Origin of the sequence: Arcticibacter svalbardensis MN12-7 (assembly GCF_000403135.1) — a bacterium.
GTDB classification, from domain to species: Bacteria; Bacteroidota; Bacteroidia; order Sphingobacteriales; family Sphingobacteriaceae; genus Arcticibacter; species Arcticibacter svalbardensis.
Window position 1 is genome coordinate 1 of the sequence record NZ_AQPN01000086.1, and the last position, 42,332, is coordinate 42,332.

Below are 42,332 nucleotides of genomic sequence, written 5' to 3' on the forward strand. Positions count from 1 at the left end.
AAATAGTATCAACAAAATATTGTTTCAGCAACCAAATAAAGTTGTGCAATAATAAGAATTCTGTTCAATGCAATAAAGCAAAACTTTACAATGTGAGTAGTTTTAGATTGATATAGTAATATACCCATCAAGCGGATGAATAGCGGTTCTCTAATTTTTTTTAACGATTTACAAATTGGAATCTTTTCAGCTTGAGCAAAAGAATAATCGCAAAATAACCTATTTTCGGTGTTACTAAAAAAGCGTAAAATAGGTGATTTAAAAGAGTTGACTCACAAGCACTGGTCGTATATACTACAGTTTATCAGTCTTTTAAATTAAATAAAACATTGCTATATAGTGGATTATGATTACATTCGATAATGGCTAATAATCAAATAAAAGAAAATACTAACGAATATTTGAAGCTCCAGATTGCCTTGTCTGATGAAAGTCCCGGTAGATTAATTGAACTTCAAAGATATATAAACAAGCAGAAAATAGAGGGCGTTGTTTATGCTGAAATGTTACAACCCACTGTTAAGACAGGACAAATGGGTATAGGTATTAATATGAATTCGATAGCTGCGACAATAAATGTTTTAGAAGGCTCTATTTTGGAATTGTTAAATTGTTTACAAAAATATGTTGACAACTACACAACTAATATAACTGTAACGACGAAGGAAGGAATTGTCATTGAAATTACACATGGCCGTAGCTTAAAACCAGAACAGTTAAGTAGTATATTAAAAGCACTTAAATAATTGCGCTGACTATCAGTATATAATCAATAAGTTAATAGTTAGTCCACTGAAAAGATGCAATTATCTGGCTGTGAGTTAATTACTGATAAATGATATCTATCCCTTCTTTACCGGACATCATTATTCGAGAAGGATAAAATTAAGCTTATTACGCCATTAATAAATAGTATGAAGAAGCGAATATCCCTTTGGAATCCAGCATACAGATACACAAGAAAACGGATCGAAACTTTGTTTTCTCAACTTTGTGATCACTTATTTATCAAGAAAAATTATGCCAAATCCTTAAATGGGTTATTTACCAGAATGTGTTCTAAAATAAGTAGAATGACATTACTGGTGAGTCAACCGTAGTTAAAGGCAAATGGAGGGGAACCTTAGAATATAATAATGAAAAGGTAGTGTTGAAGCAGGTCGAGCTTGATTAAACTTGGCGGAGAAAAAGGTCAATTACAGGTGCTTTATATTGGATCAAGAAACGGTGAAATAGTGATAATACAAATAACAAAGTGTCCTTTGGTGAATAGCAGAAAAAGGTTATCAATAAAGATAGTTATTAAATGCTTGACTAAATGGTACTAAATGTTAGTGTATTTGTGTACCAAATATTGTACACAATGAAAGGAATAGTAGAAACAACTAGTAGACAATTTAGAGAACGTCAAAAAGATTTTTTTGATATGGCTGATAGTGGGCAAAAGATTGTGATATAGAGAGGAAGCAAACAAGCATACGTACTCACTCCTGTATCAGCAGATGATTTATACTTTACGTCGGAAATGATTGTAAGAATAAAAGAGTCACAGCAAGAGATTAAAGATGGTTAAAGCATTGTTCTTAAAACAAAGAAGGATTTAAACAATTTTTCCGAAAGCCTTTAACGGTAGAATTCTCATATTAAACATGGGTCAAAGTTATCTGTCTTAATTAAAACATGGAGGACAATTTCTGCACTTAAGTGTTATTGACTTAAACATTAAATCTCCGGCTTCTTGCTAAAATGCTCCAGTATCCCGTAAACTTTCCGTCTGAAACGACTGCGCATTGATCATAAAGATGATTAGTTCTCCCTATATGATAAGGAACTCCAATGATATGATCACCTGGAATCAATGTATTTCCTTTCATCGATAGAAGTAAGTGTTCTTCACTTTCAGAGATGATCTCATATTCGGGCTGACCCAAAAAATCGACTCTTTCTGTTAACGCACCTTCAGAGGCTAAAGCCTTATAGCCGCAATCCAGACATACGGTATCAGGAGATGGTTTCGAAATGACTCTTGCAAACAAAATAGCAGCACTTTCAAAAGGTAGCTCCGGAAAAGACCGCTGGTAATGTTCGTCCCAATAGATAAATGTACCGGGACAACATTCAACTTCAGACTGAGCTGCATAGTATTTCAGCGTAGGCGTGCTACCTGCAACAATAAGAAGATTTTTAAAACCTGCTGCTGCGAGCTCTGCGGTCAGACTTTTTCACGTAAGCAAAACACTTGCTGGCTTTTTCAAGGCGTAATGGCTCGTTCTCATCTACAAGATGGCCGTCGTACGCATGAAGCCCAGCAACGGTAATGCTGTTTAGTGTTTCGCAATGCTTAAATAATGAAAAGATTTGATGTTTATCCGAAAGTCCTGTGCGATTCATTCCGACATTAAGATCAATGAAAATATTGATTTTTGCGCCTTGATTTTGCGCCGCAAGATCAATCTGATCCGCAGTTTTAATGTTATCGATCAGACAGGAAAACAATGTTTTCGGATATTCACTCACAAGATTAACGAATCGTGCTATATTCGGGCCTACGGGCTGATAAGCAAGCAGCACATCTGGTGCATCGATCAAAGCCAACATTTCGGCTTCAGAAATAGTTGCGCATTTGAATTTATGAATACCAGCATCCATCATTATTTGCACAACCTGAGGGCATTTATTCGTTTTAACGTGTGGCCGTAATTGGCCTGAGTGCTCAAATAGGTCAATCAGATGCTGTACATTCCTCTTCACAATATCTGCGAATACAACCAGCTGAGGAGATATTATATTTTCAGCGTTTACTATTTTAAAGTTATCATTTTGATTGGTTTTCATAATATAGGGGTAAATTAAAGAAAATGAACAAATCCGTCACGGCTCATACCTCTGCCTTCATCATAAAACTTTGGATATATTTGTCAAAGTTCTGATCCAAGGTAGATACCCGGAGGTAAGCAATTGTTCTAGCCATTATAATTTGATAAAAACCTGTTAAAGGTACTTATTTCATCGAATTATTATTATCGTTTAAAAGAAGGTTTAAATTATTCGTTTAGTACTTTATATCTTAAAATTGAAAAACAATTGAAAATTCATCTGTAATAATTGAATTCATTTCTATATACTAATTCACAATCTAATAGCTCATTTGAATAAATTTATCCTACAGTTATCCTAGTTTCCTTTTTTAAATATATAAGTTTGCGGGCTTTTGGTGTTCCATTGCGAATTCTCTTCGGCTATCATAATTTTTGAATCGCCGATTTCTATCTCGGCATGTCCAAGCTTTTGGCTTCCCCTTTTGAAACAATACTATTGTATGCTAATAGGTTATCTCCTTCTCTTTATAAAACATATAAAAATAGCCCCCTCCATTAAAACCTAAACCCAAGAGAAATATAAGGCATCGTCCCCTCTTTCGAAAACCCAACAGCCCCCTGAATAATAATTAATTCCGCCGGCACCAAATAAATCCCACCTCCATAACCTTCATGCCATTTATCTGATGACTCACCTGGTTGCCATACCCTTCCAATATCATTAAAAGCAGTCAGCCCAAATGTTCCCGGAAATAAATACGAAGTAAAATCAAACAGTTTAAGCCTCAACTCTATATTATGGAACAACATACTTCTTCCATTGAACCTATTGGTATGAAATCCTCGCAAATTCTGCTGTCCACCCAACTGCATCGCCTGATAAAACTGCGGACTCCCTAATGTTGTTCCTCCACCAATCCGGTTGGCAATCACCAAATTCGAATCAGCCATATTGAAATAAAAAGTAAAATCACTCTGCAGTTTAGCATATTCAGCGTGACCATTTCCTATTTCCTTCATCAGCGCTATCCGCGTATTCCAAACAATACCATCATAAGCTAAAACGGCATTCTTTCGCGTATTCACATGAATATCCGAAACTACACCCGCATAAAACCGGTTTCCATAGATCCCCTCTGAAGGATGATCTATAGCATAGGATCGGAAAAACCGTTCCTCATTATTAGAAGCTGAACTCGTATAATATTCTGAAGCTATACCTGCGTCTATTTTTAACACCGGACTAATATTCCTGTTAAGCTTAACCTCGGCACTCACATAATCATACCGATTCCGGTAATAACCAATCTCTTGCTCTTCGCTATTCACAAATACTGATTCATTTCCCCTGCCAAAAAAGTTACTCAAATTATTAGGTCCCAAAGAATTAACATCAATCTTCAGGTCATTCTCACCAATCAGTTTAGTGTATTCTCCCGAATAGTTGAACTTAAAGGATGACCTACCAGTAGAATAGTTCGCCCAAAGCTCATGTTTATAAGCAAAAGGGTCTTTCCTGAAACCCTGCTTCTCCACTAAGATCCCAGCTCTCAGCAAAAGCCCCTGATCGAGATCGTAACTGGCTGCAAATAAAGGCCCTTTCCTATCGTACTTAAAACTGGTTTTATCGTAACTATGCACTGCAGTATCGGCAGAAAGTTTAAGTCGTGCAAGCGAACGCGATGGCAGAGAATCCGGTCCTTGAATACCATCATATACAAATAACTTGCTTTTATTTTCAGTTTGCGGACTAATAGAAAAATTATCCGCATCAGAACCTCCTACCATTCGAACCACGATAGGCGATTTTCCAGAACCTATTACATTAAACCTATTATTACCTTTAAACCCATAAAGTCTGATTTCCTTAGTAACATCCCTTTCAAACGTCCGGTGATAAATCGACCTTCCCTCTTTGCCATCCTTCTTAATATTATAAACGCGAAGTTCCACATCTCCATTATCCCGATATTTCAAGTTAAAAGACTCGTTTTTATCGGAAGCAGGCACTTCTACCGTTTCGGATATAAACTTATAATACGTCGAGGCGGTCTGTGGAAGTTCATCTCTTCTTGCCTTTAAATTGCGGATGACCTCTTCACCAGCTAATGCAAATACAGGATCTGGCCAACGATGAATTGCCTGTCGAATCAAGCTATCGCTGAGGGTCTTCTGCACAAATTGAACTTGCTCAGTCCAGTCCTTCCGACTTAATCCATTTAGAAAATACCGGTCGAAATATCGTGCATTAAAGTTCCAGCCTTTCACATCCCGAAGGGTTTCCGAATAACCCTGCCATCTTGATTTCAGCCACTGGTGCGAAATGATCCAGGGCAACACGCCTGATGTTTTATAAAATACCTGATCTCTGTCCCTTGGTACCGGTACATATTTAGTATCCTTTTTATCCTTGATTTTCTCCCAACGCCATTGATCTTCGTGCCGGTCCCAATCTCCCAGAATCATATCCAGCAATCGTGCCCTTAACACTAGTTTCTGATCCACCTCCGTATCATTATCTTCCTGCACCTTTCTCTGCACTTTAGCCGTATTATCCGTTTTATCCTCATCCACAGGTGCCCGTTCCTCGAATATATATACCGAATTTTTAAAATCCTCCCGATAAGGACCAAGCAAAGGGTCGTCCTCAACGTATACGATCTGAGGATTGGTATGCGGAATTCCTAAAGCCGCTGTTAAAGGTGGAACGGCAAGCGCTCCAAAGGGGTTAATGGCTGAAATTTGATCATGAAGGATACTCTGCGCCACTGTTTTCCGCAGGTTAACAGGCATATTACGTTCGGGAAACTTCTGAATCGTACGGAGTACCCATTCCTTTCCGGTGGCATCTTTTAAGCGCAGGGACTTGGTCTGCATCCCTCCTCCCAATTTAATGATCGTTAATCCGTTATGCTCTTTCGCTAAAGACAGGACCTTGATCTTTACAGGGGTAGCCCAAAGTTTCCGGTAATTACTTCCCAGCCAGAACTCATGGGAAGAACTTACTTTTGCGTACTCTGCTGCGATAGGACGATAAATACTATCCGGACCGGATGCTGGTTGGGAAAAAGCAAAAGTGCTCAGTACCGTCAGACTGAAAAGGATTGAAAACCGCAAACCAGACTTTAACCTTCCCATATTCATCTCTATTTTATTAATCTTTAACCCTTTTTACGGAGGGCTTGTCTGATAGATGATAATTTCATTCCAGGTATTCCACCTTATTCAAATAGTGAAAAATCATCAAATCAAACATAACAAATATTATTACATCGAAGCTATTCATTTAACTAAGATGCAGGATAATTTTCGACAATTTCCTGGCAGATTAACACCCTCTTAAAACTACCCAGATTATTAAATAAGCAGGACTTCCGACTGACCTGAACCGCAGCTTGCTTTCATTCCGAGCGAACAAGGTGCGGAGAAGGTGCGGAGGAGGTGGGTAGAAGGTGCGAAATAGTTCACTTGATGATTACCACAAAAAAAGCACGCTTTACTACGAATAATCCAGACGCACTCATCACATTTTAGCCTGTTATTCAAGCCTTCAAAATATGAATAAAAGAACAAACTTTTTCCCTTATTCTTAGGTTACCCTCCTGAACATAAATACGGAAATCGTTCATCCACCTTATTAAATTGAAAAAATGGCAAATGTTGCGGAACAAGTAGTAGAAATGCTGGTAGAGGCTGGCATTAAAAGAATATATGCAGTGACCGGGGATAGTTTAAATGAGATAAACGACGCGGTGAGAAGAAATGGAAAAGTGGACTGGATCCATGTCCGGAATGAAGAAGTGGGTGCTTTTGCGGCAGGGGCTGAAGCGCAGTTGAATGGACTAGCCTGTTGTGCGGGGAGCTCGGGTCCGGGACACGTTCACCTGATCAATGGGCTTTATGATGCACACCGGTCCGGTGCTTCTGTTTTGGCTATTGCCTCCACCATTCCCACGGGTGAATTTGGCACTAACTTTTTTCAGGAAACCAATACCACCAAGCTTTTTGATGATTGCAGTTGTTATAATGAGCTGGCTACTACACCTGTGCAATTACCGCGCATGCTGCAACAAGCTTTGCAACATGCCGTTCAGAAAAAGGGAGTAGCTGTTATAGGTCTACCAGGCGATGTAACGGCAATGGATGCAGTGGAAAGTCCCGCATCGATGGGTTCCTTCCCTTCCGTGATGGTGATGAAACCTTCAGATTCAGATTTGCAAAAATTTGCAGAGCTCATCCGTACGCATAAAAAGATTGCTATCTTCTGCGGCATAGGCTGTAAAGATGCGCATGACGAAGTGGTAGCGCTTGCCGAAAAGATTAAGGCACCCATAGGTTATTCTTTCCGCGGAAAGATGCATATCCAACATCACAATCCCTTTGAAGTGGGAATGACCGGTTTGCTTGGCCTTCCATCTGCCTATCATGCAATGCATGAATGTGATCTGCTCCTTCTTTTGGGCACTGATTTCCCTTATGCGAATTTTATTCCTAAACATTGTAAAATTGTTCAGGTGGATATAAAACCTGAAGTGATCGGTCGAAGGGCAAAGGTTACATTAGGGCTAGGTGGTAAAATTGAAGATACACTTAAAGATTTGTTGCCGCTTTTGGAGGTTAAACAGGATGCTGATTTTTTAAATGAGCAACTTGAGTTCCATGAGAAAGTGAAGAAAGCAATCCGGGTATATGTGGATAGTCCGGGAGAAAAAGAGTTGATCCACCCGGAATTTGTTTCTGCGGTGATCAATGAGCTTGCGGATGAGGACACGATATTTACTGTTGATACCGGCATGTCATGCGTTTGGGGTGCACGTTACCTGTATGCTACAGGAAAGCGGGAGATGTTGGGTTCATGGAATCATGGCTCAATGGCTAATGCCATGCCACAGGCTATCGGGGCTGCTTTAGCTTGTCCGGGGCGACAGGTTATTGCGCTTTGTGGTGATGGTGGTTTATCTATGTTATTGGGAGATCTGGCTACTATTGTACAATATAAGCTTCCGGTTAAACTGATTGTGTTCAACAACCGTTCTCTGGGGATGGTGAAACTGGAGATGGAAGTGGCAGGCTTACCAGACTGGCAAACGGATATGGCTAATACCGACTTTGCTGCTGTAGCGGAAGCGATTGGGATTAAAGGGTTTTCGGCACATGAACCTGGAGAGGTACGCGAGGCAATTGGCAAGGCTTTAGCTACTGATGGTCCTGCTTTAGTGAATATACTGACGGATCCGAATGCCTTAGCAATGCCTCCTAAAACTGATTTCACACAGATGAAAGGTTTTGCTACTTCTATGACGAAAATGATGTTTAACGGAAAGGTGGATGAGGTAATTGCGATTATTAAGTCGAACTTTAAACATATTGCGGAAGTGATATAGCAATTTAGCTGTTTTCAATATTTGTGATAATGAATTTGCAAGAGGAAATCTGCTAGTCAGCTATGGGCTTAAAGCGGAAAAATTTTTGTAACAGGTATCGACAATTGGGCAAATTTTCGAATAAAAAGCATATATTTCTATTCTCCTATTTGAATATATGACAAAATTTATGTCCCCAACCAATCATCATCATGAACGTTGGTGTTATAATCTCCTCCACGTCAATTGATTGATTTAAAAAATATTACTAAAATTTTCTATAAGAAAAATAATGGGGTCAGGGCTTTATCCGATATCTCGCTGCATGTGCCTGAAGGGAAAATCTTTGGCATCATAGGTGCTTCGGGCGCTGGAAAAAGTGCGCTGATTTGCTGTGTCAATTTATCGGAGCAGCCTACTTCTGGTGAAGTGATCGAGGATGGAGAAAACTTAACAAATCTCCTGCCTGCCCAGCTTACTCAGGTCATAAGGAATATCGGCATGATTTTCCAACACTTCAATTTGTTGTCTTCAAGAACGGTGTTTGACTGTAAGTAAAATCACCTATTTTTTAGCTAACCAGATAAGTGGATGCCTTATGGGAAGATTACGGATTACTTCTTCTAATTGTGGATGATGTTCCAATTTTTCCCAGGTATTGAACCAGTTATCTTGTTTGTAAGCTATTGCCCCAAAAACCAGGGAAGGTTGCGCTACAGGCCAGTTTTCCCAATACATGACGTCTTTTGCGAAAGGCCAGCTCTTCTTGTTTTGTATAAATGGATACATGAATGCTATCCCATTACGGATTGAAAGGCTATCAGCGGTTTGGTAAGTCCACAGATTATCTGTTTTATTGGACAGAATCTGACAGAGAGTGACCATAGCATCCAGATTAAACAAGGCATAACCATAGGGTTTAGTTCGTTTCAATTCGCGTGGAAAGCTCCCATCCTTTGCCATTTGAAGTGGTAATAATATCGTTTTATATCGATTGCTACAGAATTCCAAAAGCTCTTTATTTCCGGTAAGTTTGGCAAATGAAGCAACCTGCATGACCCAACAGGTTCCATGATTATTCTCTGCATTCATTTCATCTTTACCATACTGATGGCTGGTTAGCCAAGTGAGATACTGTGAAAACCAGTTTTTCAATCCTTTTAAATCAGCAGTACCGATTTTACCGGATGATTGCATAACGAGGATACCTTGTGCTACCTCCATCAACTGAATGGTATCAATAATACCTATTCCTCGTCCAGAAAATCGTCCCATAATGGCCTGAGCGTACAAAAGATTGGGATTCATTAACGTTTCATCATTTATAAACCATGCCTTCAAATGTTTGAGGGCATGGCTGACATATTTTGGATCATCGGTAATTTTGTATGCGGAAGCCAATGCTCCAATAATTTTACTAAAGCGGATCATCGCTTGCCTATGAGCAACAAAATTAGCAGGATTGGTTAGGCCGTCCTTTTGAATATAAGGGCCTGATGGATTTAAAGAATCGGGCCACCAATAATCGCCTTCTGAGTAGAAGTCATGTTTACCTCCTGCACTCCTCATTGATGATTCTGCTGTTACCGTTACAGGCTGTTGCTGAAGTGCCCAAAGTGCCTCCTCCATAATTTGCTTGCGCAATACTTTGGTAACTTGTTGTTTATCATCACCTGCGTGAGAATATGTTCCAACGCCTAAGAGCATAAAAAGAAAGGAACTAAAAATGAACAATTGTCTCATGAATTTTTACGAAAGGACTGAATAGTTATTTTTTCTTACTTCTTAAAAGTGCTTCCAGGTAATAATAATCTGCATAATTAATGGGTACATCTATTTCACTTTTCGCGGGACGGTGTCCTGTACTATGATCCAGAATAAAACCACCTTTTCCATTAATTGGTGCATGGTATGATTTACCTAAGCTGCTTAAAATAATATCCGCTTTCTTTTTGTAGAGCGGCAACTTAGCATATCCAGCTAATTCATACAGAGCTGAGGCTGTAATAGCTGCTGCTGATGCATCCCGAGAGGTATTGGGTATTGTAGGGTCGTTATAATCCCAATATGGCACAAGGTCTTTAGGCAAATTTGGATTGTTCAAAATGAAGTTTGCAATATTTTGGGCTTGATTCAAGTAGAGCGTGTCTCCAGTTTCCCGATAACATAATGTAAATCCGTACAGTGCCCATGCTTGTCCCCTAGCCCATGCTGATTCATCTGCATAACCTTGATGGGTCATCTTTTTACGTACTTCACCTGTTTCTGGATCATAATCAACGACATGATAAGAACTGTAATCAGCTCTGAAATGATTTTTAAGCGTAGTGTTCGCATGAGAAACCGCTATTTTATAAAAAGAAGAGTCACCGGTAAGTTTGGTGGCTTCAAACAAAAGCTCCAGGTTCATCATGTTATCAATGATGACAGGATATTTCCACTGATCGTTATGATGGTCCCATGAACGGATCAATCCTACTTTGGGGTTGAAACGGGTGGATAGTGATTTAGCGGACTGAATGATAACATTTTTATATGTTTCATCATGAGTTAAACGGTAGCCGTTTCCATAACTGCAATACATCATGAAACCTAAATCGTGGGTTGTGATGTTAAACTGCTCCTTATCTAATTTTACAGTAAATTCTTTTGCTTGTTCCAGCCATTTCTTGTCGCCTGTATATTCAAACAGATACCAGAGCTCGCCTGGAAAGAATCCACTTGTCCAATCTCTTGAGTTGACTATTTTTAGTTTACCGTTTTCAAATGTTCGTGGGGAAACCTGATCAGGTTTCACGTCCGCTTTTTTAATCTCTTGCAGCATATAGTCCGTTTGCTTTTGCGCAAAAACGAACTCCTTTTTAACGTTTACTTTCTGCGCATAAATAGTATTAACAAAAAGCAACAAGAGCAGGCATAATGGATATTTCATAATTAATGGGTTTATAAGTCTAAAAATACGGTTTTTAAATCCTTTATCGCAGCAGCAATTGTACTACTGCCTTCATGTAGCTTCACCTGAATAAGGGCTCTGCCATTATATAATTGTAACAATCGTGATCCTGTAGATCTGCCTTGATTGTCGATAAGCATACCATTGGAATTGGCCATTTTACGGGAGGCATCAAGTTGGTGCGACAGGTCATTCAGCTCCTTCATGAAAGTTCGGATCTTCTGTTGATCAAACTCAGGAAAATCACCTAGCCAGTCATTTTCATTATCCAAACCCCAGATGATTACGGCAGGATGATTGTAATGCTGCTCTATCGTATTGGTTAACATGCGACGGGCTTGTTCCTTATAGATTTCGCCACCTAAACCACCCCTACACCAGGGAATTTCCTCCCAGACCATGATGCCTAGACTATCGCAAAAATTCAATACGATGGGCGACTGCTGATAATGGGCCAGACGGATAAACGGAATGGCGTTTTTAAATTGCTTTTCAAACACGTCTGACTTTTTAAAGGCTTCTACCGCTTCCGTTACATCAACCGTCCACTCATCATATCCCCCTTTATGTGTGCCAACTTTTGTATTATAAATATAAACCTCTGCCTTTTGTCCTGCACCTTCAAAGTGCAACAATGTGCGACCGCCTTTGTAAGGGTTATTCAGGACGAGATTGGTACGATACCATCCAGGTCCCTGATGATAGTTCACATCCGGATCAAAAGCATCCTGTTCGTTAAAACAATGCGGCAGATTTACCTTAGTCCAAAGGGGAACATTTTCAGGATTACCTGCGGTAACAGGTCGTACAGCTTCCCAGATCCCTCCTAAATCTTGTCTAACGAACTCCCATCCGGTAATCAAACGCTTACTCTGCTTTCCAAAACCAAGTGATACAGAACAAAATACCAGCAGTAAAATCAATATTTGTCTCCTCACCTGAAAATAATTAGTTTTTAATAAGTTGTAAAGCATTTAAAACAGGTTGCCCTTTTATTACTTTAAATGTAATTTCAATTCCCTTGCCATTTGTTATCGTCAATTTAAATTCCTCTGAACCGGCAGTAAGGGCACCATACTTTTCCTTTGGACTAAAACGCTGCAAAACAGGAACATCATTAATGAACACATCAAAGATCCGTTCCTCTACTTTTTCGGATTGTGATGAGTTATCCAGATTGTAAGCCAATGCTTCTTTTACATCAGCACTTATCAATTCAGCAAAATGTAACACCAGATTGTAGTCACCATCAGGAACGTCTAATTTGTACTTTTTAATGCCTATATTCTGTGTCTGATAGATGGGATCTCTGTCCGTTCCAATGATATTTCTATCCGTTCCATAACTTTGACGCGCATTACCTTTCATTTTGAAGATCTCTCCCCCTATATGTCCCCAGCCACCAGGTTGGTACACCTGGTCTGGAAGCCATACCGCTTTTTCGTCCTCATCTATATAAATCCGCTTAGCACCCAATAGCACATGAAGCTGATCAAACACCGGACCTTTGGCAAATACGCGGGGTATGCAAGTAAAATTGATTGTGGCCACATCTCTGTATTCTTTTCCACCTACTTTTATGAGCGCTTCAACGGTATTCAATCCATTCTTAAATGGTACCTGCCAGATAAAGCGGTTTGACGGGGTCTTAGCACCTTTTAGAAACTCGCCATTCAAGAACAGACTTACATCATCAGCATTAGAAAATACTTCCAAAGGCTGGGTACTGGTATGGGAATTAAGATCCTGACTTAAAGCAGCAGAATTATGGGTAACTCTCGAAGGTTTTTTACTAGTCTGAGTATTACTTAACTGACTTATTTCAGTATCATCACTGATACCTTTTAATGCTTGTGTGTTAGTTCGTGATACTGTACTATCTGCTAAACCTCCTCTTAATAACCAGTTTGATATTTTAACATAGGGTGTTTTAAGTAAACGAGACTGGTAAAATCGATACAGATCTTTAGGTTGTCTGTCTAGAGTCAGCAGTCCTTTGTTATTAATATGAGGCATTGTTTCTTCGCGACTTTCAGAATTAAAGTCAGACAGGTTCCATATCATACCAGCAGCAACAAAAGGGCGTTCCTGTATAGTTTTAAGATAGTATTCATGAAAATCAAGCGAATACTCCATACTCTTATCAAAGCGTTCCGGAGTTAAAGAATGGATTCGAGGGTCTGCATCTGCACCATACTCAGTAACCATGACCGGCTTTTCAGGAAATTCTTTATGATGTTGGTCAAGGAAATCAGCGAATCCCTTTATATTTCCAGAGTACCAACCCTGATATAAATTCCAGCCCACAACCATTGGTATTTCTATTAAACGTGTTTGTTTGTACCGCTTAAAATCGCCGTGATTGGAGATCATTGTATACCGTGATGGATCCTCTTTACGGGTTAAGGAATCAAGCTGTTCGGCAAGCCGGGTAATATGATCAAAGTAGATCTGTTGCCGTGGTTTATCATCTGTAAATTTTAGTCTCAATAAGACTTCATTCATATAAGCCCATAAAATCACGCTTGGATGATTATAATTCTGACGAATCATTTCAACCTGCATGTCTTTACAATGCTGATAAAAGGCTTCTGATTCGGTAATCGCGTTTACAATTGGAATTTCAACTGAAGTCAGAATGCCTAGTCTGTCGCAGCTTTCCAGTACCGCAGGATCCTGTGGATAATGGGCAACACGAAGAAAGTTTGCCCCCATCTTTTTCAATAATTTAATATCATTGACATGATAGGCATTGGGTAATGCATTGGCCATGGCTTTAAAATCCTGGTGACGGCTCGCTCCTATTAACTTGTACGGCTTTCCGTTTAGATAAAAACCACTTGCCGCATCAAATTTAAACCAGCGAAATCCTAAAGGATTGCTTACTAAATCTAGTACCCTTTTTGTTTTGGCATCTACTATCTGGGTGATAACCGTATACAGGTAAGGGTTTTCGGGACTCCATAATTGTGGATTAACGATTGCATCAATCTGCTGATTGTATTCCTCTTCTGCTCCTGCTTTTAAACGAACCTGAATACTCTTTTTCGCTATAACTGCTCCCTTATGATCTTTAATTAAATTGGTAATAATCAACTTTCTCCATGATGAGGACTGGTTAATCAGCTGACTCCTGATATGAACAGATGCCGTTTTTGCAGATACAACAGGAGTGCTCAGGAAAACACCATTAGCCGCACGATTGAAACTAAAATGCACGGGATTTGCAGTGACTACATAAACATCACGGTAGATCCCACCAAAAAAGGTAAAGTCAGCAGATAAAGGAGGAATGTCCTCATTGAACTTATTATCTACTTTAACTAAAACTTCATTTTTTGTCCCATCTTGAAAATTAAGGAAGGGATCTATCTGCAGACAAAAACGAGTATAACCACCAACATGACGTCCGGCTTTTTTCCCGTTCACATACACTTCAGTTTCCTGATTAGCTCCCTCAAAATAAAGGAATATTTTTTTACCTTTTAAGCCCGGGTGTATGGTTATGTTTTTTTTATACCAGCCTACACCTCTGTAGTAACCGGGTGTATCATCTGTTACATCCTCTTTATTCCAGCTATGCGGGATATTTACTTTAGTCCAAATACTTTTTTTAAGCCCTATACTGTCTTTTGCAAAAAGCCATTCTCCATTGAAGCTTGTCACTAATCGACCTTCTTGTGCCGATAATGTTGCACTCATCAGTAGGATAAAAAAACAAAGAATACTTTGTGGCCCGATTTGCTTACAATATATTTTCATAAAAATTAAAATAAAGAGGCTTGATATTATGCCTCAATATGATTTGTATTAGTAGTTTGAGCTGATCAGAGGTAATATTGGTTTGACGCTCCTAATGGGTTACTTAATTTAGAGGAGTTTTTAAGAAGGACAAGTATCATCTGCAATAACACCCTATATAGCTACAAATGAGCTGTTTCTATATACCATTCTAACATCACAAATATACACATATAGATTATGAAGCATGATATTCCAGCTATATGTATAAATCAATACACCAGTTCAAAATCACCCTTTAAGATGATATGGTCTGATGAGTCACCAATCATAATTTTAAACGCTCCAGGTTCAGTTCCCCATTTCATTTGTTGGTTATAGAACGAAAGCTTTTCTTTGTCCACGATGAAGGAGAGTGTTTTACTTTCACCAGGCTTCAGCATTACCTTCTGAAAATCCTTAAGCTCTTTAACGGGACGGGTTACACTAGCAAAAATATCTTGAATATAAAGTTGCACGACCTCTTCGCCAGCATAATTTCCAGTATTCTTGAGTGTACAACTAACTGTTAAGTTTTCCCCATCGCCAATTTTCGATTTGTTTAACACTAGATCAGACAAAGAAAAAGAGGTATAACTCAATCCATAACCAAAGGCATATCGAGGGGAATTGGGCATATCAATATAAGTAGAACGATACGCAATATCATGTTCATTGAGCGAAGGCCTACCCGTATTTTTAGCACTATAATAGATAGGAATCTGCCCTACAGACCTTGGAAAGGATATAGGAAGCTTTCCTGCAGGATTATAATCACCATATAAAACACTAGACATGGCGTTCCCAGCCTCACTACCCAACCACCAGGTATACAAGATAGCATCAGCATGATCGGCAGTCCAATTAAAGATAAGCGGTCGCCCAGCCATAATTAAAACGACAACAGGTTTCCCGGTAGCTTTTACAGCCTTAATCAAATCTTCCTGAATTCCAGGGATCCCAATACTCGTCCTGCTTTTTCCTTCGCCACTCATATCAAAAGTTTCACCCACAGCCATAACCACTATATCCGCTTTTTTCGCTGCCTCTATTGCTGCTGCAAAACCAGCTTTTGACGTGTCGGAGATTCCACAGCCTTCAGCATAAAGCAATTGCGTATTTTTTCCAACCTTATTTTGCAAACCTTCATACAGAGAAACCAGCTTATCATTATCCCATGTCACGGACCAAAAGCCCTTCATGTCGTTATTTGATTTTGCTAATGGCCCAATTACAGCAATTGTTTTAAGGTCTTTAGAAAGAGGTAATAACTGATTTTGATTTTTCAGTAATACGATACTTTTCTCTGCCACTTCAAGGGCCGCTTTACGATTTTCATCCGAATTTAAAATCTTCTTTTCTCTCGCTTCATTACTGAAACGGTAGGGATCTTCAAACAGGCCTAACTCAAACTTTTTAAGCAAAATTCTTCTTACGGCATCATCTACCAAATTCAGCGGAACCTTTTGCTCTTTAACTAATTGCACCAGGTTTTCTATATAACTATGGCTTTCCATATCCATATCACTTCCAGCTGTAATAGCTAGTAAAGCCGCTTCCTTATTATCTTTTGCAAATCCATGTGGAATCATCTCGCGAATAGAGCCCCAGTCGCTCACTACAAAGCCTGGATAATTCCATTTACCTTTCAAAATATCACGTTGTAAATAACGATTTCCCGTAGCCGGGATTCCATTTAAATCATTAAATGAATTCATGAAAGTAGCAACCCCTTCGTCCGCTGCGGCTTTAAAGGGAGGCAGGTAAACTTCCCATAAAAGTCTGTCGCTCATATCAACGGTATTATAATCACGACCTGCTATAGCGGCACCGTACGCTGCAAAATGTTTAGCACAGGCCATAACGGCATCCAAATTGCCCAATCCTTTGCCTTGAAAGCCTCTTACCCTGGCTCTGGCAATTAAAGAACCCAGGTAGGTATCCTCGCCAGCGCCTTCCATGACTCTTCCCCAGCGTGGGTCGCGGGATATATCAACCATAGGAGCAAATGTCCAGTGAATCCCGGATGCGGCAGCTTCTGTTGCTGCAACCCTTGCAGATTGTTCAATCGCTTTTAAATCCCAACTCGACGCTTCTGCAAGAGGAATTGGAAAGGTAACACGATAACCATGTATCACATCCAAACTAAATAACAAGGGAATTTTAAGACGCGATTGCATTGCAATTTTCTGTACATCACGTGTATCTTTAGCTCCCCGTACATTTAACATGGAGCCCACTTTCCCCTCTTTTATATCGGCATATTTGGTACTGTTAACAGTAACCGGACCCGTTGCTAAGCGTTCTCCAGTGTACTGATTCAATTGACCTACTTTTTCTTCAAGAGTCATTTTTGCCAGCAGGGCTTCTACCCTATCCTCATTCTTTGTCAGAGCAGGCTTTTTTTGAGCGTAAAGGAAAGTGTTAAAACACAAGAAAAAGAGCAAGCTCCATATCAGTTTTAAAGGTGGCATATAATTTTTATTAAGTTCAAATGTGCAGTTTTATCAGTATAAGTAGCTTATTACTATTTACACCTAATTATTCTATTTCTATTCCTTTGGGATACTTTTTAAAATAAAATTCAAATGAAAGATCCGGATACTTCACACTTGCCTTATTCATAATAAAGTGCATATCTCCATATCCAAATGGACCAATCTGTTGTGTTTCCCATTTCTTCTGTTCAGCAGCAAAAGGAATCAACCATTTGACTGCTGATCGAATACCCTTACCATCTTTAGTTTGTGTGTGCCAAAGATCAATACTCAGGTGATCTGATAGTATGGCCAGTTTACACCAGGCATCTAAGTTCATATTTACATAATCCCATGAATTTGTCCTGACCAATTCTAAAGGTTGCGCACCTTCAGACGTAAACTGCTGTTCTATTCTTGGAATTGTAAATTCATTGATTACTTTTTTCGCCAAAGCTATATTACCGGTAAAAAGTGCAAAATCAGCCACTTGCAAATCATAGTTGGTACCATGGTTATTCTTTTGAGTGTACTCATTTTTACCGTTTTCACTGTTCAATAACCAGTTCGTATATGCTTTATACCAATCCTTAACACCTTCAATTACTTTGTCATTTATGCTTTTACTTCCTGAAAATAAAGCAAGAGCATCCGGAATGACAATTAACCCGCGGGTTTCAATTATACCAATCCCTCTTCCTTCATTAAGACCAGGTACATATTGTCCGAAGTTTAAATTAGGATTCATCTTCGTGTTCGTATTTATAAACCAGGTTTCAAGGAGTAATTTGGCCCTTGATGCATACTTTTCATTTGCAGTGTAATAATAAGCCAATCCCAGTTTTTTCAATACCATACTCAAATCCCCTATCTGGCTCCGGTCATGCAGTAAGTAGATCTCCGGATTTCTTTTCCCATCCTTTCTGATATAAGGCTTACCATCAGGTTTATCCGGATCTGGCCACCAATAAGGAGCCTGACTCACATAATCGTGTTTGTCATTGGTTGGTGCCATCTTTGTTTTATTGAAAGTAACAGAAAAAGGGCCTGCAGTTAATACAACATCTGCTTGTTTAATGATTGATTTCACCTCTTTTATAGCCTCTGTATTACCCTGTAAATTCAACAATTTAGTTTTTTCTAATAATCGTTCATCTGTCAATAAGAAATCAGACTTATTTTGTGCTAATACCCTTATGCCCGAAAGGGAAACGAGCACTACTGAAAATAAAAGAAGCAACTTTTTAAAATTTATATTCATTGTTATTTACTTTCTACAGATCCAGATATTGAGTTTGCCAGATCTTAATATTTTGTTTAGTATACTCCTTGATACTGTTATTCATAAATTCATTTTACTGTATAGGAACAATCAGACCCATAAGATCTATTCCTTGTTATGATATAAGAGGCTTGGTTTATAATTGAATTCCTGGCATTTAGATTAAATTAAGATTCGTTGGGTAAAGGTAAAGCAGATTTAGTTATAAAAACAAGGACCATTATCATAAAATATTAATTATTAAGCATTTGCACAATCGTTCAATACGTTTCAACAAACTTCATACATACTCTACTGTGTTGATTAATAGCAGTAAATGATCAGTAATAAAACAATTCAATCTTATTATGATACGCTTCAATCGCAATAACAAAATGACGTACTATTTCAAAAATGATACAATACTTTAGAAGTCAAAGGCAAGAAATTGATATATAACCTACAGCTAGTTACACCAAACCAGTCTTACATCCGAATACAAGAATTTTATAATTGCTTTAGAATAGGCGTACACTCCAATACCATTTTACTCCAACCCTTCTCACCTGCGTTCTTAAGTTCCTTTTTACGTTCATCCAGAATCATTTTCATCTTACTGGCATACGCCCAACAAGTGCTCTGACGGATATCCAGTAATTCTGAGAGTTTGTGAGACGAGATTTTGCCCTTGGTAGAATATACCAGAAAAAGCATATAAAACGCTTTATTAATAGGGATCCTGCTATTTTGAAATATGGTATAACAAATTACGGACTCTTCGTAACGGCATTTCGTACACCTGCGGCTGTAAGGAAGCTGTCCAGCAAGATAATTCGTGTTGGCACACTTTCGGCAACAATACCCAGTTTCCCATTTTAGTTTTGATAGAAATTTAAAACAAGTTTCCCTGTCTGGATAAATGGTACTAAACTCAGTAAAATCTACATCCTGCGACATAACACGGGCATGAGTAACCTTTTCTATGTTAACATGAAGTTCCTGATTATCTTTTTTAAGCAATACATTCATTCTGGAGATCTCTTCTGCCTGCTGTTTCAATAAGTCATTAACAGCAGTTAATTTTTCATTTTGCTGTCCAATTATAGAGGCCTTTTCCACAACTTCACTTGTACGTTCTTCGACTAATAAAGCTAATTCTTCATTTAAAGTATCTTTAAGCGTCTCATTAATTCGCAACTGGTGGATCATTCTTTTTTGTGCCTTATCCTTCTTTTTACGAAGATGCCGCACACTATCACCTATAGCAAATGATACCAGTACCATCTCCATAACAAAGCAAAAGCTTAAACTGTAATGTGTTACTGGTCCATAAGGAAGCCAACTCACATTTATCAGGATCAAAATCTTTATAATGAATCCAATAAACAAAAAGCTATACCCGATCACAAAGAAACGAGCTGGCTTATGCCCCTTTATATAAATATAAATACCTGAAGATAAAGCAACAATAAGCGGAATAATTTCAATCAGTTTATAAGTAAACAGATTAGTATCAATTAGACAAGCAGCGAAAAAAACAACCCTTAAAATCATAACCCCAATAAATACCTTATATAATTGAGGTGCCCGCGAACGGATATATAAAAAGTTGATAGTAAATAATAACCCGAATATACTACTCAGGAACAAAGCTATGCCATATGAATATTGGTTCCAAAAAGGATTATCCGGCCATAGGTATTGAAATGAGATTCCATCAATACACATTTCATAAAACCCAATACTTATATTATAGAGCACATAATATAAATACTGTTTTTGCCTTATAGCAATGAACATTAACAGATTATATAAGCTGAACACAATGATCATTCCATAAAAAATACCAAAAAACAAGTACTCATCTACGGCATACTCCACAAACTTTTTAATTGTTCGAAGTACTACTATTATACTTGCAGACTGTGATGAGTAAACCCGGATATAGTAAACTCCGTCACCATGTGCTTGTCGGTCAATATTGAAAGTGAAATTTTTATGCTGAAACTCCCTTTTATTAAAGGCATATTGATCACCAAATTTGTATGCTTTATAGGCCTGATTACCTATAGGAGCGAATAAAGTGATATCGTCTATGGTCTGATCGAAAAACTCAAGGATCCAATTCTCTTTTGATTCTTTCTTCTGGTTAATTCGGATTCTAAACCAGTGGTAGGAATTGAGATTGAATATTTTAGGGGTATAAATCTTATTAGGACGAAATTGCTTACTGATTTCAGGCTTTAGAATATCCTGTATAGATAATAACCCTTTAGGATCTTCCAGACTCTCTATTTCAGAATAAGAAAATATATGCTGAGGCACAGTGTCATCGATCTCCACTATTTTTTGTGCGTGTAAACCGCTACTAAAAAGTAACAGGAAAAGACATAAAACAACATGATTCGTACGAAGAATATTAATATAAAGGCCCTTCAGACTTATTAGCAGTAAATTAAAGTTCATTTTGTAGGTTAAAGCAAAGCACAAAACAGGAATTTATTGAATAGAAGTTTGGTCATTAGTTAATGACCAAATGTATTACTATTCGACTAGATATCCATATAAAACTAAATTACTGACAAACAGAGCCTTACGAACCTATCTATACGCTTGAGTAACACTACTTTACGGGCCTTGGTAGTTGCATAAACAGAACAGATACTTATTCAAATCCGATTCAATTCTTTAATGAATACGATTATTCCTCTAATTTACCTTAGCTTTAACACATGCAATACCTTAAACGGTATACATACAATTTTAAATTCGAACCTAACCAATTAGATATGAAAAAAACGATTTACTTATTGGCTATTAGTTTCCTGTTTTCCATACAGGTTTTTTCCCAGGATAAGATCTACAAGAAAAATGGAGAAGTAGTGGAAGCAAAAGTCATTGAAATTGGTGAGGCAGAGATCAAGTATAAAGTATTTACCGATCAGGATGGGCCAACTTATTCAGTAGATAAAGACCGGATTGCCAAAATATTGTATCATAATGGAAGAGAGGAGACCTATCTAAATAGTTTAAAAGACACCTCTCTTTATACGGGTCAGGCTAAAAAAGCGATTAAGTTGAACTTCCTATCCCCACTAATAGGTTATACACAACTCAGTTATGAACAGAATTTAAAGCCTGGACGGAGTTATGAACTCACAATGGGGATCATTGGACTTGGCAAACGGCAGAAAACAGAAGAATACAATTATTACTCGGATGGTCCATCTACATCAAACACGTATTACAGAAAAGCAGCAGGAGTTTTTCTTGGTGCAGGTTATAAGTTTGTTAAGCTCCCTAACTTTGTGCGAAATGGAGATAAATACAGCCATCTCCTACAAGGTGCCTATGCAAAACCAGAATTTATTTTAGGAGGATATTCACAAGTTCCCGCAGAAAATTCCTTTTATGAGCAATCAACTAATAGGATTGATGAAAAAGAAACCATATTATTCGGAGCATTTATTATTAACCTGGGAAAACAATGGATCTTGGGAGATTCCTTTCTTTTAGATCTCTATGTTGGGATGGGCTATGCCATAGACAATGAGGATAACAGTACATACGATAGCTACAACGGCAATCATTTTGGGTTGAATATCGCAGGTGATAGCGGAATAGGATTCACAGGAGGTCTAAAAGTTGGTCTCTTGCTCAATAAAAAGAAAAAGTAACAACACAATAATTTCTATAAATTTTGCTATTCCCAACCATAAAGATATTATTCGAGCAGCACCTATCCTAATTAACCAGGATAGGTCTCTTTTACTTTTACAACCGATCTGGTGACCAGAATTTCCAATATAGAAAGGTCTACATCAGCCAGTTTCTTTATGTAAAGGCAACCCTTCCCCGCTTTGTACTTTCCTAATTTTTGCATCAGGTCTTCTTTTTCCATATCGTAAGGCATCAGGTAAAGCGAAATATTACTTTTTCTTGGAGAAAATCTAACCAGACACATATCTCCATCAGGACCGCTGGTATATTTATAATGGTATTTATCAAAGCCAACAATAGCAGTACCCCACATGGCTGACGGCTCAGCAGTAACTTTTTCCATTAAATTAGCTATGATATAACAATCCCACCGCAAGTTATCATCTGTTACACCATTCAAAAAGCGATCAACAGACCCAGTAGTAACTTTGGTTTTAATTTCGGCCATCGCTGCAAATCGATAGATCTAACAAAAATCATTTTAAGTTAATCATTTTAACAATTTTAACCATCAAAAAAAACGAATCCCCCTCACCTTATTCTGCATCAATCCTAATATTAGCCCAATGTTAATCCTCTGATTAATAATGACAAAAAGCATATTTGATTAGAATCACTTATTAAAGCTTGTTTTTAGATAAACCTCGTTGTAACTTTGACTTTATACAACAGAAATACCTTATTTCAATCTTCATAATTGGTTCAGATTAATTAATTATGTCCAATGATCTTTAATTTCTTTTATAATTTAACTTCAATAAATAGATATGATCATTCAATGCGTAATAATATTCGGCTGTCTGGCATTGGGCGAATTAATAGTAAGTATTACCGGATTGAAACTCCCCTCGAGCATCATTGGTTTAATTCTACTCACTGTCTTCCTAAAGATTGGTTGGGTAAAAATTAAGTGGGTAAAGGGAATTTCAGATTTTTTATCCTCTAATCTTGCTTTCTTTTTCGTACCCTCAGGCGTTGCAATCATGCTTTATCTCGATGTGATCCGGGATTCCTTTCTCCCCATAGTAGTTGCCGCGTTCGGAAGTACAGTCATTATTCTGGCAGTAACCGGCTGGGTTCATCAGATTATCCGTAAAAAGCTATGAGAGCATTTTTAGAAGGTCATATATTCATCATCTCCTTTACTTTTTTAGTCTATTTTTTAGCACAAAGGCTGCAAAAGAAAACGAAGCTCATCATATTGAACCCCATATTGGTATCCATCATCATCATCATTGTTTTCTTGTCGCTATTGAAAATTAATTATGAAGTGTATCATGAGGGAAGTAAACTGATCGATTTTTTTCTTAAACCTGCTGTAGTGTCATTAGGAGTACCTTTATACCTGCAACTTGAAAAAATAAGAAAGCAAACTTTACACATTTTTGTATCGCAATTAGCAGGCTGTATCGCAGGAATCGTCAGCGTGGTTCTTATCGCAAAAGCAATGGGAGCTCCTCATGAAGTGATCTTGTCTTTAGCGCCAAAATCGGTTACAACCCCTATCGCAATAGAAGTATCCAAAGCAATAGGCGGCATTCCACCCCTCACCGCTTCAGTAGTTATTGTTGTTGGGATCTTTGGTTCTATCTTTGGCTATGCAATAATGAAGTTATTTGGTATCAATAATCCCGTTTCTCAGGGATTATCTATGGGTACAGCTGCTCATGCCGTAGGTACATCAAAGTCTATGGAAATCAGCCCTACTTTTGGAGCTTTCTCCAGTTTGGGACTGATTCTTAATGGAATTTTTACAGCAATCCTGACTCCCTATATTTTGGAACTTATGGGCTTCTGGATTAAATTTTAAAATAAGTTTTCCACAGATAAATAACGTTCACCGGTATCATAGTTAAAAGTAAGTATGGTACTTCCTTCCGGAAATTCAACAGATTTTTTAGCAATTGCCGCTAATGATGCACCGGTACTTATCCCTGCTAAAATACCCTCTTCTTTAGCTAGTCGACGAGTATAGTCATATGCCTCTTCTTTATTTACCTGAATCACTCCATCAAGGATCTCCATATTCATGATGGAGGGGATAAAGCCAGCTCCGATACCCTGTAGTGGATGGGGTGCCGGACTTCCACCACTTAATACCGGTGAAAGAGTTGGTTCAACTGCAAAGACCTTTATAGCAGGAAAATGAGCTTTTAATACTTCGGCCACACCTGTAAGGTGTCCGCCCGTACCAACCCCTGTAATCAGATAATCAATACCTTCTGGAAAGTCAGCTAAAATCTCCTGAGCTGTAGTTCTGCTATGCACCGCTACATTAGCCGGATTTTGGAATTGCTGAGGAATAAAAGCATCCTTAATTGTGTCAGCCAGTTCTGTTGCTTTTTCTATTGCACCTTTCATTCCTTTTTCGCGGGGTGTAAGCACAAATTCTGCTCCATATGCCTGCATGAGTTTACGACGCTCAACGCTCATTGAGTCGGGCATAACCAGGATCAGTTTATAGCCTTTCACTGCTGCTACCAAAGCTAATCCAATACCAGTATTTCCAGAAGTAGGTTCAATGATAACGCTTCCCTCGGTAAGAATTCCTCTTTCTTCAGCGTCCTCGATCATCGCTAATGCGATCCGGTCTTTAATACTCGCGCCAGGATTACTCTTCTCTAGTTTGATCCAAACGTGCTGTGTACCTCCAAAAAGCTTGTTCAAGCGAACATGTGGGGTATTGCCTATAGTAGTTAAAATATTTTGATGTTTCATAATTCTATTTTAGGGTTTTAACGGATGATGAAAGGTACATTTTTGTATTCTGAAATACTTTGCTATTGTCAGCCAAAACAAAGATATGCTTTTAGTGAAGCAGTAAATGATTATGTTCATCAAGTATATCTTATTTCATTTTTAAAAGATTTCAATTTTAACCTGTAATATTGACTTTGACCGTTCCTGGTCTACTCATTTAATGACTTTAATCAATTTTCAAACAGCCTTTTATATTCATTTCGTTGTGAAAGAATTGAATGCTTAATTTCAAAAAGCACTGTAATAAAACAAAACAACACGGTTCTCTTTATGACTTGCATATAAGTAAATGCAAGAATAAGCTAATAAAACTCCGATGTAATTCCGACTTAAACACCCTACAGTCGGACTTATACTGGATTCATATTGCATTATTATTGCTATCATTAAATTGAAATGCTCTATTTAGCTGTACTCTACCACCACAAATGATTTCCCAAACATACATTCAAATTTTACCATTTATATAAATCTTTATCTACTTTTATTAGATGACAGAAATTTTGGATTGGGAAAGAATTTTGCTGAACGATATGCCGGTTACCTTCTTACTGGAGGTTGTACTACGCTCGGTGGTGATGTTTGTAATTATTACAATTACCTTAAGAGCATCGGGTAAAAGAGGAATTAAGCAACTCTCAATTTTTGAATTAGTTCTAATCATTGGATTAGGTTCAGCCGCAGGCGATCCCATGTTTTATGAAGATGTAGGCATCTTACCAGCCCTAACCGTTTTCATTGTAATCATTTCACTTTATATTGGAATCACAAAATTAACAGATAAATTCAGGTGGTTTGAACTTATATTAGAAGGTAAGCCCCTTTATGTCATCAGGGAAGGTAACCTTATTATGGATTCGTTTAAAGAATCCGGATTGTCGAAAGATGAATTTTTCTCTGAGCTCCGGCAACAAAATGTGGAACACCTGGGACAGGTTAAAACAGTGCTTATTGAAACATCCGGCGAAATAAGTATTCTTTTTTATCCCGATGAAGAGGTGAAACCCGGACTTCCTATATTTCCTCATGAACTTACAGAAGCGACAAAAGACATCCCCTTATCGGGATTGTTCTGTTGTTCACAATGTGGTCAGCTTGATACACTTCCGGCAGGGACACATCATTGTTCGGGATGCACTTGTGAGGAATGGGTAACGCCATCACAATCCAAACGAATTGCCTGATTTCTCTAAAAAAATAACCCGTTTAGCACTACTCTTGAAAGAGTACATGCTAAACGGGTTTTATAATCGCTACTAACCCAATACGCTTATTCAGCTGTTTTAAGGAATGTAGTCATTTTAACAACAAAATCATTATGCGTAGTCATCCAATTACCTACAGCTTCAGCTTCATCATCGTTATTTTCAAGTGCGGCCATCAATGATCCTAATTCCACATCGTTCAACTGGAAGTTACTAAAAAAGGCTTTAACTTCCGGATTAGATGCTGCAAATGTTTTATTTGCTATAGTTTGAATGGTTTCAACACTTCCGAAAACAGCTTTAGGATCATTCAGGAATTTCAGTTTATAGGTACTGAAAATATAATGAGGAGACCAGCCTGTGATGATGATAGGTTCTTTAGCATCTACACTTTTCTTTAAAACGGCAAGCATTGCAGCCTCACTGGCAGATTGGAGCTCAAGTTTAAGATCGTAATCCTTGATCGCCATTTCGGCTTTACTCATAATTCCTGCACCGGCATCAATACCAACAATTTTACCCTTAAAAAGAGCTGTATTCGCATTCAGCTCATCGATACTGTTGACGTTCACATATTCAGGAACCACAAAGCCGATCCGGGCATTTTGGAAATTTGTACCTAGAACTTCTAGGTTTTCTCCATATTTATCCATGTATTCTTTATGCGTAATTGGCATCCAGGTATCCATAAAAATATCTGCATCACCACCTGCAACGGCAGCAAACACAGGTGCCACGTCCGCATTTTTCAATTCTACGGTATAACCTTCTTTTTCAAGTAAAGCTTGCGACAACTTGGTCATAGCAACACCCTCTGCCCAGTTTACATAAGCGATGGTTACCTTTTTATTATTTACTTTTTGTTCGCATGAATAAATCATAACGACTGACAATATTAGAAGGAATGTACTTATTTTTCTTTTCATCATATTATATATTTAAAGTTCATTGATTTTAAGCTTTAGCGCTTGTTTTTAATCCGAAGGATTGGGTAATACGGTCGAGGATAATGGCTAGAATTACTACAGCAATTCCACCTTCAAACCCTAATCCGATTTTTAATTGGGTGATTCCCTTTAGCACCACTTCACCAAGTCCACCTGCAGCAATCATAGCTGAAATGACTACCATAGAGAGTGCCATCATAATGGTTTGATTTACACCGGCCAATATAGTTGGCAAAGCCAGGGGTAACTCCACTTTAAAAAGCAGTTGCCTTGACGAAGCTCCAAAAGAACGTGTAGCTTCTACAATATCTTTAGGCACCTGCCTTAGTCCCAATGTAGTTAAACGAACTGCTGGCGGCATGGAAAAGATCACGGTAGCAAATGCTCCGGGAACCTTACCGAGTCCAAAGAATAATACTGCAGGAATCAAGTATACGAATGCCGGCATAGTTTGCATCAGGTCAAGCATTGGTCTAATCATCTTTCCCGCCAATTCATTTTTCGCTGCCCAGATTCCTAAAGGAATGCCTAATAGAAGAGCGATAAAAGCTGATGATAGGATTAGTGCGAGTGTGGCCATGGTTTCTGCCCAGTATCCCATACCCCAAATAAGCGATAAGCCAGCCAGGGTAAAGAGCATAATTCCCCAACCTGTACGTTTCCATGCCAGAAAAGCGACAAGAATGATGATAACATAAAAGGGTGGGAACATCAGTACCCATTCTACTGAATTTACAATAGATTCTACGACGACTTTCACCGCATCAAAAAAGGGTGCAAAATTGAGCGTGAGCCAGTTAATGAACTGCTCTATATAATCTCCAATATGTATCATCTTATATTATTTCTTTATGAATTTTATCAATAGGACTTTCAGTTCCGTGATCCCAATTAATTCCTGTTGTTTCGATCAGCAACGAGGTTTGTGCTACAACACCAATCAGTTTATGTGTATCCTTGTCTATCACAGGAACAACTCTTCCGTTTTCTGCAATAAAAGGAAGCATCTGTTCTACCGTGGTATCTGCATAAGCGACAGGCACGTCTTTAATGATCGCATTTTTAATAGTTTTCTCTCCCTGCGCCTTGATTTCGAGGACATCTCTGAGATAAACAAAACCCAGAAAGTGTTTATCAATGGATACAGCAGGCAAAGTGGTTAATCCTGACGTCCGCATCTTACGTAAGGTTCCTTCTATACCATCCTTCAAATAGATGGCTACAGTAGGTTTATCAAACATCAGGCTCCCTGCGGTAATGATTGATTTACGATCGACTTTCTCTACAAAAGAGGATACATAATCTGTAGCAGGGTTGGTTAAGATATCTTCAGGTGTACCAATCTGTACAATCTCGCCATCTTTCATGATCGCTATACGGTCACCCAATTGGATAGCCTCGTCCAGGTCATGCGTAATAAACACAATCGTTTTATGCATTTTCTCCTGCAGATCAATCAGTTCATCCTGCATTTGCTTACGGATGAGCGGATCCAATGCAGAAAAAGCTTCATCCATCAGCAGAATTTCAGGGTCGTTGGCTAATGCTCTGGCTAGTCCTACCCTTTGTTGCATCCCTCCAGAGAGGGAGGCTGTATGTTGGTTTTCATATCCCTGAAGGCCAACAAGATCAATGACCGATTTTGCTTTTTCCAAACGTTCCTTTTCAGGAATCTCCTGAAGCTCCAGTCCGAAAGCTACATTTTCAATCACTGATCGATGAGGTAATAAACCGAAGTTCTGAAAGACCATAGCCATTTCCTTACGACGCACCTTTTGCAATCCCTTATCATCCAGATTGGTAATGTTCACCTTATTCAGAATTACACTTCCGGAGGTCGGCTCAATTAAACGGTTGAGACAACGTAAGAGGCTGGATTTACCACTTCCAGACAAACCCATGATGACAAAAAACTCACCTTGTTTTATACTAAAACTTGCGTTTTTTACTGCTACCGTACAGCCTGTTTCTTTAAATATTTCCGCTTTGGTTTTACCTTGCTTCAGTAAAGTAAGTGCCTTTTCCTTTTCGTGGCCAAACAGGAGTGTGAGGTCTTCTATTTTAAGTTTTGACATGTTGTTTTTATATTAGAAATAGTAACCGAAGTTGATATTAAACCGGCTATGCCATTGTGAATCGGGTTCACCTGAGGATAAACCATTTTGCCAGTCGGGTCCTAACCAGGGTTGGTTTTTACCTGAGGCCAAATCCACATAAGTAGTTAACCTTCCGGCACTCAGCATACATCCGAGGACATTCATCTGGGTGTCATCAAATCTGGCTTGCGTTTTATCCATATAAGAATAGTTCTCGTAAAAAGTTAAAGAAGTAACAGGTCCAAGTTTTACAGGCTGTGTATAGGCGAACGAAGCGGTATGGAGATACGCCTTTCGGGCAACACCATAGGTAGCTCCATAAGCAGCCATTTCAATCACATCTTTGTGTTGTGCAGAGTCAGATAGGTTGTATTGGTAATACATCGATTGGAGCTTTACATTCAGCTTCCCATAATTCAGATCCGTATGTACAGCAGCAGCCCAACGAGCCCCCATCCTTCCAGTAGAAATATTATATACTCCTCCAAGCATACCAGATATTCCTATTCTTTTGTTTTGGGAAAGCAGGTATTCCGTCTTCAGGTTTCCCTGGTTTACTTCCTTATTTCTCCCGGCTACATCATAGGAATATCGGGAGGGATCTGTTGCTGTTTGATCTCCAAAGTCAAGTTCCATAGCATTTTTGAAGAATGCAACATTGTAAACCCAACGGTTTCTGCGTTGATGAAAATTAAGTCCCATTGAGAACTTATCTTCAAAACCTACATAATAGGGAAGGTTAAAGAACCAATTGTGCGAGTTATAAGTGGTATTCCCGAATGGGTTTTGAACTAATCCCACTGATAAATTAGTACTGTCGTTAAAATTATAAGTCACATACCCTTCTTTTAAAAAGCCTCCTCCTGAAGATTTTGGATAAAAACGATATTCGGCTTGGAAATCAAGTTTTTCAAAAGAAGCCTTTGCATTAATTCTGAACACATCTAATCCGAAGTCTCCTCCCCTTTTTACTTGTTCCTTTTTCCAGGAAGATAAATTGTAGTTGAATCTTAATGCGCCACCTATTTTGAGAGTAGGTTTGCTTTTTTCAGGCTGATCAGGTATTTTATTATTTGTGGGTATTGAATCCTGGGCTATTATTGGATTAGAGAACAAGAAAAACAGTGCTAAGCAGCATATTAGCTGTGTGGTTTTAAACATAAAAAAGAGTAAACAGACCAGTTTAATCACTGGGCATTTAAAAAATTAAAAAGAAATATAAAAATGAAAATCAGGGACTAAATCCCTCAGACATTTAAATAGATATAGTTGCTATTTTTATTGAATTAAGCACACAGATGGTGCTTGAATAGCGGACGTTTAATGTTACTATTTTAGTAAACTTATAAACTGAAATATGCGCAAATATAGATAATTTTTTGGCAGTAAGCAACTTGAAGGTCAATCTGTAAGAGCTAAATGGGGATTTTGAGTTCCCGACCAATACAAAAATAAGGTATTAAAGAGATGGTAAATCCCTATTAAATTGCAGTTTAAATAAAAACGGAAATACAATAAAGGAATGCTTACTTTTCAGTATTTTCCGTTATCGTATTTCCGTTAATGGTGTTGTTGTTGAAGAATAACTATTCTTATAACACAGCTGCTCATCAAGTTTTCATGAACGGTTACTGGCATAGCTGAATTGGCAATTACTTGGCTGTCGAGGTCGAAAAACCTATTACCAGTAACTGGATTGATTCCTGCAGGAACAGTTGTGTATGGGTGTTCATTATGCCAATCGCGAATAGTTTTCAAATGTCCAGCCACTGCTTCCTTTAACCGGACCCTAGCCGCATCATTCAAATTTAAGCCGGCAATCCAATCTGCAGCCTTCTTTTCGAGATCTGAATCTGACTTAGCACGTGTTTCTGCCGACATCGTGGTCTGTTGAGTTGGAGCTGACTGGCTTTGTGCATTTGAGGGAAACAGGGTAACAGCCAGTATGTCCATACCAAAAAGTTGTACTTGTATTGTTCTTTTCATCATCATCTAAAATTGGTCCGGTATCATCCTTTTATTATTTTCTTTTTTTTAGCAAAACGATTTGGTTATCAATCTACTATCAACTAAACAGGAAAATACATCTGGTTAAACTGGATCAAATCAAAGATAACTCAGCAGAAATAGGTATTGCTATACCATATTTTCATTGTACTATAATATGTTATCCTCAGAATAAGGCAAGAATCAGTCCCCTCATCATGGCATGAGGGGATTAATTTTACATTTTTACAGGATTACCATCTGGATCAAGCTCTACAATTTCGTAGCCTAGTTTTTCTAAACCCGGTTTAATGGTAGCTTTATCTCCTACCACAACAATACTCATTTTGTCTACAGTCAGGTATTTGCTGGACAAGGCATTTACCTGATCTTTTGTAATTCCCTGCAAAATGGCACTTTGTTGAGAAACGAATGAAAGGTCTAAGTTATATCGGATAATATTATTCAGGAAAGCAGCTTTCTGAAATGCAGTCTCGTATTTACGGGCATCACTTTGCCCCATTGCACTTTTGACAAATGCTAATTCCTGGTCAGTGATCCCTGTTTCTTCAAAACGCTTGATCTCTTTCATAAACTCAACAACGGAGCTGTCAGTTACATCAGAACGAACTCCGGCATAGGCGGTGTATGGACCAGCAGATTCAGAGCCGGAGAAATAAGAACCGGCACCATACGTGTAGCCCTTATCTTCGCGAAGGTTCAGGTTGATCCGGCTATTGAAGGCGCCTCCAAGGATATAATTCATGATATTAACCCGGTAGAACTCTCCGGTTGCGTCAAAAGGTAAAGCAATATAACCGATTCTTATTTCAGATTGTGCTGCTTTGTCTTTATTCACCAGAAAGATCTTTGTTTTTTCAATAGTTGCTACTTTCGGCGTCGCAGGCATTTCTACTGGTTTAGCTTCCCATTTTGAGAGGAAACCTAACTTAGGCATAATGGTATTCTGTTCTATGTCGCCTACAATGACGAGGTTAGTAACAGAAGGAGAAAAGTTGCTGCGATAGAAGTTCTTTACATCATCCAATGTTATAGCACTTACGCTTGAAGTTGTACCAATAACCGGAATGGAAAGGATATTATCATTACCATACAGCATTTTATTGTACACATTAGCAGCTACAACCGATGCCTGTGTGCTTTGGTTGGCAATAGACTCTAATGTTTGCTTTTTCAAACGATCAAAATCAGTTGAGTCAAACCGAGGGTATAACATCCGCTCTTCCAGCAAGACAAGTGTAGCATCCAGATTTTTAGTCAGCGACTGCATGGATACGGTCATTTGATCAGGACCCGCGCTAAAATTTATAGAAGAACCCAGTTTATCCAACTCGCTGCTCAATTGTTCAGAGGTATATTTTTTTGAAGATTCATTCAGCATGGCCGCGGTAAGAGAGGCTATACCTGCTTTACCTGGATTTTTAGCTTCTAGTTTATGTCCACCTTTGATTGAAAACAGCATGGATACCGTTGGCACTTCATCATTTTTAGTACCAATAACTTTGATCCCATTTCCAGCTTTATCATTCCAGAAGGGTGGTACTTTAATAACTGGGTTTGCTCCCGATCCTGGACGTTTTTTACGATCGAAAGTATCGGTCGCTTTTATATATTTCAAACCTGCATATTGATCCTTAGGAGGAACATAACCGGAGGAATCTACCGTGAAATTATCTGCATGTGCAACATCTGCCGATTTACCTTTAGGTACTACACTTAAAATTACAGCATGTTTACCTTTGATATACTTCGCGTAAACACGCATGACATCTTCGCGCGTTACCGCTTTATACCGCTTCAGGTCGTTTGGCAAGAAATTAGGGTTGCCTGTAAAAACCTGGTAGTTGGCCAATATAGATGTTTTACCATCCACACTGGATAGCTGGTCAATCTCATTAGCTTCGTAAGAAACCTTAAAACGGGTAAGTGCATCTTCGGAAACACCTGTTTTTTCAAATTCAACCAAAGATTCCCTTATTGTTTTCTCCATCTCAGCAAGGGTTTGACCAGGAAATGGTAATACCGAAATGCTGAATTCACCTGCCAATTCAGTGCATGGGTGTTGAGAACCAGCTTGAACTGCTTTCTGGCTTTTTACTAAGTTTTTATACAGGATTGAATTTTTACCCTGTCCCAGTATTTCGGCTAACAAATCCAGGGGAACTTCATCGGGATGAAAGTTGGGAACAGTAGGAAAAGTCATTTGAAGCAGTGGAAAACGCACATTGTCTTCATACGAAATATACTTGTCCTGAGTTAATACAGGAGCCGGCAGCTTCATGTTTTTAACTTCTACGCCTCGTTTGATAGGGCCAAAGTACTTCTCTGCTAGTTTGACAACCTGTGCCGGTGTAACATCCCCTCCCACAGTTAAAGTAGCGTTATTGGGACCGTACCAGCGTAAGAAAAAATTCTTCAGGTCTTGTACGTTTCCCCGATTTAAATCTCTCAGATAGCCAATAGTGGTCCATGAGTAGGGATGACCATAGGGATATAAAGCAGCTGTATTTTTCTCAAAAACCAATCCGTAGGGACGGTTGTCGTAGTTTTGACCACGCTCGTTTTTTACTGTAGCACGTTGAATTTCAAACTTCTTTTGGGTAACGGCATCCATTAAAAAACCCATACGGTCTGCTTCTAACCATAAAGCGGTTTCCAACTGGTTGCTGGGTAGGGTTTCAAAATAATTTGTTCTATCCCGATTCGTTGATCCATTTAAAGTTCCGCCAGCCTCAGAAACGATCTTGAAATGTTCTTCATCTGCTACGTTATCCGATCCCTGGAACATCATATGTTCGAAAAAATGCGCAAAACCTGACTTTCCAACTTCCTCACGTGCTGAGCCTACATGATAGGTTACGTCAACTTGTACAATAGGATCAGAATGGTCTTCATGAACTACTACGGTTAAACCATTTGGAAGAAGATATTTCTCGTAAGGGATAACCAATTCATTGCCTTTTCGAACTACCTTTTCGACTAATTTGGGTTTTAATGGTATTTTTTGGGCTTGGACCTGAGTTTGCCACGTCAACAATGTGAGGACACAAACAGCTAATTTGTAATGTTTAAGCATGAGAAAATGAGATTTAGTATACTGTAATAATACTAAAAATCAATAATAAAGGGAAAAACTAATGAACTAAATCATAAAGGATATTAAAACGTATCTGTTTAATAATTTTTGTCCCAAACCACTGGAAATTCTGAAGTAATTATACAATTTAAAGAATTATGAATAATTAAAACCATTTGAAGCAAACAAGGCCGACCTATTAAAGTCAGCCTTGTTTGCTTCAATGAAAGAGTTATGCTTATAAAGGATTGATGTTTGTATCAGGGCCACTATCACCTCTATTTGTACTACCAAAGCGGATGCCCTCGCGTTTAGAGTCTTCTTCATCCTCGTTGATTGCACCAAACCTGGTCTCATCCTTTAAATTATCTTCATCAATCAGATTTTCGTCTGCTGTTTCCCAGATGTTCTCCGATGTACCCATTTTTTTATTACTTTCCGAATTCGCTAAATCATCCAAAGTTTCACTATTACTTTTCGTTCCGATATCCTCGTTATCCAAAACGGATGGGTCCTGATCATGGCTTTGATCTATTGGAACTGTCTCATTCTCCTGCGGAACCCTACGATTACCATAGAATTTTTCTTCATTAAAATGATCATGTGTATAGAAGTCCGCTGCATTATAAGCTAGTGCATCACCAACTGTAGTTCCGGCCAGAATGCTTCTGATTTGAGATTCAGTGATGGGTGTTACATTGCCCTTTTCATAGGCAGGAAGAGACATGATCTGTGCCGTAGTAACATGAGGAACAATCACCTCGTCATCCTGTTCATGCAATTCGGCCAATCCAATAGGAATCAATATCGGACCATCCTTTTTTTCCACCGGCTCATTATCTTCCATGCTTAATTCCGTATCATCAAGATCTACAACCAGATAGCGTACTTTGCGTGATTCGGGACTAAAGAGCAATTCGGCCACTTCACCAATTTTATGTCCGTGTTCATTAACCACATCCCAGCCATTTACATTAGGCTGTCCGTCAACAATTTCAAAATCACTGCCACCCAGTTCAACCAGGTGACTATTTTCATTTATTTGATCATCTAAAGCCATCACATTTATTTTTTAGGTTATTATATAATTTGTAATTACTGATTTACCGCTTTGCCTGCGAATGCTACAATTTGTACATTTCTGTTTTGTTTTCTTCCGGATGCGGTTGCATTATTGCTCACGGGTTTAGATTCACCCAAGGAATGAACAGATATTTTATTCGCTTCTATATCTGCATTTTCAATCATCCAATTCTTTACAGCTTCTGCCCTTTCCGCTCCAAGTTGCTTATTATGTCCAACCGTACCAGTTGAATCTGTACTTCCATAAATACCGATAGATGCACCCTTAAAGCGTTTGTTCAGGGAAGATGATATTTGTTTCAGCTTAGCAGTTGCGCTTCCCTGAAGGATATTCTGATCTGTTGGAAAGATAACGTTCTCCCCGAGTGTGTAAATGGTGTAGGCATCATTACCACTTACTGAAATGTCTTTGTCTGTTACTTCATCATAAGAAGATTTAGGTGCATTAAAATCAACACTGCCCCAATCGGGTTCTGTAGTAGCAAGTACATTTGCGTCATTCATACCGGTAGTAGCTGTCGAATCTCCGGTACCGACTTTCACATTTGCCTCGTCACATCCTTTAAAAAAGAAAAATAAGATTGCCATTGCAATCAAAGCAAGTATAATCCAGATCCAACTTGAATTTGACCTTTTGGGTTGAACATTCAGTTCTGCCATGTTTTTTAATGTTTAAGTTTTAAATAGGGTTAGACAAAATTTAAAAGGAAAATCCTGCAAATAAAAAGAGCTATTTAATGAAAATGTTTTATTAAATAGAAAAAATGTGTTTATCGCTTTTTAAGAATGTCTAATGTCGAATAAATTAGGGTTACAATATAGAATGGAAAAAATTTTATTCAAAAGCTGCGATCTTTACTACTACTTATCAGGACAAACGAACTCTCCATAGGAAGGAATAATAAGGCTGAGTGTTTGAAAAGATTAAGCATTAAGTAATCACTTCTATGGGAGCCTGATAAATGTTTCGTTTCCACATCAAGCAAGTGCTCCTTATTGCCTTAATTTAGAAAATTAACAATACTGACACTATTCTGATAGATATTTGAAAATGTAATAATACTTTTGCTTAACACTGTTAGATAATTTACACTGTACATTTAAATGGCTAGTAAAGATAGAATTCAAAGACTTAAAGAAGACACCAGATGCAATATTCTTGAAGCTGCCTTAGAGATTGTAAACGAAGATGGATGGCAAGCTTTGAGTATGCGTAAGATTGCGGATAAGATTGATTACACTGCTCCTATTATTTATGAATATTTCTCAAACAAAGAAGGTATTTTGCTAGAATTAACACGTAAAGGAAATTTGATGCTGTTACAGGAATTTAGAGCTGCAAAGGCTAAACATACTTTACCAGAGAAGCAACTTGAAGAGATGTGGATTGCCTATTGGAATTTTGCATTTATTAACCAGCAGTTGTATAAATTAATGTTTGGTGTAGATACAAATTGTTGCGAAACAAAAACGATGCTAGCTGAGGCCGTTAGCATCAGGAAACTGGTTCAAGACACAATAGCAGAAATAATGACCTCAAATCCGCCATCTGAAGAAGTAATATGCAGAAAATATTATACTTTCTGGTCTATTATTCACGGATTAATCTCAATCAATTTAGTACAAAAAGGTACTAACGAAGAAATGAATCAACACATTTTAAAAGATGCTATTAAAGGCATCATCAGATCAATAAACGACTAATATATTTTTTTTATGGAATACTTAACACTGTTAAATTATCTATACACCATAAGTTTATACTCAAGAAGAAGAGTATCCCACTCATTGAACCTTTTTTTACACAATTACTTAACAGTGTTAAGTAATTATACTCATGTTAAATAATCAGCATCAGCTTTCCACTTAACACGGTCAAACAATGAATATCGTTATGAAAATCGCAATCCTTCTATCCCTATTTTTAGCTGGCTGTGCCGGCACACCTACGCAAGTTGAAGCACCTGCACTGCAGTCCCTCCCCGTAGTATCAATTAAAAGCAGTACTGAGACTACTTATACAGAATACCCTGCAGCTATACAAGGCGCTATAGATCTGGAGATCCGTCCTCAAATATCAGGCGTATTGGATCAGATTTATGTAAATGAAGGGGCATTAGTTAAAAAGGGAGATCCACTTTTTAGAATAAATGGACTTCCCTTTAAAGAAGCAGTAAATAATGCTGAGGCCTCCTTGCTTGCCGCCCAGGCATCAGTAACAAATGCCCAAATTGAGATTGATAAATTAACCCCTTTAGTAAAGAACAAAGTGGTTTCTGATTTTCAACTCAGAAGTGCCCAGGCAACTTATGAATCAGCACAAGCCAGAGTTAAACAGACTAGAGCAGAAGTTGCTTCCGCACGTATTAATCTGGATTATACCCTGATAAAAGCACCGGTTAACGGGTATGTAGGCTTGTTGCCCAAAAAACAAGGCAGTTTGGTATCCACTACAGATGCTTTACCACTAACTCAGCTTTCCGATGTCCACCAGGTGCATGTTTACTTTTCATTAGGAGAAGATGATTTTGCCGACTTTAATACAAACAACCCTGGAGGAACCCTGGCAGAAAAGTTAAAAAGACTGCCTGGAGTCTCTCTCGTTTTATCCAACAATAGTGTTTATGCTCAGGAAGGAAAGATAGATATGGTAGATGGACAGTTTGATAAGCAGACCGGCTCTATTCTATTAAGGGCTACTTTCGCCAATCAGCAAGGCCTGTTAAGGTCTGGTAATACGGGTAAAATCAGACTCAGTCTGCAACATCCAAAAACATTGCTAATCCCCCAGGCATCCACTGTAGAAGTGCAGGATAAAATGTTTGTCTTTACTGTCGACAAGTCTAATAAAGTAAGTAAGCGGCCTATAACTATCTCAGGAACCAGTGGCACGAACTATCTGGTAAATAACGGATTAAATTCCGGAGATCGGATTGTAGTAGATGGAATAGATAAAATCAAAGAAGGAGATATCATCCAGCCGCAAGCATTTACAGCAGAAAACAATAAAACTGCATCAAGATAATATACCATCATCATGTTTAAAAAATTTATAGACAGACCCGTCTTAGCAACAGTCATCTCCATTTTACTGGTGATACTTGGCATACTTGGATTAATGAAGTTGCCCTTACAGCAATTCCCTGATATTGCACCTCCGGCAGTTCAGGTAACGGCTCTTTATCCAGGTGCAAATGCAGAAACTGTTCTGCGTTCAGTTGCGCCTTCATTGGAAGAATCCATTAATGGAGTAGAAAATATGAGTTATATGAGTTCTACTGCCAGTAATGATGGTTCATTGGTGATCACGGTGTACTTTAAGTTAGGAACGGATCCCGATCAGGCAGCCGTAAATGTACAAAACCGCGTATCTCAGGCAACAAGTCAGCTGCCAGCAGAGGTTATTCAGGCAGGGGTTACAACTGCCAAACAGCAGAATAGTTTAATCATGGTACTGAGTATGTATACAGTCGATGAGAAAAGCTATGACCAGACCTTTATGGCCAATTATGCTGCCATCAATCTTATCCCTGAAATTAAACGTATTCAGGGTGTTGGACAGGCCGTTATTTTTGGTGGAAGTAAAGATTATTCCATGCGCGTTTGGCTTAACCCTGCACAGATGGCTACCTACAATCTGGTTCCAAATGATGTTATTTCAAAGATAAAAGATAAAAATCTGGAAGCGGCTCCAGGTATGTTTGGAGAAAGTAGCAAGAATGCTTTTCAATATGTATTGAAATATAAGGGAAAGTTAACCAAACCAGATGAATATGAGAACATTATCATTCGATCTAATGCAGATGGTTCATTTTTACGTCTAAAAGATGTAGCTAGAATCGAGTTTGGTTCTTATACCTATTCCAGTTTAACTCGTATAGATGGCAAACCAGGATTAAATATAGCCATTCAGCAATTAAGTGGCTCAAACGCAAATGAGGTACAGATTGCGGTGCAAAAGTTTATGGAGAAAGCCGAAAAAGACTTTCCGAAAGGCGTTAACTATTTTGTTTTATATAGTACTAAAGTCTCTTTAGACCAATCTATTGAACAGGTTATTCATACCTTGATAGAAGCCTTTATCCTGGTATTTCTGGTGGTGTTCATCTTTTTACAAGATCTGAGATCTACACTTATCCCTGCCATTGCGGTTCCGGTAGCCATTCTTGGGACATTTTTCTTCATGAACCTATTTGGGTTTTCTATTAATCTGTTGACCTTATTTGCACTGGTACTAGCCATCGGAATTGTAGTCGATGATGCTATTGTGGTCGTGGAGGCGGTGCATTCCAAGATGCATCACAAACATTTGGCACCAAAACCGGCTACGGCAGCTGCAATGCATGAAATTACAGGTGCAATTATCTCCATTACACTGGTCATGAGTGCCGTATTTTTACCGGTAGGTTTCATGGAGGGTTCCACTGGCGTATTTTATAGACAATTTGCCTTTACACTGGCCATAGCGATTGTAATTTCAGCCGTAAATGCATTAACATTGAGTCCTGCTTTATGCGCCTTGTTCTTAAAAGAGGTTCCTTCCCCAGACTCCTCTGTCACTGTCAAAAGAAATTTTAAAGAAAAGTTCTTCGCCGGGTTTAATAAAAGTTTTGATTCGCTGACTCAAAGATACGTAGGAAGCTTACGTTTCCTGATTCGTTCGAAATGGATTGGACTAGCAGGGTTGGCCATCGTTGTGCTGGCTACCGTTTGGATGGTAAAGAAAACGCCAACTGGATTCATTCCTTCGGAAGATCAAGGCTTTATCGCTATTGCTATGTCGACTCCTGCCGGTGCTTCACTGGAAAGAAGTACGGAAATAGTGAAGAAGGCTGAAGACTTGTTAAGACCATTACCTTTTACAAAGGTATTCAATGGGTTATCAGGTTTCAGTTTGCTTACTTCTTCTACAAGTCCTTCAGCAGGAAGTTTATTTATTTTGCTAAAACCAGCAAAAGAGCGAGGTGATGTCAAGGACATTACAGCCATTATGAACATAGTAAGAGGAAAGCTGGCTACTATAAAAGGAGCTAATTTCTTTGTCTTTACCTTCCCTACCGTACCGGGCTTCAGTAATATTGATGGGCTGGACCTTGTATTGCAGGATAAAACAGGTGGAAAACTTGACCGGTTTAGTGGCATCGCCAATAACTTCATTGCGGAACTGATGAAGCGTCCGGAAATAGCGGTAGCCTTTACTTCCTTTAAAGCAGATTATCCACAATTGGAAATGGAACTGGATGATAATAAAGCAGAACAGTTGGGGGTGTCTACAAAAGATATATTGCAAACTTTGCAAGGCTATTTTGGAAGTGCCCAGGCATCTGATTTTAACAGATTTGGAAAGTACTATAGGGTGATGGTGCAGGCCGATATAGATGACCGTGCTGATCCTTCTTCTATGGATGGTGTTTTTGTTAAAAATAAGGACGGCGAAAATGTACCCATAAATACGTTAATCAAACTTAAACGTGTATATGGCACAGAAACAGTATCACGCTATAATTTATTTAATTCAATAGGAGTCAATGCGATACCAAAACCTGGTTTCAGTTCAGGTGATGCGATCAAAGCAGTAGATGAAGTGGCGGCACAGCAGTTGCCCTCTGGATTCTCTCATGAGTTTTCCGGATTAACAAAAGAGGAGATTACATCAGGTGGTCAGTCGGTTATCATTTTTCTTCTGTGTCTGATATTTGTGTACTTCCTTTTAGCGGCTCAATACGAAAGTTATATACTTCCACTAGCCGTAATTCTTTCTATTCCTTCAGGCATAATTGGTGTATTTATAGCGATCGGATTAACCGGAATTGAAAACAACATTTATGTTCAGGTCGCCTTGGTCATGCTGATCGGTCTGCTTGCTAAAAATGCAATCCTGATTGTGGAGTTTGCAGTCCAGCGGAGAAGAACAGGTAAGTCGCTTGTTGCATCCTCATTAGAAGCTGCAAAATTAAGATTACGCCCCATCATTATGACTTCCCTTGCATTTGTGGTAGGATTAATACCGATGATGCGTGCAACTGGACCTTCTGCGTTAGGTAACCACTCTATCAGTATTGGTGCTGCAGGAGGAATGGTGACAGGGGTGATACTTGGTCTTTTAATTATTCCTGTGCTTTTCGTCATCTTTCAATATCTACAAGAAAAAATTACAGGTAATCCGTCCCATAAGATTGCTCAGGAATCCTTGGAATCAGTTCAAACAACAACTAGTATTAAAGAATATGATATCGTTTAAAAATATATCCCTGGTCATTATAGTCCTGCTCATCACAGCAAGCGGCTGTACGGTGTCCCAAAATGCAGCAAGGCCTTCCAATATGTTCCCTCAGGGCTATCGAATTGGGATGGCCCCAAATACTGATACGCTGCGTATTGCAAACAAGCCCTATCAGGAATTTTTCAGGGAACCCATGATTAGAGAGCTGATTGATACGGCACTGGTAAGAAATTATGATATGCAGATTGCACTGAAGAATATCGAATCAGCCGCATTGATTTTTCGACAATCAAAATGGGGTAATGTTCCGGAGGTCAATTTACGAATAGCTGCTAGCTCCAACCGGCCTTCTGATAATAGTTTGAATGGATTGACTATTGGTCAGTTTTCAGATTCAAAACATATCGAAGATTATAATGCCTCACTGGGATTAAGCTGGGAAGCAGACATTTGGCGGAAGATCGCCAATCAGCAGAATGTTGCAGGCGCTGCTTATCTGCAAAGCACTGAGGTACGTAAAGCTGTTCAAACCAGGTTAGCATCTGACATCGCACATGGGTTC

Annotated in this window: 31 protein-coding genes; 11 read left to right on the top strand and 20 right to left on the bottom strand. The window is 38.6% G+C overall.

What is annotated here, in order from left to right; all coding sequences use genetic code 11:
* Positions 1–362: 362 nt before the first annotated feature.
* Entirely contained in the window at positions 363–746 is a 384-nt protein-coding gene (locus ADIARSV_RS11395; protein WP_016195671.1) for a hypothetical protein, read from the top strand.
* Positions 747–1,715: 969 nt separating this feature from the next.
* Here the strand turns inward: ADIARSV_RS11395 and ADIARSV_RS21900 are convergent.
* The 3 genes from ADIARSV_RS21900 to ADIARSV_RS11405 all read right to left on the bottom strand — a co-directional run bounded on the left by ADIARSV_RS21900 (position 1,716) and on the right by ADIARSV_RS11405 (position 5,957).
* A complete protein-coding gene (locus ADIARSV_RS21900) occupies positions 1,716–2,036 on the bottom strand; it encodes a type III PLP-dependent enzyme domain-containing protein (protein WP_016195672.1) in 321 nt (106 codons plus the stop codon).
* A gap of 148 nt (positions 2,037–2,184) precedes the next feature.
* Positions 2,185–2,835 carry an alanine racemase gene (locus ADIARSV_RS20650; protein WP_016195673.1) on the bottom strand — a complete coding sequence of 217 codons (651 nt, stop codon included), beginning with the start codon at positions 2,833–2,835 and terminating at the stop codon, positions 2,185–2,187.
* A 539-nt stretch (positions 2,836–3,374) separates the two neighbouring features.
* Positions 3,375–5,957, bottom strand: coding sequence for a BamA/TamA family outer membrane protein (locus ADIARSV_RS11405; protein ID WP_152439852.1), 2,583 nt, complete (start codon positions 5,955–5,957; stop codon positions 3,375–3,377).
* A 512-nt stretch (positions 5,958–6,469) separates the two neighbouring features.
* Between ADIARSV_RS11405 and ADIARSV_RS11410 the strand changes: the two genes are divergently transcribed.
* Together ADIARSV_RS11410 and ADIARSV_RS11415 are read left to right on the top strand one after the other, a co-directional pair.
* On the top strand, positions 6,470–8,203 hold the full coding sequence (locus ADIARSV_RS11410) for a ubiquinone-dependent pyruvate dehydrogenase (protein ID WP_016195675.1): 1,734 nt from the start codon (positions 6,470–6,472) through the stop codon (positions 8,201–8,203).
* 225 nt (positions 8,204–8,428) lie between these two features.
* On the top strand, positions 8,429–8,740 hold the full coding sequence (locus tag ADIARSV_RS11415; RefSeq protein WP_016195676.1) for an ATP-binding cassette domain-containing protein: 312 nt from the start codon (positions 8,429–8,431) through the stop codon (positions 8,738–8,740).
* 6 nt (positions 8,741–8,746) lie between these two features.
* Here the strand turns inward: ADIARSV_RS11415 and ADIARSV_RS11420 are convergent, their stop codons facing one another.
* From ADIARSV_RS11420 to ADIARSV_RS11450, 7 genes are all read right to left on the bottom strand, one after another.
* Entirely contained in the window at positions 8,747–9,925 is a 1,179-nt protein-coding gene (locus ADIARSV_RS11420; RefSeq protein WP_016195677.1) for an alginate lyase family protein, read from the bottom strand.
* A gap of 25 nt (positions 9,926–9,950) precedes the next feature.
* The gene (locus tag ADIARSV_RS11425; protein ID WP_016195678.1) at positions 9,951–11,114 is read right to left on the bottom strand and encodes a glycoside hydrolase family 88 protein; all 1,164 of its coding nucleotides are present in this window, start codon (positions 11,112–11,114) and stop codon (positions 9,951–9,953) included.
* A gap of 11 nt (positions 11,115–11,125) precedes the next feature.
* Positions 11,126–12,073, bottom strand: a complete 948-nt coding sequence (locus tag ADIARSV_RS11430; RefSeq protein ID WP_016195679.1) for a glycoside hydrolase family 2 TIM barrel-domain containing protein — start codon at positions 12,071–12,073, stop codon at positions 11,126–11,128.
* Positions 12,074–12,083: 10 nt separating this feature from the next.
* Positions 12,084–14,837, bottom strand: coding sequence for a glycoside hydrolase family 2 TIM barrel-domain containing protein (locus ADIARSV_RS11435; RefSeq protein ID WP_160166659.1), 2,754 nt, complete (start codon positions 14,835–14,837; stop codon positions 12,084–12,086).
* 311 nt (positions 14,838–15,148) lie between these two features.
* Entirely contained in the window at positions 15,149–17,389 is a 2,241-nt protein-coding gene (locus tag ADIARSV_RS11440; protein WP_016195681.1) for a glycoside hydrolase family 3 N-terminal domain-containing protein, read from the bottom strand.
* Between the two features lie 67 nt (positions 17,390–17,456).
* On the bottom strand, positions 17,457–18,653 hold the full coding sequence (locus tag ADIARSV_RS11445; protein WP_016195682.1) for an alginate lyase family protein: 1,197 nt from the start codon (positions 18,651–18,653) through the stop codon (positions 17,457–17,459).
* 507 nt (positions 18,654–19,160) lie between these two features.
* Positions 19,161–21,119: a 7TMR-DISM family protein gene (locus tag ADIARSV_RS11450; RefSeq protein WP_016195683.1), complete on the bottom strand. Its 1,959-nt coding sequence runs from the start codon at positions 21,117–21,119 to the stop codon at positions 19,161–19,163.
* 323 nt (positions 21,120–21,442) lie between these two features.
* Between ADIARSV_RS11450 and ADIARSV_RS11455 the strand changes: the two genes are divergently transcribed.
* On the top strand, positions 21,443–22,330 hold the full coding sequence (locus ADIARSV_RS11455; RefSeq protein WP_152439853.1) for a hypothetical protein: 888 nt from the start codon (positions 21,443–21,445) through the stop codon (positions 22,328–22,330).
* A 71-nt stretch (positions 22,331–22,401) separates the two neighbouring features.
* Here ADIARSV_RS11455 and ADIARSV_RS11460 read toward each other — a convergent pair whose 3' ends face one another.
* Positions 22,402–22,821, bottom strand: a complete 420-nt coding sequence (locus ADIARSV_RS11460) for a DUF1801 domain-containing protein (RefSeq protein ID WP_016195685.1) — start codon at positions 22,819–22,821, stop codon at positions 22,402–22,404.
* A 319-nt stretch (positions 22,822–23,140) separates the two neighbouring features.
* On the opposite strand from ADIARSV_RS11460, the gene ADIARSV_RS11465 reads away from it, so the two are divergent.
* Both ADIARSV_RS11465 and ADIARSV_RS11470 read left to right on the top strand, forming a co-directional pair.
* Positions 23,141–23,479: a CidA/LrgA family protein gene (locus ADIARSV_RS11465; protein ID WP_040299873.1), complete on the top strand. Its 339-nt coding sequence runs from the start codon at positions 23,141–23,143 to the stop codon at positions 23,477–23,479.
* Positions 23,476–24,183 carry an LrgB family protein gene (locus ADIARSV_RS11470; RefSeq protein WP_016195687.1) on the top strand — a complete coding sequence of 236 codons (708 nt, stop codon included), beginning with the start codon at positions 23,476–23,478 and terminating at the stop codon, positions 24,181–24,183. The genes ADIARSV_RS11465 and ADIARSV_RS11470 overlap by 4 nt, the downstream gene beginning before the upstream one ends.
* Here ADIARSV_RS11470 and cysK read toward each other — a convergent pair.
* Positions 24,180–25,091 carry a cysteine synthase A gene (cysK, locus tag ADIARSV_RS11475; protein WP_016195688.1) on the bottom strand — a complete coding sequence of 304 codons (912 nt, stop codon included), beginning with the start codon at positions 25,089–25,091 and terminating at the stop codon, positions 24,180–24,182. The genes ADIARSV_RS11470 and cysK overlap by 4 nt on opposite strands.
* Before the next feature lie 533 nt (positions 25,092–25,624).
* Between cysK and ADIARSV_RS11480 the strand changes: the two genes are divergently transcribed.
* Positions 25,625–26,317 carry a DUF421 domain-containing protein gene (locus ADIARSV_RS11480; RefSeq protein ID WP_052017007.1) on the top strand — a complete coding sequence of 231 codons (693 nt, stop codon included), beginning with the start codon at positions 25,625–25,627 and terminating at the stop codon, positions 26,315–26,317.
* Between the two features lie 86 nt (positions 26,318–26,403).
* On the opposite strand, the gene ADIARSV_RS11485 is transcribed toward ADIARSV_RS11480, so the two are convergent.
* From ADIARSV_RS11485 to ADIARSV_RS11520, 8 genes are all read right to left on the bottom strand, one after another.
* Positions 26,404–27,267 carry a glycine betaine ABC transporter substrate-binding protein gene (locus ADIARSV_RS11485; protein WP_016195691.1) on the bottom strand — a complete coding sequence of 288 codons (864 nt, stop codon included), beginning with the start codon at positions 27,265–27,267 and terminating at the stop codon, positions 26,404–26,406.
* A 25-nt stretch (positions 27,268–27,292) separates the two neighbouring features.
* Positions 27,293–28,120, bottom strand: coding sequence for an ABC transporter permease (locus ADIARSV_RS11490; protein ID WP_016195692.1), 828 nt, complete (start codon positions 28,118–28,120; stop codon positions 27,293–27,295).
* Between the two features lies 1 nt (position 28,121).
* The gene (locus ADIARSV_RS11495) at positions 28,122–29,360 is read right to left on the bottom strand and encodes a quaternary amine ABC transporter ATP-binding protein (protein ID WP_016195693.1); all 1,239 of its coding nucleotides are present in this window, start codon (positions 29,358–29,360) and stop codon (positions 28,122–28,124) included.
* 12 nt (positions 29,361–29,372) lie between these two features.
* Positions 29,373–30,542: a hypothetical protein gene (locus ADIARSV_RS11500; protein ID WP_016195694.1), complete on the bottom strand. Its 1,170-nt coding sequence runs from the start codon at positions 30,540–30,542 to the stop codon at positions 29,373–29,375.
* 399 nt (positions 30,543–30,941) lie between these two features.
* Complete coding sequence (locus tag ADIARSV_RS11505) at positions 30,942–31,367, bottom strand: DUF3826 domain-containing protein (protein WP_235048409.1); 426 nt, start codon at positions 31,365–31,367, stop codon at positions 30,942–30,944.
* A 238-nt stretch (positions 31,368–31,605) separates the two neighbouring features.
* The gene (locus ADIARSV_RS11510; protein WP_016195698.1) at positions 31,606–34,464 is read right to left on the bottom strand and encodes a M16 family metallopeptidase; all 2,859 of its coding nucleotides are present in this window, start codon (positions 34,462–34,464) and stop codon (positions 31,606–31,608) included.
* 238 nt (positions 34,465–34,702) lie between these two features.
* Positions 34,703–35,524: a PRC-barrel domain-containing protein gene (locus tag ADIARSV_RS11515; RefSeq protein ID WP_016195699.1), complete on the bottom strand. Its 822-nt coding sequence runs from the start codon at positions 35,522–35,524 to the stop codon at positions 34,703–34,705.
* Positions 35,525–35,559: 35 nt separating this feature from the next.
* Positions 35,560–36,207 (bottom strand): OmpA family protein, encoded by a 648-nt coding sequence (locus tag ADIARSV_RS11520; RefSeq protein ID WP_016195700.1) that lies wholly within the window; start codon positions 36,205–36,207, stop codon positions 35,560–35,562.
* Positions 36,208–36,651: 444 nt separating this feature from the next.
* On the opposite strand from ADIARSV_RS11520, the gene ADIARSV_RS11525 reads away from it, so the two are divergent.
* The 4 genes from ADIARSV_RS11525 to ADIARSV_RS11540 all read left to right on the top strand — a co-directional run.
* Positions 36,652–37,251, top strand: coding sequence for a TetR/AcrR family transcriptional regulator (locus ADIARSV_RS11525; protein WP_016195701.1), 600 nt, complete (start codon positions 36,652–36,654; stop codon positions 37,249–37,251).
* Positions 37,252–37,441: 190 nt separating this feature from the next.
* Complete coding sequence (locus ADIARSV_RS11530; RefSeq protein ID WP_235048410.1) at positions 37,442–38,572, top strand: efflux RND transporter periplasmic adaptor subunit; 1,131 nt, start codon at positions 37,442–37,444, stop codon at positions 38,570–38,572.
* 12 nt (positions 38,573–38,584) lie between these two features.
* The gene (locus ADIARSV_RS11535; protein WP_016195703.1) at positions 38,585–41,788 is read left to right on the top strand and encodes an efflux RND transporter permease subunit; all 3,204 of its coding nucleotides are present in this window, start codon (positions 38,585–38,587) and stop codon (positions 41,786–41,788) included.
* Positions 41,775–42,332: TolC family protein (locus ADIARSV_RS11540; RefSeq protein WP_160166660.1), on the top strand; the 558-nt coding region annotated here is incomplete at its 3' end. The genes ADIARSV_RS11535 and ADIARSV_RS11540, both read left to right, overlap by 14 nt.

Bases quoted from the DNA above. Each gene is read 5' to 3' on its own strand.
- ADIARSV_RS11395 (WP_016195671.1), top strand. From the start codon at position 363: ATGGCTAATAATCAAATAAAAGAAAATACTAACGAATATTTGAAGCTC.
- ADIARSV_RS20650 (WP_016195673.1), bottom strand. From the start codon at position 2,835: ATGAAAACCAATCAAAATGATAACTTTAAAATAGTAAACGCTGAAAAT.
- ADIARSV_RS11405 (WP_152439852.1), bottom strand. From the start codon at position 5,957: ATGGGAAGGTTAAAGTCTGGTTTGCGGTTTTCAATCCTTTTCAGTCTG.
- ADIARSV_RS11410 (WP_016195675.1), top strand. From the start codon at position 6,470: ATGGCAAATGTTGCGGAACAAGTAGTAGAAATGCTGGTAGAGGCTGGC.
- ADIARSV_RS11420 (WP_016195677.1), bottom strand. From the start codon at position 9,925: ATGAGACAATTGTTCATTTTTAGTTCCTTTCTTTTTATGCTCTTAGGC.
- ADIARSV_RS11425 (WP_016195678.1), bottom strand. From the start codon at position 11,114: ATGAAATATCCATTATGCCTGCTCTTGTTGCTTTTTGTTAATACTATT.
- ADIARSV_RS11435 (WP_160166659.1), bottom strand. From the start codon at position 14,837: ATGAGTGCAACATTATCGGCACAAGAAGGTCGATTAGTGACAAGCTTC.
- ADIARSV_RS11440 (WP_016195681.1), bottom strand. From the start codon at position 17,389: ATGCCACCTTTAAAACTGATATGGAGCTTGCTCTTTTTCTTGTGTTTT.
- ADIARSV_RS11445 (WP_016195682.1), bottom strand. From the start codon at position 18,653: ATGAATATAAATTTTAAAAAGTTGCTTCTTTTATTTTCAGTAGTGCTC.
- ADIARSV_RS11450 (WP_016195683.1), bottom strand. From the start codon at position 21,119: ATGAACTTTAATTTACTGCTAATAAGTCTGAAGGGCCTTTATATTAAT.
- ADIARSV_RS11455 (WP_152439853.1), top strand. From the start codon at position 21,443: ATGAAAAAAACGATTTACTTATTGGCTATTAGTTTCCTGTTTTCCATA.
- ADIARSV_RS11460 (WP_016195685.1), bottom strand. From the start codon at position 22,821: ATGGCCGAAATTAAAACCAAAGTTACTACTGGGTCTGTTGATCGCTTT.
- ADIARSV_RS11465 (WP_040299873.1), top strand. From the start codon at position 23,141: ATGATCATTCAATGCGTAATAATATTCGGCTGTCTGGCATTGGGCGAA.
- ADIARSV_RS11470 (WP_016195687.1), top strand. From the start codon at position 23,476: ATGAGAGCATTTTTAGAAGGTCATATATTCATCATCTCCTTTACTTTT.
- cysK (WP_016195688.1), bottom strand. From the start codon at position 25,091: ATGAAACATCAAAATATTTTAACTACTATAGGCAATACCCCACATGTT.
- ADIARSV_RS11480 (WP_052017007.1), top strand. From the start codon at position 25,625: ATGACAGAAATTTTGGATTGGGAAAGAATTTTGCTGAACGATATGCCG.
- ADIARSV_RS11485 (WP_016195691.1), bottom strand. From the start codon at position 27,267: ATGATGAAAAGAAAAATAAGTACATTCCTTCTAATATTGTCAGTCGTT.
- ADIARSV_RS11490 (WP_016195692.1), bottom strand. From the start codon at position 28,120: ATGATACATATTGGAGATTATATAGAGCAGTTCATTAACTGGCTCACG.
- ADIARSV_RS11495 (WP_016195693.1), bottom strand. From the start codon at position 29,360: ATGTCAAAACTTAAAATAGAAGACCTCACACTCCTGTTTGGCCACGAA.
- ADIARSV_RS11500 (WP_016195694.1), bottom strand. From the start codon at position 30,542: ATGTTTAAAACCACACAGCTAATATGCTGCTTAGCACTGTTTTTCTTG.
- ADIARSV_RS11505 (WP_235048409.1), bottom strand. From the start codon at position 31,367: ATGAAAAGAACAATACAAGTACAACTTTTTGGTATGGACATACTGGCT.
- ADIARSV_RS11510 (WP_016195698.1), bottom strand. From the start codon at position 34,464: ATGCTTAAACATTACAAATTAGCTGTTTGTGTCCTCACATTGTTGACG.
- ADIARSV_RS11515 (WP_016195699.1), bottom strand. From the start codon at position 35,524: ATGGCTTTAGATGATCAAATAAATGAAAATAGTCACCTGGTTGAACTG.
- ADIARSV_RS11520 (WP_016195700.1), bottom strand. From the start codon at position 36,207: ATGGCAGAACTGAATGTTCAACCCAAAAGGTCAAATTCAAGTTGGATC.
- ADIARSV_RS11525 (WP_016195701.1), top strand. From the start codon at position 36,652: ATGGCTAGTAAAGATAGAATTCAAAGACTTAAAGAAGACACCAGATGC.
- ADIARSV_RS11530 (WP_235048410.1), top strand. From the start codon at position 37,442: ATGAAAATCGCAATCCTTCTATCCCTATTTTTAGCTGGCTGTGCCGGC.
- ADIARSV_RS11535 (WP_016195703.1), top strand. From the start codon at position 38,585: ATGTTTAAAAAATTTATAGACAGACCCGTCTTAGCAACAGTCATCTCC.